45 protein-coding genes and 1 pseudogene (1 of these 46 only partly in view) are annotated in these 57198 nt (G+C 69.0%); 24 read left to right on the top strand and 22 right to left on the bottom strand.

Annotation, left to right across the window (positions count from 1 at the left end; translation table 11 throughout):
- Positions 1-371: 371 nt before the first annotated feature.
- The 5 genes from ACI1V7_RS24420 to ACI1V7_RS24400 all read left to right on the top strand — a co-directional run bounded on the left by ACI1V7_RS24420 (position 372) and on the right by ACI1V7_RS24400 (position 6509).
- The gene (locus ACI1V7_RS24420) at positions 372-929 is read left to right on the top strand and encodes a hypothetical protein (RefSeq protein WP_404534578.1); all 558 of its coding nucleotides are present in this window, start codon (positions 372-374) and stop codon (positions 927-929) included.
- Positions 930-964: 35 nt separating this feature from the next.
- On the top strand, positions 965-2332 hold the full coding sequence (locus ACI1V7_RS24415; protein ID WP_404534577.1) for an MFS transporter: 1368 nt from the start codon (positions 965-967) through the stop codon (positions 2330-2332).
- Positions 2329-3582 (top strand): SLC13 family permease, encoded by a 1254-nt coding sequence (locus ACI1V7_RS24410; protein ID WP_404534576.1) that lies wholly within the window; start codon positions 2329-2331, stop codon positions 3580-3582. Before ACI1V7_RS24415 ends, ACI1V7_RS24410 begins: the two co-directional genes overlap by 4 nt.
- A gap of 117 nt (positions 3583-3699) precedes the next feature.
- Positions 3700-5157: a sensor histidine kinase gene (locus ACI1V7_RS24405; RefSeq protein WP_404534574.1), complete on the top strand. Its 1458-nt coding sequence runs from the start codon at positions 3700-3702 to the stop codon at positions 5155-5157.
- Positions 5142-6509 (top strand): sigma-54-dependent transcriptional regulator, encoded by a 1368-nt coding sequence (locus ACI1V7_RS24400; RefSeq protein ID WP_404534572.1) that lies wholly within the window; start codon positions 5142-5144, stop codon positions 6507-6509. The genes ACI1V7_RS24405 and ACI1V7_RS24400 overlap by 16 nt, the downstream gene beginning before the upstream one ends.
- Before the next feature lie 219 nt (positions 6510-6728).
- On the opposite strand, the gene ACI1V7_RS24395 is transcribed toward ACI1V7_RS24400, so the two are convergent.
- Positions 6729-7100 carry a DUF1330 domain-containing protein gene (locus ACI1V7_RS24395; RefSeq protein WP_404534571.1) on the bottom strand — a complete coding sequence of 124 codons (372 nt, stop codon included), beginning with the start codon at positions 7098-7100 and terminating at the stop codon, positions 6729-6731.
- Positions 7101-7195: 95 nt separating this feature from the next.
- Between ACI1V7_RS24395 and ACI1V7_RS24390 the strand changes: the two genes are divergently transcribed.
- Both ACI1V7_RS24390 and ACI1V7_RS24385 read left to right on the top strand, forming a co-directional pair.
- Positions 7196-7894, top strand: a complete 699-nt coding sequence (locus tag ACI1V7_RS24390; RefSeq protein ID WP_404534569.1) for a TetR/AcrR family transcriptional regulator — start codon at positions 7196-7198, stop codon at positions 7892-7894.
- Between the two features lie 377 nt (positions 7895-8271).
- A complete protein-coding gene (locus tag ACI1V7_RS24385; RefSeq protein WP_404534568.1) occupies positions 8272-11466 on the top strand; it encodes a di-heme oxidoredictase family protein in 3195 nt (1064 codons plus the stop codon).
- Positions 11467-11597: 131 nt separating this feature from the next.
- On the opposite strand, the gene ACI1V7_RS24380 is transcribed toward ACI1V7_RS24385, so the two are convergent.
- Both ACI1V7_RS24380 and ACI1V7_RS24375 read right to left on the bottom strand, forming a co-directional pair.
- Positions 11598-12185 (bottom strand): hypothetical protein, encoded by a 588-nt coding sequence (locus ACI1V7_RS24380; protein WP_404534566.1) that lies wholly within the window; start codon positions 12183-12185, stop codon positions 11598-11600.
- Positions 12186-12195: 10 nt separating this feature from the next.
- Positions 12196-13380, bottom strand: coding sequence for a zinc-dependent alcohol dehydrogenase (locus ACI1V7_RS24375; protein WP_404534565.1), 1185 nt, complete (start codon positions 13378-13380; stop codon positions 12196-12198).
- A 327-nt stretch (positions 13381-13707) separates the two neighbouring features.
- On the opposite strand from ACI1V7_RS24375, the gene ACI1V7_RS24370 reads away from it, so the two are divergent.
- The 4 genes from ACI1V7_RS24370 to ACI1V7_RS24355 all read left to right on the top strand — a co-directional run bounded on the left by ACI1V7_RS24370 (position 13708) and on the right by ACI1V7_RS24355 (position 17372).
- Positions 13708-14685 (top strand): ferritin-like domain-containing protein, encoded by a 978-nt coding sequence (locus ACI1V7_RS24370; protein WP_404534564.1) that lies wholly within the window; start codon positions 13708-13710, stop codon positions 14683-14685.
- Positions 14686-14698: 13 nt separating this feature from the next.
- Positions 14699-15967: an Nramp family divalent metal transporter gene (locus ACI1V7_RS24365; protein ID WP_404534562.1), complete on the top strand. Its 1269-nt coding sequence runs from the start codon at positions 14699-14701 to the stop codon at positions 15965-15967.
- Positions 15968-16083: 116 nt separating this feature from the next.
- Positions 16084-16671: a sigma-70 family RNA polymerase sigma factor gene (locus tag ACI1V7_RS24360; protein ID WP_404534561.1), complete on the top strand. Its 588-nt coding sequence runs from the start codon at positions 16084-16086 to the stop codon at positions 16669-16671.
- Positions 16668-17372 (top strand): anti-sigma factor, encoded by a 705-nt coding sequence (locus ACI1V7_RS24355; RefSeq protein ID WP_404534560.1) that lies wholly within the window; start codon positions 16668-16670, stop codon positions 17370-17372. Before ACI1V7_RS24360 ends, ACI1V7_RS24355 begins: the two co-directional genes overlap by 4 nt.
- 74 nt (positions 17373-17446) lie before the next feature.
- On the opposite strand, the gene ACI1V7_RS24350 is transcribed toward ACI1V7_RS24355, so the two are convergent.
- From ACI1V7_RS24350 to ACI1V7_RS24315, 8 genes are all read right to left on the bottom strand, one after another.
- On the bottom strand, positions 17447-18757 hold the full coding sequence (locus ACI1V7_RS24350) for a c-type cytochrome (RefSeq protein ID WP_404534559.1): 1311 nt from the start codon (positions 18755-18757) through the stop codon (positions 17447-17449).
- Positions 18754-20958, bottom strand: coding sequence for a xanthine dehydrogenase family protein molybdopterin-binding subunit (locus ACI1V7_RS24345; RefSeq protein WP_404534558.1), 2205 nt, complete (start codon positions 20956-20958; stop codon positions 18754-18756). Before ACI1V7_RS24345 ends, ACI1V7_RS24350 begins: the two co-directional genes overlap by 4 nt.
- The gene (locus ACI1V7_RS24340) at positions 20955-21461 is read right to left on the bottom strand and encodes a (2Fe-2S)-binding protein (protein ID WP_404534556.1); all 507 of its coding nucleotides are present in this window, start codon (positions 21459-21461) and stop codon (positions 20955-20957) included. Before ACI1V7_RS24340 ends, ACI1V7_RS24345 begins: the two co-directional genes overlap by 4 nt.
- Positions 21462-21514: 53 nt before the next feature.
- Positions 21515-22492 carry an MBL fold metallo-hydrolase gene (locus tag ACI1V7_RS24335; RefSeq protein ID WP_404534555.1) on the bottom strand — a complete coding sequence of 326 codons (978 nt, stop codon included), beginning with the start codon at positions 22490-22492 and terminating at the stop codon, positions 21515-21517.
- 63 nt (positions 22493-22555) lie between these two features.
- On the bottom strand, positions 22556-23512 hold the full coding sequence (locus ACI1V7_RS24330) for an alpha/beta fold hydrolase (protein WP_404534554.1): 957 nt from the start codon (positions 23510-23512) through the stop codon (positions 22556-22558).
- A 36-nt stretch (positions 23513-23548) separates the two neighbouring features.
- The gene (locus ACI1V7_RS24325) at positions 23549-24847 is read right to left on the bottom strand and encodes a cytochrome c (protein WP_404534553.1); all 1299 of its coding nucleotides are present in this window, start codon (positions 24845-24847) and stop codon (positions 23549-23551) included.
- Positions 24848-24867: 20 nt separating this feature from the next.
- Positions 24868-26634: a GMC family oxidoreductase gene (locus ACI1V7_RS24320; protein ID WP_404534551.1), complete on the bottom strand. Its 1767-nt coding sequence runs from the start codon at positions 26632-26634 to the stop codon at positions 24868-24870.
- Positions 26631-27371 (bottom strand): gluconate 2-dehydrogenase subunit 3 family protein, encoded by a 741-nt coding sequence (locus ACI1V7_RS24315; RefSeq protein WP_404534550.1) that lies wholly within the window; start codon positions 27369-27371, stop codon positions 26631-26633. Before ACI1V7_RS24315 ends, ACI1V7_RS24320 begins: the two co-directional genes overlap by 4 nt.
- A gap of 171 nt (positions 27372-27542) precedes the next feature.
- Here ACI1V7_RS24315 and ACI1V7_RS24310 point away from each other — a divergent pair, with 171 nt between their 5' ends.
- Both ACI1V7_RS24310 and ACI1V7_RS24305 read left to right on the top strand, forming a co-directional pair.
- The gene (locus ACI1V7_RS24310; protein ID WP_404534549.1) at positions 27543-28409 is read left to right on the top strand and encodes an alpha/beta fold hydrolase; all 867 of its coding nucleotides are present in this window, start codon (positions 27543-27545) and stop codon (positions 28407-28409) included.
- Between the two features lies 1 nt (position 28410).
- Positions 28411-29346: an AEC family transporter gene (locus ACI1V7_RS24305; protein ID WP_404534548.1), complete on the top strand. Its 936-nt coding sequence runs from the start codon at positions 28411-28413 to the stop codon at positions 29344-29346.
- A gap of 54 nt (positions 29347-29400) precedes the next feature.
- Here ACI1V7_RS24305 and ACI1V7_RS24300 read toward each other — a convergent pair whose 3' ends face one another.
- Complete coding sequence (locus ACI1V7_RS24300; protein ID WP_404534546.1) at positions 29401-30258, bottom strand: fumarylacetoacetate hydrolase family protein; 858 nt, start codon at positions 30256-30258, stop codon at positions 29401-29403.
- A gap of 54 nt (positions 30259-30312) precedes the next feature.
- Positions 30313-30996: a response regulator transcription factor gene (locus ACI1V7_RS24295; protein WP_404534544.1), complete on the bottom strand. Its 684-nt coding sequence runs from the start codon at positions 30994-30996 to the stop codon at positions 30313-30315.
- Positions 30997-31232: 236 nt separating this feature from the next.
- On the opposite strand from ACI1V7_RS24295, the gene ACI1V7_RS24290 reads away from it, so the two are divergent.
- A complete protein-coding gene (locus ACI1V7_RS24290) occupies positions 31233-34271 on the top strand; it encodes a sensor histidine kinase (RefSeq protein ID WP_404534543.1) in 3039 nt (1012 codons plus the stop codon).
- Positions 34272-34368: 97 nt separating this feature from the next.
- Here ACI1V7_RS24290 and ACI1V7_RS24285 read toward each other — a convergent pair whose 3' ends face one another.
- Genes ACI1V7_RS24285 through ACI1V7_RS24270 form a run of 4 tightly spaced genes read right to left on the bottom strand, consistent with a single transcriptional unit; the run spans position 34369 to position 39160 of the window.
- Positions 34369-35592, bottom strand: a complete 1224-nt coding sequence (locus ACI1V7_RS24285) for a CaiB/BaiF CoA transferase family protein (RefSeq protein ID WP_404534542.1) — start codon at positions 35590-35592, stop codon at positions 34369-34371.
- Positions 35593-35605: 13 nt separating this feature from the next.
- Positions 35606-36808 carry a 3-oxoadipyl-CoA thiolase gene (locus ACI1V7_RS24280; protein ID WP_404534540.1) on the bottom strand — a complete coding sequence of 401 codons (1203 nt, stop codon included), beginning with the start codon at positions 36806-36808 and terminating at the stop codon, positions 35606-35608.
- Positions 36809-36846: 38 nt separating this feature from the next.
- Complete coding sequence (locus tag ACI1V7_RS24275) at positions 36847-38379, bottom strand: 3-hydroxyacyl-CoA dehydrogenase (protein WP_404534538.1); 1533 nt, start codon at positions 38377-38379, stop codon at positions 36847-36849.
- A gap of 10 nt (positions 38380-38389) precedes the next feature.
- Positions 38390-39160 carry an enoyl-CoA hydratase gene (locus tag ACI1V7_RS24270; protein ID WP_404534536.1) on the bottom strand — a complete coding sequence of 257 codons (771 nt, stop codon included), beginning with the start codon at positions 39158-39160 and terminating at the stop codon, positions 38390-38392.
- A gap of 246 nt (positions 39161-39406) precedes the next feature.
- Between ACI1V7_RS24270 and ACI1V7_RS24265 the strand changes: the two genes are divergently transcribed.
- From ACI1V7_RS24265 to ACI1V7_RS24250, 4 genes are read left to right on the top strand one after another with little or no spacing between them, the layout of a single operon-like run.
- Complete coding sequence (locus tag ACI1V7_RS24265; protein ID WP_404534535.1) at positions 39407-40228, top strand: IclR family transcriptional regulator; 822 nt, start codon at positions 39407-39409, stop codon at positions 40226-40228.
- A gap of 21 nt (positions 40229-40249) precedes the next feature.
- Positions 40250-41404 carry an acyl-CoA dehydrogenase family protein gene (locus ACI1V7_RS24260; RefSeq protein WP_404534534.1) on the top strand — a complete coding sequence of 385 codons (1155 nt, stop codon included), beginning with the start codon at positions 40250-40252 and terminating at the stop codon, positions 41402-41404.
- 47 nt (positions 41405-41451) lie between these two features.
- Positions 41452-42717, top strand: a complete 1266-nt coding sequence (locus tag ACI1V7_RS24255) for an MFS transporter (RefSeq protein WP_404534533.1) — start codon at positions 41452-41454, stop codon at positions 42715-42717.
- Between the two features lie 10 nt (positions 42718-42727).
- On the top strand, positions 42728-43381 hold the full coding sequence (locus ACI1V7_RS24250) for a flavin reductase family protein (protein ID WP_404534532.1): 654 nt from the start codon (positions 42728-42730) through the stop codon (positions 43379-43381).
- Between the two features lie 224 nt (positions 43382-43605).
- Here the strand turns inward: ACI1V7_RS24250 and ACI1V7_RS24245 are convergent, their stop codons facing one another.
- The 3 genes from ACI1V7_RS24245 to ACI1V7_RS24235 are packed head-to-tail and all read right to left on the bottom strand — an operon-like array spanning position 43606 to position 45658.
- A complete protein-coding gene (locus tag ACI1V7_RS24245; RefSeq protein WP_404534531.1) occupies positions 43606-44208 on the bottom strand; it encodes a phosphatase PAP2 family protein in 603 nt (200 codons plus the stop codon).
- Entirely contained in the window at positions 44205-45443 is a 1239-nt protein-coding gene (gene nhaA, locus ACI1V7_RS24240; RefSeq protein ID WP_404534529.1) for a Na+/H+ antiporter NhaA, read from the bottom strand. The genes ACI1V7_RS24245 and nhaA overlap by 4 nt, the downstream gene beginning before the upstream one ends.
- Positions 45440-45658, bottom strand: a complete 219-nt coding sequence (locus ACI1V7_RS24235; protein WP_404534528.1) for a hypothetical protein — start codon at positions 45656-45658, stop codon at positions 45440-45442. The genes nhaA and ACI1V7_RS24235 overlap by 4 nt, the downstream gene beginning before the upstream one ends.
- A gap of 318 nt (positions 45659-45976) precedes the next feature.
- On the opposite strand from ACI1V7_RS24235, the pseudogene ACI1V7_RS24230 reads away from it, so the two are divergent.
- From ACI1V7_RS24230 to ACI1V7_RS24220, 3 genes and pseudogenes are all read left to right on the top strand, one after another.
- Positions 45977-47962: pseudogene (locus tag ACI1V7_RS24230) on the top strand (BCCT family transporter).
- Positions 47963-48014: 52 nt separating this feature from the next.
- Entirely contained in the window at positions 48015-48731 is a 717-nt protein-coding gene (locus ACI1V7_RS24225) for a MarC family protein (RefSeq protein WP_404534527.1), read from the top strand.
- Between the two features lie 67 nt (positions 48732-48798).
- Positions 48799-49452: a TetR/AcrR family transcriptional regulator gene (locus ACI1V7_RS24220; RefSeq protein WP_404534526.1), complete on the top strand. Its 654-nt coding sequence runs from the start codon at positions 48799-48801 to the stop codon at positions 49450-49452.
- Between the two features lie 22 nt (positions 49453-49474).
- Here ACI1V7_RS24220 and ACI1V7_RS24215 read toward each other — a convergent pair whose 3' ends face one another.
- Positions 49475-50842 (bottom strand): carbohydrate porin, encoded by a 1368-nt coding sequence (locus tag ACI1V7_RS24215; protein WP_404534525.1) that lies wholly within the window; start codon positions 50840-50842, stop codon positions 49475-49477.
- 19 nt (positions 50843-50861) lie between these two features.
- Complete coding sequence (locus tag ACI1V7_RS24210; RefSeq protein WP_404534524.1) at positions 50862-53291, bottom strand: membrane-bound PQQ-dependent dehydrogenase, glucose/quinate/shikimate family; 2430 nt, start codon at positions 53289-53291, stop codon at positions 50862-50864.
- A 694-nt stretch (positions 53292-53985) separates the two neighbouring features.
- On the opposite strand from ACI1V7_RS24210, the gene ACI1V7_RS24205 reads away from it, so the two are divergent.
- The 3 genes from ACI1V7_RS24205 to ACI1V7_RS24195 all read left to right on the top strand — a co-directional run.
- A complete protein-coding gene (locus ACI1V7_RS24205; protein ID WP_404534523.1) occupies positions 53986-54666 on the top strand; it encodes a helix-turn-helix domain-containing protein in 681 nt (226 codons plus the stop codon).
- 206 nt (positions 54667-54872) lie between these two features.
- The gene (locus tag ACI1V7_RS24200) at positions 54873-56876 is read left to right on the top strand and encodes a TonB-dependent receptor plug domain-containing protein (protein ID WP_404534522.1); all 2004 of its coding nucleotides are present in this window, start codon (positions 54873-54875) and stop codon (positions 56874-56876) included.
- Positions 56877-56886: 10 nt separating this feature from the next.
- Positions 56887-57198: the 5' portion of a YfiR family protein gene (locus tag ACI1V7_RS24195; protein ID WP_404534521.1), read on the top strand. The gene runs 189 nt beyond the window's last position; the window shows 312 of its 501 coding nt (coding positions 1-312); the start codon lies at positions 56887-56889; its stop codon lies beyond the right edge, outside the window.

Genomic DNA, 57198 nt, shown 5'->3' with positions numbered 1-57198 from the left:
CCCCCTCCGCCCGCCGATGCCCCTCCGGCCGAAGGGGTGCGGCCGCCACCTCCGCCCGCACCGCCCATCCCGCCCGACGCACGCCCCGGCGACAAGGCGATGCCGCGCGGCCCCGGCGCAGCACCGGCGCCGCGTCCCGGGAAGCGCGCGCCGGTCCCCGCGCCAGGTCGTCGCCCGACCGGTCCCGAGGGCAACCCGCCGCCGCCGCCTCGAGACGCACCGGCTACATGAGCCGGCTATATGAGCCAGCCGCATGAGCCGGCCATATCAAAGGGTCGCCGTGCCAGTCCACACCGCTGGCGGGGTGACGCTTTCAACAAAGTCATCCATTACCAAATTTGATCATCGATATGAAACCGAAAGCAGAAGCTGTGCAACTAAGGCAACACCACAAGGACCAGGACGACCAGGTCTGGTCCATCGACGGGGTGTTCACGCACGCCATCTACAGCCCGATGGGCGGCATCGAAGGCATGATGATCGATGCGGACGGCATCCCGGCGCAGTTCGTCTTCCACCATGGCAACGACGACGCGTCGAGCGTCGAGCACCTGTGGCCCGGGCGGCGCGTCACGATCGAAGGCAGCGAGGCGCGGCCCTGGCCCGAAGGCGACGGCGCGCACGCCGTGTACCGGTTCAAGCGCCTGGCGCTCATCGAGGGCGGGGCGGTGCACGACGTACGCAAGCCCGGCCGCGTCGAGGGCAAAGTCGTGCGCCTGAATTACGCCCGCCACGGCCAGGCCAACGGGGTGGTGCTCGACACGGGCGACTTCGTCCACGTGCCTCCGGACCGCTTCGCGGCGCTCGACATTGCCCTCGGCACGCACGTGCAGGCGTCCGGCCCCGGTCGTCCCCTGGCCGACGGCAGTGGCCGTGTCATCGACGCCGTCGAGCTCAATGGCAAACCCTTGAACAATAAAGCGCACTGACGTGTGAGTTGCGCGGTGACCGGAAGGAGCACGCATTGACGATCCCCATCCAGCCCGAAACCGTTTCCGGCGAACGATCCGGCGCGGACGGCAAGGTACAGGACAGCGCCGGCGGGAGCATTGCCTGGCTCCGGGCCTTGAATTTCACCCTGGCGGACGTCCAGAACGGCATGGGACCGTACATGGCGCTGTTCCTGCAATCGACCGTGCACTGGAATCCGGCCGGGATCGGCATCGCCCTGGCCATCGGCAACATCGCCCAGGTCGCGACGCAAACGCCAGTCGGGGCGCTGGTCGACTACCTGCGCGCCAAGCGCGCCTTGCTGGCCGTCGGCATCGGGATGATCGCCAGCGCCTGCATCGTCACGCCCCTGCATCCGACGTTCGCGGTGGTCGCCGCATCGCAGGCGCTCATCGGCGCCGCTGGGGCCATCTTTCCGCCCACGCTGGCGGCGATCGCCCTGGGCATCGTCGGGCGCAAGCGTCTGGATGGCGTACTCGGCGCCAACCAGGCGTGGAACGCCGCCGGCAACGTCGCGAGCGCCGTCGGCCTGGGCGTGGTCGGCGTAACCGCCGGCCTGCCATGGATGTTCGCGGCCGTCGTGGCACTGGCGGCCCTCTCGCTGCTGATCCTGGCGCGCATCAATCCGGACGACATAGACCACGACATCGCCCGCGGTGGCAGCGGCGCCGGCGCAGGCGCAGGCAAGGGGGCGGCCGATCGCCGCGACACGCCCATGCAGGCGTTCCGTGGCCTGTTGCCCGCGTTTCGCGAGCTGATCAGGCAGCGCCCCGTCGCCGTCTTCCTGGCCTGCGCCGTGATCTTCCATTTCGCCAACGCCGCCATGGTGCCGCTCGTGACGCAGATGCTGGCGCGCGGCCAGGGTGTGCGCAAGGCGATCATGCTGACCTCCGGCTACATGGTGGCGTCGCAGCTGGTCTTTGTCGTGGTCGCCGCGCTCGCGGGCAGGCTGGCCGGCAGGGTGGGCCGCAAGCCGCTGTTCCTGTTCGCCTTCGCCGCCCTGTGTGCGCGCGGTCTGCTCTACAGCGTCGCCACCTCGCCCGCGGCCCTCATCGCGGTACAGTGCATGGACGGCCTGGGAGCGGGGGTGTTCGGCGTGGTCGCCACGCTCATCATCGCCGACCTCACCAAGGGCACGGGCCGCTTCAACGCGGCGCAGGGTGCGGTGGCCACCGCCGTCGGCGTGGGTGCCCTGCTGAGCAACAGCATGGCGGGATTCCTCGCCCACCATGCAGGGACGACGACGGCCTTCCTCGCCCTGGCCGCCATCGCTGCCGCCGGCTTCGTGCTGTTCGCGTTCGCCATGCCGGAAACCCTGGACGGGGCGCCATCGTGGGCAGGCACGCTTTCCGGCGGTGGCAAGCGCCGCTCAAGGGAATGACGGCGCATGCCAGCTGGGCGATCTGGGCGATCGTCTCGACGTCGACGGCGCTGGTCCTGATCCGCCCTTATGACTGGCCGGAGGCCATCTGGGCCGTCGCAGGCGCGGCGGCGCTCGTCGTCCTCCGCCTGCTGCCCGCGGACGTGGCGTGGCACGCGGTCGGGCAGGGGAGCGATGTCTACCTGTTCTTGACCGGCATGATGCTGCTGTCCGAGATCGGCCGCGAAGCGGGCTTGTTCGACTGGGCCGCCGCGCTCGCCGTCGGCCATGCGCGCGGCTCGGGCTGGCGGTTGTTCGCCCTGGTGTACGGCGTCGGCGTCGTCGTCACCACCTTCATGTCGAACGATGCGGCCGCCGTGGTGCTCACGCCGGCCGTGGTGGCCGCCGCCCGGAAGGCGAGGATCGATCCGTTGCCGAACCTGTTCGCCTGCGCCATGGTCGCCAATGCAGCCAGCTTCGTGCTGCCGATGTCGAACCCGGCCAACATCGTACTGTATGGTAATCACACGCCGGCGCTGGGAGCCTGGCTGCGCAGTTTCCTGCTGCCGTCGCTGGCTTCCATCGTGGTCACCTATCTTGCGCTCGGCTGGACGCAGCGGCGTGCGCTCGCCGCGCGCTGCCGGAAGGAAGTGCGGGCCCCGGCGCTTGACGGTCGCGGCCGCCTGGCGCTGGCGGGCATCGTCGCGACGGCCATCGTCCTGCTGGTGGTGTCGAGCCGCGACATCCCGCTGGGCCCGCCGACCGCCGTCATGGGCGGGCTGACCGCCGCGGCCGTGTGGCTCAAGGGGCGCAGCTCGCCCGTGGCGACTATCCGGTCCGTGAACTGGGCCGTGCTGCCCCTGGTGGCCGGCCTGTTCGTCCTCGTCGCGGCCCTGGATGCCACCGGCATCGTCGACACGCTGGCGGCGGCGCTCGGCGCGCTGGCGCGTGGCGGCGTGCGGGAAGCGGCGGCCATCGCGGGCACCCTGCTCGCCGTCGGCAGCAACGCGACCAACAACCTTCCCGCCGGCCTCGTCGCCAGCGCCGTGATCGGGCGCCTGCAGCCCGACAGGCTGATCGTGGATGCCCTACTGATCGGCGTGGACCTCGGTCCGAACCTGTCGGTGACGGGCTCGCTTGCCACGATCCTGTGGCTCGTCAATGTGCGCCGGGCGGGACTGGACGTGTCGTTCTGGCAGTTCCTGAAGGTCGGCCTGGTGGCGATGCCGGCCGCGCTCGCCGCCGCGCTCGCCGCCCGCTTGTGGATGTGAGCGCTGGCCATGCGCGGCTCCCGCGCGCCGCGAAACCGTGCGAGGGGCTCATCCATAAAGCGGCTAGACTATCGTCATGACACGCCATTCGACGCACCCACACGGCAGGGCAGGCCGATGAAATCGCTACGCGGACAGCTGGGGCTGTTCTGGATCCTGCTGTTCGCAATGTGCGTGTCGCTTGCGGTGGTGATGTTCACTCTTTACCGCAACAGCGCCGGCGCCCATATCTCGACGGCGCGCGCGGCCACCGAGCATACCTGCCAGGCCATCGCCACCCGCTACGCGCGCGCCTCACTGCCCGACACCCCCGCCGGCCCCGACGTCGACCTGTTGCGCGCCTTGCTGAATCTGGTGCTGGTCGAGGCGCCGCAGGTCGAGGGCGGCATCTGGCAGGCTGGTGCCGGACAACTCGCGTATGCCTACCCGACCTATGAAGGCAGCGGCGTGAAGCGCGACGTGCCCCTGGCCGAGCAACCGCTGATCATCGACATGGCGGCACGCGCGGCGCGCACGCGCTGGCTGCAGACCGACGTGGTGCGCGGCAGCCGCGAAGCCCTGATCGTCACCGCTTGCCCGATGCGCGCGGCGCGCCAGGATCTGGCGGTCTGGACAATGACGCGGGCCGGCGGCGGCATGCTGGACGCGCAGGGCAGCCTGCGTGCGGGCCTTGGCGTGCTGCTGGCGCTGGTGCTGGTGTCCGGCTTGTGGTTCGTGTCCATCCTGCAGCGCGGCCTGCGCCATGTGAGCGCGCTGGAGGCGCAGCTGGCGGCGGCTCAGTCGGATGCCGATGCCATGCCTGTGCTATCGCCGACGGGGGTACGCGAACTGGACCGCATCGTCGACGGTTTCAACCGCTACCGGGTCCGGTTCGACGAAGCGCATGCGTGGCTGCGCCAGGCCGCGCAGCAACGCAGCCGCGACCAGCGCCTGGCGGCCCTGGGCCGGATGAGCGGCAGTATCGCCCACGAGATCCGCAACCCCATCGCGACCATGCGCCTGAAGGCCGAGAACGCGCTGGCGGCGACGCCGGAGCGGCAGGGCGCGGCGCTGCAGGCGATCGTGGGCCAGATCGACCGGCTGGATGGCCTGGTCGAAAGCCTGCTGGGCCTGGTGCAGCCGCTGACGCTGACGCCGCGGCCGGTACCGCTCGCGCCCTGGATCGACGAGCGGCTGGGCGCGGTTGCCCACCGGGCCGAGGCCGCCGGCGTCGCCGTGGTGGCGGACCATGGCGGTCCGGATGCCGCCGTGTTCGACCCGGTCCACCTGGGGCGGGCCGTCGACAACCTGCTCGACAACGCGGTACGCCATGCACCACGCGGCGGCCAGGTGGTACTCGGCATGGAACATGCGGACGGGCGCCTCGTGCTGCGGGTCGACGACGACGGCCCGGGCGTGCCCCCGGCGCTGTTGGCGAACCTGTTCGAGCCGTTCAACACCGGCCGCGCCGACGGATCGGGCCTGGGCCTGGCACTGGCGCGCGAGGTCGCGCTGGCGCACGGCGGCGACCTCATCTACACGGCCCGCGCTCCCGGGGCGCACTTCACACTGGAACTGCCATGGCGCACCTGCTGATCGTCGACGACGACGACGCCTTCCGCGACACGCTGGCAGAGACGCTGCTGGCATTCGGCCACGATGTCGCGGCGGCCGCGAGCGGCGCCGAGGCCCTGGCCCTGCTCGCGTCCGCGCCGCCGTTCGACGCCATCTTCCTGGACCACCGCATGCCCGGCATGGACGGACTCGAGACCCTGGCAGCGCTGCGCGACGCGGCGTTGCCGGCACCGCCCGTGATCGTGCTGACGGCGTTCGCCGGCGCCGCCAACACGATCGAGGCGATGCGCCTGGGCGCCTTCGATCACTTGTCCAAGCCCGTACGGCGCGAGACGCTGCGCGCGGTGCTGGACAGCGCCTTGCAGTGCCGCCCTTCAGCCGGCGCCGCCACCCCGGCCCAGCCGCCGGCGGGCGACGGGGACCTGGTGGGGAGCAGCGACGCGATGCGCGAGGTGCACAAGCAGATCGGACGCGCTGCCGCGAGCGTGCTGCCGGTGCTGGTGCTGGGCGAGACCGGCACGGGCAAGGAAGTCGTGGCGCGTGCGCTGCATCGGCATTCCGCACGGGCCGGGCGCCCGTTCGTGGCCGTCAATTGCGCGGCAATCCCGGGGGAACTGCTCGAGAGCGAATTGTTCGGGCATGTGCGTGGCGCGTTCACCGGCGCCGCCGCCGAGCGCGAGGGATGCTTCCGCGCCGCCGACGGCGGCGTCCTGCTGCTCGACGAGATCGGCGACATGCCCCTCGACGTGCAGGCAAAGATCCTGCGCGTGCTGCAGGAAGGCGAGGTCGTCCCGCTGGGCAGCAACCGCGCGGTACGGGTGGACGTGCGGATCATCGCGGCCACACACCGCGATCTCGGCGCCGCCGTACGCGATGGCCAGTTCCGCGCCGACCTGCTGTATCGCCTCGACGTGCTGCCGATCCGCTTGCCGCCACTGCGCGAGCGGCCGGACGACATCATCCCCCTAGCCGAACTGTTCCTCCAGCGCGCCGCCGCGGGCAGCCCGTCCAAGCTGCTCGGCGCCGACGCGGCGCAGCGCTTGTTGCGCCGGCCCTGGCCCGGCAACGCGCGCGAACTGCGCAACGCCATGGAGCGCTGCCACGCGCGCTTCCGCCATGACGTGATCGGCGCCGCCGACCTGGACGCAATCCTGGACGCGCCGCTGTCCAATCCCGCCGTTCCTAGCGCACCCGCAGTGCCGGAGGAGTGGCTCACGCAGCCATTGCCGCTGGCCGTCGAGCGCCTCGAACGGCTGATGCTCGAGCATGCGCTGACCGAGGCGCAGGGAAACCGCGCGGAGGCGGCGCGCCGGCTGGGCATCCATCGACAACTGTTGTACCGGAAGCTTGCGCAATACGGGATCGACGGCTAGTGGCGTCGGCGCCGTGCAATATGCAGGTGCGCTGGCGCTTCGGCGGGCGGCGCATCGTATCGTTTGTGAATCGGGCCGATCGCCGCGCCTTCAGGCAAGTGCAGGCCGGCGTATGCGGGCATGCCGGATCGCCCTCATGCAGCCAAGTCCAGCAACTGCCGTCGACGTAGGAAACATTGCGGACGGATGACCACGCGAGCGCGCCGACGTCGTACCGTCTCAGAACAATCCGTCGATCGCCTTCAACGGCTGCAGGACGATGTCGGCGATGGCCGAGGCGCCGACCTTGAACGCCACCTGGTATTCCGCGTCGCCGATCATCGCTTTGAATGCAGCGCGATTCGGGTACTGGACCACCAGCACGACATCCCATCCTTTGATGTTCCCCTCGGTGAGCACCGGGAGGCCATTGCCGGCGTAGAGAATTTTCGCACCATGGCGGGCCAGGCTCGGCTTGGCCAATCGATGGTATTCCGCGTAACGCTCGCTGCCCCCATCCGGATCGAGCTGGATCAGGTTCAGCATGGCGAATGGCGTATCGTCAGGTTCGTTCAGGAAGGCATCGAGCGCTGCTTGGGAAAACGACACCATGGATTTCTCCTTTGTCAAAGTATGCAATGATCGGCTTGCGGTCCCACGGTCGAGACCGGACTTCCCACCTGATTTGAACGGTGTTAAAATCGATCATGACCTCCAAACTGAACACTGTCAAGAAAAATCTGAACACTGTTAAGGAGCCGGTGCAGCGAAAGCGGCGCGCCGCGCCGAAAACGGATGTCGCATCCAACGGGGACGCGAAGCCCTACCATCATGGCGACCTGCGCGAGGCACTCGTCCGGGCGAGCGTCGACATCATCGAGACGGAGGGCCTGGACGGCTTCTCGCTGCGCGAGGCGGCACGGCGCGCGGGTGTGTCGGCGGGGGCGCCGGCACACCACTTCGGTGATGTGCGCGGGCTGCTGTCGGCCGTCGCGACGGTTGGATTCCGGGACTTCGCGGACGAGCTGGAGTCCATCCAGGGTGAGGACCGCCAGGCCACCATCAGGGCCCTGGCACATGCCTACCTGCGCTTCGCGGAACGGCGGCCGGGCATGTTTCGCCTGATGTGGAAGACGTCGGCTTTCTATCTCACCGATGAGAACCTGTACCAGGCCGGCCTGCGCGCATTCAGGGTGCTCGACAAGGCGGTACGTGGCACGGCCACGCCGGAGCTGGTGGGCGACTTGTCGCTCGCGCCGACCATTGCTTGCTGGTCCTTGATGCATGGTTTTTCGGCGCTGGCGATCGACAAGGCCTTCTTCGCGGACGACCCGGAGGAGAGCGCACGCCTGGGCGTGATGTTCGACGCGGTACTGGGTAACCTGAGTGTGCTCAACAAGGCGTGAGGAGCCCGACCGCCTCCGCAATGTGACTGAAAAGCGACCTCCAGGTCGCTTTTTTGTTTTCCACCACCCGGAATGCGCGCAGGGTCGATAACCATCAGTTTAGCTAATTTCATTTACATCGAATGAAATAGATTTACGGCAATAAACCAAATAGAATGTCCATCAATACGGCCCGGCACGGCGTCCCGGTCGTCAGAGCGGCAATCCATCTGGTCGATCAACAAAGCGCATCTCGGCGCTTTTTGTTTGGCTGACAATATGATGATCTTAATTGAAACAATGTTGTCGCCGCTGCATTTGTCCGCGACGACGCGGCGCGTCGGCATGGACGAGTAAAAAAGCCTATTCAGGGAGAAAAAATGCAAGATGAATATCGAATGAACCGGTGGATGCCAGGCCGCGCGGCACCAGCCGGAACGCTGGCGCTTGCCGGCTGCATGGCCGCACTGCTGGCGGCCTGCGGCTCCGGGACGCAGGACGACCACGCGACAATGGCCAGCGCGAGCGGGAAGCGGCTGGCGGCCAGCGTAACGGCCGAAAGCGTGCTGACGCCGGTGCAGGCGACGGCCAGCGCATCGGAACGGGGCGACCTGGACGCGAAGGCGGCGATCGACCACGACGACGGCACGCGCTGGAGCAGCGGCTTCACGGACGACCAGTACCTCACGCTCGACTTCGGCGCGTCCAAGCCGATCGACCGGGTGCGCATCAGCTGGGAGAACGCCCACGCGGCGGCCTACCTGCTGCAGGTTTCCGACGACAACGCCCACTGGACGACGATCAAGTCGGTGACGGACAGCGCGGGCGGCGTCGAGGACTTCGGCAATCTCGGCGCCAACGGCCGCTACCTGCGCATGCAGGGGGTCAAGCGCTCCGGCCAGTACGGCTATTCGATCTTCGAGATGCAGGCGTTTTCGGGCAGCGCAGCGACGTCGCCGGCCGATCCCGGCTCGCCGCCCCCGGACGTCGACCTGAGCAAGCCGGGCGCCGCGATCGTCCCGGTGGGCGTGGCCTCGTCCGGCGACGAGAACGGCGGCCTGGCCGCCGCGAAGGCCATCGACGGCAAGCTGGATACCCGCTGGGCCAGCAAGGCCGAGGATGGCGCCTGGATCACCTTCGATTTCGGCCGGAAGGTCCCCATCGGCTACATGAAGCTGGTCTGGGAGAACGCCTACGGCAAGGAATACATCCTGCGCGCTTCCGAAGACGGCAAGGCATGGACGCAGCTGCGCTACGTCAGCGGCGCGACGGGCGGCACCGAGGAACAGTTCAACCTCAACGCGAACGCCCGCTACATCCAGTTGCAGGGCGTGGCGCGCGCGACCAAGTACGGCTACTCGCTGTACGAGGTCGCATTCAAGACGCCGGGCAGCGACAACACGGCGGGGACGAGCGCCACGTCGGCGCTGAAGTACCCGGCCGGCGGCGGCGGCATGCAGCCGCTCCCGGCCGCCGCCTCGCCCATGGAGACGATCCAGTTCACGCTTGCCGACGGCACCATCGTGACCCGCTTCGGCGCGCGCGCGATGGCGCGCCACGGGCGCGAGCGGGGCGAGGAGTGGAACGAGATCGGCGAGGGCCCGAACGAGACCGTCGACCAGGCCACCGGCCTGCCGCTCGACAAGGGCCCGGGCAACTACCTGACCTTCGTGCCGCAGTACTTCCAGAACCGCACCTGGGGCATCGAGATCATCGACAACAGCCGCGTGGCGGGCGTCACGCGGCCGACGCTGATCTACAACCAGTACACGACGGTCGACTTCCTGTCGGGCGGCGTCGCGTTCTTCCGTGCCTTCGACCGCGCGGGCGTGACGGGCTATGGCTGGATGAATCCGGGCGAGCTGGTGGACCGCAACGTCCCGGTCTGCGCGCCGACCCCGTACCCGCAGCCTGGCCGCCTGGTGACTTCCACCGGCATCAACGGCGCCTGCACGCTGCTCGTCAAGCAGTATCCGGGGCACGGCGGGATCGACGCGGACGGCAAGCCGAACGGCACGAACGTGCCGAGCCGCGCGCTGGTCGTGGGCGATGCGATCGAGGTCGCGCCGTCGATGTTCACCACCGTCGAATCGCTGGCGTCGAAGGGCGACCGCGGCGGCATCCGCTACTACGGTCCGGAATGGATCTACGTGGTCGGCAGCGGCCTGCGTCCGTGGTACGGCGTGCAGCCGCGCCTGAACTCGGTGCCCCTGCCGGAGTCGACCCTGTCGGGCGGGCTCGGATCGGTGTCGTACAACTACTCCGACAACGGCCTGTTCATGTTCCAGCAGCCGCAGAACAATGCGGGCATGCAGAACATCCAGCGCTTCGTCGAAGGCCGCCGCCTCGTGCACACCAACTTCACGACGGGCGCCCACAACGAGCCGGGCAACGATCCGTACCAGGCCGCCATCGGCCTGCAGGGTGGACGCTTCAGCCAGTCCGCCTGCATCGGCTGCCACGTCAACAACGGCCGCAGCCCCGCACCCGTGGCGGTCAACCAGCGCCTGGACAGCATGTCGATCCGCGTCGCGGCGCTCACCAGCGCCGGCGTGCAGGTGCCGCATCCGCAATACGGCATGGCGGTGCAGATGAACGCGCCGGCGGCGGCGGGCAGCAAGCAGAACTGGGGCAACGGCGTGCGCGTGGGCAGTTTCGAGAGCCGCACCGTCAAGCTGGCCGACGGCAGCACCGTCGAATTGCGCAAGCCCGTCCTGGCGTTCGAGGGCGCCGTGCCGGCCGTCGTGTCGCTGCGCTCGGCCCAGCCGATGATCGGCACGGGCCTGCTCGAGGCCGTGCCCGAAGCGACGATCCTGGCGCGCGTGCGTAGCGCCCCCGATGCCGACGGCGTCAAGGGCACGGCGCAGTACGTGTTCGACCCGGAGAGCGGCGCCGTGCGCCTGGGCCGCTTCGGCTGGAAGGCGGGCAAGGCCACGCTGCGCCACCAGACGGCGGAAGCGCTGCTGCTGGACATGGGCGTGACCTCGACGATCTATCCGAGCCGTGCCTGCAACAACGGTCCGGCGGCGTGCGCGTCGGGTAGCGCGCAGGCGGGGATTTCGGAGGCCGACCTGCAGTCGATCACCAACTACCTGGCCCTGGTCGCCGTGCCCGCGCAACGCAGCCTGGCGAGCGGCTTCCCGAAAGGCGTCGCGCCGATCGAGGAGATGGACGTCAAGCCGGCACTGGTCGCGGCAGGCGGCAAGGTGTTCGAGGCGATGCGCTGCACGGCCTGCCACACGGCCGAGATGAAGACGGGCGACGGCCACCTGTTCGCCGAATTGCGCAGCCAGACCATCCGGCCGTACTCGGACCTGCTGCTGCATGACATGGGCAAGGACCTGGGCGACGGCTTCACGGAGGGCCAGGCCAGCGACACCATGTGGCGTACCGCGCCGCTGTGGGGCATCGGCTACAGCGAGAAGGTGATGGGCACGGGCGGCCGCGTCGGCTACCTGCACGACGGCCGCGCCCGCAGCCTGACGGAAGCCATCCTCTGGCACGGCGGCGAGGCGGACCGTGCGCGCCAGCGCTTCGAGGCGCTGTCGAAGGCCGACCGCGATGCGCTGATGGCGTTCCTGCGTTCGCTGTAACACACTGGAGCGGGGCGGTCGCTGTTGCCGCTCCGCTCCAGACGGTCGCCGGACGCCGTATTGGCGGCAAGATGCGCCGCGCCAGGCCAAGCGCGTCCCCACGGCTGAGCGGCGTGGCCGCGGCGCAACGGCTAATACCTGCGGCGTTTCAGCAGCGCCATGACACCGCCCACCACGATGGTGGTGATCAGCGCCTTGCGCACCAGCCCGGCCGGGTTGTAGCGCAGCTCGGACCGGATGCCCATCTCTCCCAGCACGTTCGGCACGTGACCATGGCGCAGGTCGTCCACGATGCCTTCGACCGTGTTGACGCGGTCGGCCGCGATCAGCATCAGCCAGTGGCGCACATCGTTTTCCGGCAGCTTGTAGGCCACGCGCCGCATGGCGCCCGACAGCCACTTCGGCGGCTGGGCCGTGCCGAACAGCGGCGTGATGCCCGGCCGCTCCGGCGAGCAGAACACCTCGACGGTCTGGGCCTGCTGCACCGGCTGTCCCTGGGGGACGTGGATGAAGCGCGGCGGGGTGCGCTCCATCGGGATGGCCGGACGGTTCTTGTGGTCGAGGTCCGAGCCCCAGCCGGGAATGCGCTGCAAGTGCTCGCGGGGAGGACTGTGCCGGTCCAGCGGGTGGTCGATCTGGCGATCGTAGTCGACATGGCCGTGGTGGTGGGGATTGCGCCGCTGTTCCTCCAGATCGCGCAGGGCTAGTTGGTGTTCCATGGCTGCTCCTTCAATGGATGACGCTGCCCACCGTCGCACGCGCCGCGCCGGCGCGCGGAGGAATCAGGACGGTCTTGATGCAGTCGTCGTACTTGCTCGAGAAAATGTGGTACGCGTCGGAGACTTCTTCCAGCGGCACGCGGTGGGTGATGATTTCCTTCGGATTCAGGTGTCCCTGGCGGATGTGCTCGATGAGGTGCGGCACATGGCGCTTGACGGCCGCCTGGTTCATCCGCAGCGTGAGGCCCTTGTTCAGCGCGTTACCGATCGGCACGGCATTGAAGGTCGGCCCGTAGACGCCGACGATCGACACGTTGCCACCCTTGCGCACCGAGTTGATGGCCCAGAACAGCGCGGTGGCCGCGCCTGCCTGCAGCATGGTCCAGCGTCCCGTGATGGTCTGGGTCAGGCTGCCCGACGCCTCGCAGCCGACGGCGTCGATGCAGGCGTCCGCGCCCAGCCAGTCCGTCATCTTCTTGATGTGCAGCGCCATGTCGCCCACCTCGCGGAAGTTGACGACCTCGGCGGGCGCGTAGCGCCGGACGAAGTCGAGCCGGTAGTCCACGTGGTCGACCACGATGACGCGGCCCGCGCCGAACAGCCAGGCCGACCGGGCGGCGAAGATGCCGACCGGCCCCGCGCCGAACACGACCACGGTATCGCCCTCGTGGATGTCGGCCATCTCGGCCGCCTGGTAGCCGGTCGGCAAGGCGTCCGTCAGCAGCACGGCGTCGTCGTCGGCGATGTCGTCGGGGATCTTGTACGGTCCCACATCGGCCATCGGCACCCGGACGAACTCGGCCTGGCCGCCGTCGTAGCCGCCCGTCGTGTGCGAGTAGCCGTAGATGCCGCCCACGGCGGTCGCCTCGGGGTTCGTGTTGTGGCAGTTGCTGTACAGCTCGCGCTGGCAGAAGAAGCACGAGCCGCAGAACAGGTTGAACGGCACGAGCACGCGGTCGCCCGGCTTGATCGTCTCGACGGCCGAGCCGACCTGTTCGACGATGCCGATGAATTCGTGGCCGAAGGTATGGCCGACGCGCGTGTCGGGCACCAGGCCGTGGTACAGGTGCAGGTCGGACCCGCAGATGCAGGCACGCGTCACCCGCACGATGGCGTCGCCCGGGTGTTCGATGACGGGGTCCGGCTTTTGCTGGGGCCGGACCCGGTATGGTCCACGATAAGTCATTGCTAGCATAAAACCTCCTGTGAGGAATGTTCCGCGCTCTGGCACGTGCGCTGCTGCCGCTGCGCGAAAAGTGTTTGACCCCAAGGATGGCGATATGTGCGCGGTGCCTTGGTTGACCGCGGCCAGGTCGCCATCGCTCCCACCATCGGCTAGCTCGTCCGGCGGCACGGCCCCATGCGGATTCCATGCGCACGCGAGAAAAAAGTTGAATCCGAACGGCGTCCCGGCCAGTACAAGCACCATGCCGTGCGCGACTGGCGTTTCCTTTTTCCACAACGAAATTTCAGTGGGGTGCCGGCGATGTTTTCTCGACGTTTCATTAACCGGAGGAATACCATGACGGACACGAATCTGACCCTGGCATTACTGGAATCACGTCAACAGAAACTGGAAAAGCGCCGCTCCTTCTTCAAGAATGTCGGCGGCCTGAGCGTCGGCCTGGTCGGCGGGACGCTGCTCAGCGCGTGCGGCGGTTCCGTCCACGATGCCGTCGCCCAGGCGGCCCAGCCGACCGATACCGATATCCTGAATTTCGCCCTCAACCTGGAATACCTCGAAGCGCAGTTCTATTCGTATGCCGTGTTCGGGACGGGACTGAGCGCCAGCCTGCTGGGCGGCGCCGGCACGCAGGGCACCGTCACCGGCGGCAAGGCGGTACCGTTCAAGGATCCGCTGGTCGCGCAATATGCGAAGGAAATCGCCCAGGACGAGATCGCGCACGTCGGCTTCCTGCGCAAGGCCCTCGGCAGCGCCGCCGTGGCGATGCCGTCCATCGACATCGGCGGCACCGACCCGAACGGCGCGTTCTCGAACGCCGCCCGTGCCGCCGGCCTCGTGGGTGCCGGCCAGGCCTTCGACCCCTATGCCAGCGACGAGAACTTCCTGCTCGGCGCCTTCATCTTCGAGGACGTCGGTGTCACCGCCTACAAGGGCGCCTCGCCGCTGATCAGCAACAAGACCTTCCTGGAAGCCGCGGCGGGCATTCTTGCGGCCGAGGCCTACCATGCGGGCCTCGTGCGCACCGTGCTGTACACGAAAGGCTTGACGGCCCCGTCGCTGCGCACGGCCGCCGGCGCTATCTCGGACGCACGCGACAGCCTGGACAATGCAACCGACGTCGACCAGGGCATCACCACGGCCGGCGACGACACGGTCTCGAACATCGTCCCGCTGGACAAGGACGGCATCGCCTTCAGCCGCACGCCCGGCGACGTGCTGAACATCGTGTACCTGACCAAGGAGTCCGTCACCATGGGCGGCTTCTTCCCGAAGGGGGCCAACGGCTTGCTGAACATGAGCACGGCCTACGCCTGACATGACGCCGCCCGTGCTCACTGCGACGGCCGGGCCGGACGTGGGGCCGTGGTGGCGGCGCATCGGGGCCTATCTCGGCCCCGGCTACCTCGTCGCCGTCGGCTACATGGACCCGGGCAACTGGGCGACCGACCTGGCCGGCGGCGCCGCGCACGGCTACGCGCTGCTGTGGATCGTGGGCCTGTCCAGCCTGATGGCGATGCTGCTGCAGGTGCTGTCGGCACGCCTGGGCATCGTGGCCCAGGCCGACCTGGCCCAGCTGTGCCGCCGCCATGCCTCGCGCCGTTCCGCGCTGGCCCAGTGGGTGTTGTGCGAGCTGGCCATCTGCGCCTGCGACCTCGCCGAAGTCATCGGCACCGCCATCGCCCTGAACATGCTGTTCGGCATACCGCTCGTGGTCGGCGTGCTGCTCACCGTGCTCGACGTCCTGCTGATCCTCTGGCTGCAGAAGTCGGGGCTGCGCTACCTGGAGGCATTCGTGATCGCGCTGATGGGCATCGTGTTCGTCTGCTTCGGCATCAACCTCGTGCTGGCACGGCCCGAGTGGGGGGCCGTCGCCGCGGGATTCCTGCCGTCCACGCGTACCGTCACCGATCCGGGCATGCTGTACCTGGCGATCGGCATCGTCGGCGCCACGGTCATGCCGCACAACCTGTACCTGCATTCGTCGACGGTCCGCACGCGCGGCAGGCGTGACGGACGGGAAGACAAAGGCAGCGCGATCGCCTTCGCCACGGCGGACATCATGGTGGCCCTGGCGCTGGCGCTGCTTGTCAACGCCGCCATCCTCGTGACGTCGGCCGCCGTGTTCCATGTCAGCGGACACGCCGCCGTGGCCGAGCTGCAGGATGCGCATCGGCTGCTCGGGCCGCTCACGGGCACGGCGCTGGCCGGTACCCTGTTCGCGGTCGCCCTGCTGGCGGCGGGGCAGAGCTCGTCCGTCACCGCCACCCTGGCCGGCCAGGTCGTGATGGAAGGTTTCCTGCAGCTGCGCCTGCCGCCCTGGGCAAGGCGGCTCCTCACCCGCGCGATCGCCGTCGTACCGGCCTTCCTCGTCACGCTTACCTGCGGCGACGACGGGATCGGGCGCCTGCTCTTGTTCAGCCAGGTCGTGCTCAGCCTGCAATTACCGTTCGCGATGATCCCGCTGATCCGCTTCACGAGCGACAGGGCGATCATGGGCCGCTTCGCCAGCCCGCCCTGGATGCGGGGCGCGGCCTGGGTGACGACGGCGACCATCGTGGGCTTGAACCTCGTTCTCCTCGCGCGGGTGCTGGCATGAAAACCGCAGGTTCCTCAAAACAATTTCTCGGAAACCAATCGTGCGCCTCAGCAAGCGTGCTATTTTTGCAACCAACATTCACACCGTATTCGCGCGCTCCCAACGACAAGGCCTGCATGTCCGATCCCCGCACTCCCGACCCCGCGCAGTTGCGCACCTGGCTGCACGGCGCGGCACGGCAGGACGCCGCCGCCTTCCGCCAGTTGTACGATGCCACCTCGGCCAAGTTGTTCGGCTTCGCCCTGCGTATCCTGGGCAGGCGCGAACTGGCCGAGGAAGCGCTGCAGGACGGCTATATCGCGATCTGGAACAACGCCGCCAGCTATCAAAGCCACCTGGCGGCGCCGATGACGTGGATGACGACCATCGTCCGCAACAAGGCCTTCGACCTCCTGCAACGGACGGGCAACGATGCCGAGATCGATGCCGACCAGTTCGACGCCCGGATCGCCGACGCGCTGCGCGACCCGGCCGCGACGCCGATCGACTCGCTGTCGCTCAGCCGCGACGCCAGGGCGCTCGCCTATTGCATGTCGGCGCTGGAAGGCTTGCACCGTCAGGTGCTGGGCCTGGCGTTCTTCCACGACCTGTCGCACAACGACGTGGCGCAGCGGATGGCGCTGCCCATCGGTACCGTCAAGACGTGGATCCGCCGCAGCCTGGACAAGCTCAAGACCTGCCTGGCGAAAGGCGAGCGGCGATGAACCTGCGCGACAAACCGGTCCTGCGCGACAAGCTGGCGGCGGAGTACGTGCTCGGCACCTTGCGCGGCCGCGCGCGGCGCCGTTTCGAATCCTACCTGCACGACGACGCGGCCTTGCGCCGCACCGTCGTGGAATGGCAGGACCGGCTGGCGCCGATGGCCGAATTCGCCGGCGCGCGGACGCCGCCCAGGCGCGTCTGGAACACCATCGCACGGCGGCTGGACCTGCGCGGCGCCCACGCCGCCTGGCAGTTCTGGCGCAACGAATCGCTGCTGCTGTGGCGCTGGGTCGGCGCCGTGTCGCTGGCCGGTGTCCTCGTGCTCGGCGGCGCACTGGTCGCCTACCGCCAGCAGCCGGCGCAGCCGGACTACGTCGCCACGCTGGCCGACGACAAGGCGCAGCCGGTGCTGTTGCTGACCGGGGACACGCGGCGCAATGTGCTCACCGTGCGGCTGGTCGGGAATGTCGCCGTCGCCGACGACAGGACGCTGCAGCTGTGGGCCGTGCCGGCGCGCGGCAATCCCCGTTCGCTCGGCCTGTTGCCGAAGGAGGGCGCGAGCACGCTGGCGCTCGGCACGCAGGCACTGGGCGCGGACGTGGCGCTGCTGGCGGTGTCGCTCGAACCCAAGGGCGGCTCGCCGGATCCGCAGGGTCCCACCGGGCCGATCCTCTACAAGGGCAACTGGGTGCGCTTATTGTAGGGATTGGAGTTGACAGCACGGCGGCGCGTACTTCCGACGCCCAACTTGGCGCCCGTCCGCGCTGGTCCGCGCCGCTACTGCTTGCGCTGCGCCGCCACCGTCTCCGCCGTCACGGCGCCCTGCCTGCCCCCGAACTGGTGGATCACGTAATTGCTCACCTGGGCGATTTCCGCGTCGCTGAGCGTCCGGAACGCCGGCATGAACACGTCCTGCGTGCCGATGCGCAGGTGGGCGCCGTGCAGCAGCGTCTGCACGATGTTGCGGCCCGACGGATCGTGCACGGAACGGGCGCCGGCCAGCGCCGCGTACTCCGATTGCGGCCCCGTGCCGTTCCACTGGTGGCAGCTGGCACAGCTGCCTTCGAACAACCGCAGGCCGGCGCGCAGCTGTGCCGGCGTGTCCGCGGCCGGCCCGTAGGCGGCCGCGCCGACGGCGGCGGACCCCGTGGCGCGGCCCGTGCCCGCGCCACCCGCCGGCCCGTCCGTGCGCGGCGCGATGCTGCGCAGGTAGACGATCAGCGCGCGCGTGTCCTCGTGGTCCAGGTATTGCAGGCTGTTCTCGACCGCTTCGCCCATGGGGCCGCCGGCGCTGCCGCGGCCGGGCGTGTGGCCCAGCCGCAGGTACTGGTAGAGCTGGGCGTCCGTCCAGCCGCCGATGCCGTGCACCGGGTCCGGCGTGATGTTCGGCGCCAGCCAGCCGTCGACGACGGCGCCGCCCAGTTCCTTGCCGTGGTCCAGCGCGAAGCCGATGTTGCGCGGCGTGTGGCATTCGGCGCAGTGGGCGAGGGCGGTGGCCAGGTAGGCGCCGCGGTTCCATTCGGGCGAGCGGTCCGGGGCCGGCGCGAAGCGGGCGCTCCTGAAGAACGCGGCGTTCCAGAAGCCCATCGCCCAGCGCTGGTTGAAGGGGAAGGCCAGGTCCGGCTCCGGCGTGGCCTGATGGGTCGCGGGAAGGCTGAACAGGTAAGCCTTGATCGCCAGCGCATCGTCGCGGCTCAGCTGCGAGTACGACGTGTAGGGGAAGGCCGGATACAAGCGCTTGCCGTCCTTGCGGATGCCGTCGTGCATGGCGCGGACGAAGTCGTCGTCGCTCCAGGCGCCGATGCCGGTGTCGCGGTCGGGCGTGATGTTCGACGCGTACAGCGTCCCGAACGGCAGCTTGAACGCGAGGCCGCCGGCGAACGGCTTGCCGCCCGGGGCGGTATGGCAGGCGACGCAGTCGGCCGCGCGCGCCAGGTAGGCGCCGCGCGCCACCAGCGCCGCCGACGGCGGCGCTCCGTGCAGGACGGGCGCCGTCCCCGGCGAGGGGTCGGAACGGTTGAGGAAGGCGTAGGCGGCGGCCGCGCAGGCGGCCAGGGCCAGCGGGACCAGGACGAGGGTGCGCTTCATGCCTTGCGTCCTTTCTGTGCCAGCAGCTCGCGGCGCACCGGCAGTTCGCGCAGGCGCACGCCGGTGGCCGCGTGGATGGCGTTGCACAGGGCCGGCGCCGCGATCGCGGTGCCCAGTTCGCCGATGCCGCCCGGTGCCTCGCCGCTGTCGACGATGTGGACTTCCACGTGCGGGGTTTCGTTCATGCGTATCATGCGGTAGTCGTTGAAATTGCTTTGCTGGATGGCGCCGTGTTCGATCGTGACCTCGTTGAACAGGGCCGCGCTCAGTCCGAACAGCAGGCCGCCCTGCACCTGCGATTCGATCGAACCGACATTGACGGGGATGCCGCAATCGACGGCCACGACGGCGCGGCGCAGGAGCACGTCGCCTTCCGCGCTCACCTCCACCTCGACCATCGCGCACACCCTGCTGCCGAACGGCTCGCCCACGGCGACGCCGCGGCCCGTGCGCGCGGGCAGCGGACCACCCCAGCCCATCTTGGCCGCGGCCAGGTCCAGCAGCGCCAGCGTGCGCGGATTGTCGCGCAGCAGCGCGCGGCGCCATGCGACCGGGTCGGCCTTCGCGCGGTGCGCCAGCTCGTCGAAGAAACTCTCGACGATGAACAGGTTGTGCAGCGCGCCCACGCCGCGCCACCAGCCCACCAGCAGCCCGGGCGGCATGTCGTGCCGCACCCATTCGACCTTCATGCGCGGCACGTCGTAGGGGATCTCGGCGATGGATTCCACCACGTCGTGGTCGAGGCCGTTCTTGAGCAGGCTGCCGGGGCGCCAGCGGCCCAGCACCGTGGCGCTGCAGATGCGGTCGCCGTACCAGACGGGAAAGCCGCGTCCGTCGACGACGGCGGAAATGACGTCGTGGTACATGGGACGGACGATGTCGTGGCGGATGTCTTCCTCGCGTGTCCATACGACCTTCAGCGGATACGGTACGAGCCGCGCGAACTTCACCGCCTGGTCGACGTAGTCCGTTTCCAGGCGGCGCCCGAAGCCCCCGCCCAGGTATTGCGGATGCAGCACGATGTCCTCGACGGGCAGCCCCGTGAGCTTCGCCGCGTTGGCGACGACGTGCGTGGGCACCTGGGTGCCGGCCCAGATCTCGCAGCGGCGCGCCGTCACGTGCACGGTCGCGTTCAGCGGCTCCATCGTCGCGTGGGCGAGCATCGGCATCCTGTAGGTCGCGCTGACCAGGTCGCCGGCGGGGCGGCTGCCTTCCTCGCGCGCGACGATGGCCTTGCCGTTCGCCTGGCTGGCGGCCAGGCCGTCGCGCAGCTGCTGTGTCGTGAGCGTGGCGTTCGGCCCGTGGTGCCAGGTGATGTCCAGCAGGTCCAGGGCGCGCCGGGCGGCCCAGAAATGGGTCGCGACGACAGCCACCGCATTGTCGATGCGCAGCACGTCGACGACGCCGGGCACGGCGCGCGCGGCGCGGTCGTCCAGCCGGGCCAGCGTGCCGCCGAAGACGGGGCAGGCCCGCACCGTGGCCGTGCGCATGCCCGGCACCTGCACGTCGATGCCGAACGGCGTGCTGCCGTTGACCTTGCCGGCGGCGTCGAGCCGCGCCATCGGCTTGCCGATCAGCCGGAACGCGCTGCGCGGCTTGAGCGTGACCGCGCCCGGATCCGGCAGCTTGCCGGCGGCCACGGCGACGTCCGCATAGCGGAGCTGGCGCCCCGATGCGCGGTGGTGGATCACGCCGCGTTCGACCGTGCAGGCCGCCGGATTCGTCTTCCAGCGTGCCGCCGCCGCGGCGACGAGCAGCGTGCGTGCCACCGCACCGGCCTGGCGCAGCTCCGTGAACGTGCTGCGCGTGCCGGTCGAGCCGCCCGTGATCTGGCCCTTCAGCAGCTTCATGCCGTACAGGGCATCGCTCGGTGGCGAATGCTGCAGCCGGATCTGGTCCAGGCCGACGTCGAGTTCTTCCGCCAGCAGCATGCACGATCCCGTGTAGATTGCCTGGCCCATCTCGACGCCCGGCATCACCAGCCGGATGGTGCCGTCCGCATCGATGCGCACGAAGGCGTTCGGGGCGAATGGCGGCGCGCCGTCCGCGGCCGCGGCGGCGGCATCGCCGGCCTGTCGGTGCGGATCGACGAGCGCCATGGCTTGCTTGCCGGCGCCCAGCCACAGGAAGCCGACGGCGAGCCCGCCGGCCTTGAGGACGCCGCGCCGTCCTGCCGCCACGGTATCGTCGCGCGCGCTCATGGACGCACCCCCGGTGCGGCGGCGGGAATGGCCTGGGCCACCTCGACCCTGCCGCTGGCCGCCTGCTTGATGGCGGCGCGGATGCGCACGTAGGTCGCGCAGCGGCACAGGTTGCCGGACATGGCGGCGTCGATGTCGGCATCGGTGGGGGCGGGGTTGTGGTTCAGCAGCGCGGTCGCGGCCATGATCTGGCCCGACTGGCAATAGCCGCACTGGACGACGTCGACGGCCAGCCAGGCGGCCTGTACCCGCTTGCCGGTGCCGGTCTCGCCGATCGCCTCGATCGTCGTGACCTGCCGTTCGCCGACGGCCGACACGGGCAGCACGCACGAGCGCACCGGCATGCCGTCGACGTGGACGGTGCAGGCGCCGCATTGGGCGATGCCGCAGCCGAACTTGGTGCCGGTCATGCCGATGACGTCGCGCAGTACCCAGAGCAGCGGCGTGTCGCCGGTGACGTCGACGGCATGGGATTGGCCGTTGACCTTGATCGTGTAAGACATGAGGGTGTTCCTGGAGTGAAGTCGTAAGAGGGACGCCGTGGCGTCCGCGCGGATCACAGGCCGCTGCCCGGCGCAGCCTCGTAGTTCGCCGGCACCCAGCGGTAGCGGTCGCCGTCGCGCGCCACATGCCCCAGGCCGGGGAAGGAAACGTGGGCGGCACCGATCCAGAAATGCTCGGCGGCAGCGCGCGCGAACAGGGCGGCGCGGGCACGCTGCGCGTCCTTGTCGCTGCTGTCGTACTTGAGGGCGGCGCGCGGGTCGGCCAGCTGCACGGGGGCCACGTGCACGATGTCGCCCCACAGCAGCAGCTTCTGGCCGCGGCTCTCCACCAGATAGGCCGTGTGTCCGGGCGTGTGGCCGGGTTCGGCCACGCTGCGGATGCCGGGCAGGAGCTCCACGTCGCCGCTGAACGGACGCAGGCGGCCGGCCGCTTCGTAGGGCGCCAGCGCGGCATCGGCGCTGTCGAAGAAGCTGCGCAGGAATTCCGGGGCCGCATCGCGGCGCGTGCGGCTGCGCCAGTAGTCGGCGTCCGTGCGCGCGACGCGGATCACGGCGTTCGGGAAGGCGATCTTCCCGTCGTGCAGCACGCCGCCCACATGGTCCTTGTGCAGGTGGGTCAGCAGCACCTCGTCGACCTGCTCCGGGCGGTAGCCGGCGGCGCGCAGGTTGTCCAGCAGCTTGCCGCAGCAGGGACCGTACAGCGCGCCGGCGCCCGTGTCGATCAGTACGAGCTTGCTGCCCGTATTGACGAGGAAGGCATTGATCGATCCCTGGATCGGCAGCGCCAGGTCGTCCCTGGCCAGCGCGGCGGCCACCTGTTCCTGCGTGGTGTCGATCATGACGGTGTCGACCGGGAACACGTGGCTGCCGTCGGACAGGGCGGTGACCTGGAAGTCGCCGAGCAGCATCCGGTAGTAGCCCGGATTGTCGCCGCGCGCCATCGGGGCGGCGGCTTCGCTGGCGGGCGTCGCCAGCAGCGCCGCGGCCACGACGGCGGCGGCGGCGGCGAAGGAAGAGGGGCGGAACATCATCGGTCCTTTCGATGCGGTTGGGCGGACCCGTGCCGCGCCGGCGGGGGCGCGGCACGGCGCGGATCAGGCTTTCGCGAACGCCAGGAAGTCGGCGTTGAACTGCTCCCTGTGGGTATCGGGCAGGCCGTGCGGGGCGCCGGGGTAGGTGATGAACTTGGCGTGCTTGATGATGCGCGCCGCCGCGCGTCCACCCGCGTCGAGCGGCACGACCTGGTCGTCCTCGCCGTTGACGATCAGCGTCGGCTTGTCGAACTTCTTGAGGTCCTCGTGGAAGTCCGTCTCGGAGAAGGCCTTGATGCAGTCATACAGGTTCTTGTGGCCGGCCTGCATGCCCTGGTTGTAGAACGCGAGGATCAGGCCTTGCGACGGCTTGGCGCCCGGACGGTTGTAGTTGTAGAACGGGCCGGAGGCGAAGTCGAGGTACAGCTGGCCGCGGTTGGCGAGCGACGCGGCGCGGATGCCGTCGAACACGGCCATCGGCAGCCCGTTCGGGTTGCTGTCGGTCTTGAGCATCAGCGGCGTGACGGACGAGACCAGCGCCAGCTTGGCGACCCGTTTCGTGCCGTGGCGGGCCACGTAGCGCGCGACCTCGCCGCCGCCCGTCGAAAAGCCCGCCAGGATGATGTTGTTCAGGTCCAGCGCCTCGATCAGTTGCGCGAGGTCGTCCGCGTAGTGGTCCATGTCGTTGCCTTCCCAGGGCTGGCTGGAGCGGCCGTGGCCGCGGCGGTCGTGGAAGACGACGCGGAAGCCGTTGCTGGCCAGGTGGAATGCGGCCGCGTCCCAGCTGTCCGCGCTTTGCGGCCAGCCGTGGCTCAGGACGACGGGCTGGCCGTCGCGCGGGCCCCAGTCCTTGTAGTAGATCTCGACGTTGTCGCGCGTCGTCAGGACGCTGGCGGTGCGGTGCAGCTTGCCGGCGGGCGCGGCACTGGCCGGCAGCGCCGTCGCGACGGCGGCTGCGGTGGCGATGGCGCCGCCCACGATTGCGCTGCGGCGCGCGGTGTCGATCGTTGCTTGTTCCATGGTGAGATCCTTGCTTGGTGGTGGAAAAGGTGGGTGCTAGCGGCGCAGCCTGGCGACGTCGCGCGCCTCGACGGCGGGGGCCCGGTTGCCCCAGCTGCCGCGCACGAAGGTGGCCACGTCCGCCACCTCCGCGTCGCTCAGCCGGCCCGCGAAGGCCGGCATCGTGAACTGGGCCGGCGTGGCCTGCGTGCGCGCCGTCTGCATGCCCTCGAGGACGATGCGGATGACGGAATCCGGCGGCGCCGCCGCGACGGCGGGGTTGCCTGCGAGCGCGGGGAACACGCCTTCGTAGCCCTTGCCGTCGGGACGGTGGCAGGCGGCGCAGTTGTCTAGGTAGAGCATGGCGCCGCGCGCGCCGGCGTCGCCGCTGCGCAGCGCGCGGCTGGTGGCCGGGTCGTAGGCATACTTGCCTTGCACGGTGCCGGCATCCCCGACCGACTTCAGGTAGCGCGCCACCGCGGTGGCGTCGGCCGGGTTGAGGTACTGGGTGCTGTTGGCGACGACCTCGTTCATCGACGCGAAGGCCATGCCGTGGGCATTGCTGCCGGTGCGCAGGAACTCGGCGATCTGTTCCTCGCTCCACGCGCCGATGGTCGTGCGGTCGCCGTTGCGCAGGCTCGGCGCGTGCCAGCCGTCGATGATGGCGCCGGACAGGTAGGCGGGGCCGTCCTGCGGCCCGAACGCGCGTACCTGCAGTCCCGGCCCGCGCGGTGTATGGCAGTCGCCGCAATGGCCCAGGCCCTCGACGATGTAGGCGCCGCGCCGCAGCACCGGGTCGCCCGCGAAGCTGAACGGCGCGGGTTCCGGCGCGAAGGCCCAGCGCCACACCGTCAGCGGCCAGCGCATCGACAGCGGCCACGGGATTTCGTTGGGGCGCTCCGGCACGGCGGCCGGTTCGACGGCATGCATGAAGTAGGCGTACAGCGCGGCTACGTCCTCCGGCGTCGTGCGGGCATACGACGAGTAGGGCATGGCGGGATACAGCGTGTGCCCGTTGGCGACGCCGTAGCGCAGCGCGCGGTCGAAGTCGGCCAGCGTGTAGTTGCCGATGCCGTGGCGGCGGTCCGGCGTGATGTTGCTCGTGTAGATCGCGCCGATCGGCGTCTCCATGCGCAGACCGCCGGCGAACGGGGGCTGGCCGGCCACGCTGTGGCAGGCGGCGCAGTCGCCCAGGCGGGCGAGATAGGCGCCGCGCGCGATCGTGGCGGGATCGGCGCTGCCGGCGCGCGGATGGGCGCCCGTGTTCGCGTCCGACCAGCGCGTGGCGCCGAACAGCCCGAGGCCGGCGGCGAGCGCGGCGGCGGCGATGCCGATGGCCAGGGTGCGCATCCGCATGCGTGTCCTCATGCGCATCCTCATGCGTGCACCAGCGGGCCGCCGGTCCTGAGCCAGGTGGAACGGATCCTGGCCGCGGCGAAATAGGTCAGCGCGCCCACCAGGCCGGTCGGGTTGTAGCCGATGTTCTGGGGGAAGGACGAGGCGCCGAACACGAACACGTTGGGCACGTCCCAGCATTGCGAATAGCGGTTCAGGACACTGTTCGACGGGTCGGTGCCGATGATCGCCCCACCCGTGTTATGGGTGGACTGGTAGACGCGCACATCGTAGGCGTCGCCCGGCTTGATGATGTGCTGGCTCATGCGCTGCGGCTTCATCGCCTGGACGATCTCGGCGGCCCTTGCCGAGGTGAAGGCGGTCATCCTGAGTTCGTTCGGATGCCAGTCGAAGGTCATGCGCAGCAGGGGCAGGCCGTGGGCGTCGCGGTAGGTCGGATCGAGGTCCAGGTAGCGGTCGCGGTAGGACATCACGGAGCCCATCGTGGCGACGGAACTCGTGTGGGCGTAGTGCTTGCGCACGGCGCTCTTCCAGCCGCTGCCCCAGCGCGGCGCGTCCGGCGGCAGCGGCATCTGCACGATGGGACGTCCGCCGGTGGCCCCCGCGAAGATCATCGCGCCGCCCACGAAGCCCTTGCCCGCATGGTCGAAATGGTCGGCATTGAAGTCGTCGATGGCCATCTGGCCGGCCGCGCCGGCGCCGACGAAGGGATTCATGTGGACGTCCTCGTCGAAATACGCCGTCGTGCTGCTGACGATCTGGTAGGCGTAGTTCTTGCCCACCACGCCCTTGCCGCTGACCGGGTCGTAGGGGCGGCCTATGCCCGACAGGAGCAGCATGCGCACGTTGTTCAGCTGGAAGCTGGCCAGCACCACCATGTCCGCCGGCTGGTCGACCTGGCGCCCGCTGGCATCGACGTAGCGCACGCCGGTGGCGCGCTTGCCGCTCTTGTCCAGCAGGATCCGCGTGGCGTAGGCGTTGTGCCGCACCTCCAGCCTGGGGCGGCCCTTCAGGACCGGGATGATCGTCGTCTGGGGCGCCGCCTTGGAATACAGGAAGCAGCCGAAGCCTTCGCAGAAGCCGCACAGGTTGCACGGACCCATGCGCACGCCGTAGGGATTGGTGTAGGCCGTGGTGCTGTTCGCGGCCGGCACGGGGAAGGGCTTGTAGCCCAGTTCCCCGGCGGCGCGCGCGAACAGCTGCGAGCTCAGGATCGGCGGCAGCGGCGCGGCGGGGAAGGGATGGCTGCGCGCGCCCTCGTAGTGGTTGCCGCCGTCCTGCAGGGTTCCGCGCAGGTTGCCGGCGATGCCGGCCACGCCGTTGACCTTCTCGAAGTGGTCGAACCAGGGTTCCAGTTCCTCGAACGCGATGCCGTAGTCCTGGATCGTCATGTCGGCGGGGATGAACTTCTTGCCGTAGCGCTCCTCGTAGACGCTGCGCAGGCGCAGGTCGTTCGGCGACGCGCGCCATTGCTGGCCGTTCCAGTGGGCGCCGGCCCCTCCCGTACCGGTGCCGAGGATGAACGAGCCGTACTGGCGGTAGGGCACGGCCGTCTCGCCCGGGCGGTGGCGCACGGTCACCGTCTCGCCCGCGAGCGGCTGCCACAGGTCGCCACGGACGGCGTATTTCAGCTCGTCGGCGATGCGCGGATAGACGAAGTCCGTGCCCGTATCGCGTTGCGGGCCCCGTTCCAGCACGACGACGGACAGGCCGGCGTCGGTCAATTCCTTGGCCATGATGGAGCCGGTCCATCCGTAGCCGATGATCACGGCATCGACCGGTTTCATGCGCGCTCCCGCGATCCGTCGATGGCGACCGGTCCGAACGGATAGGGACGTCCCTGCTGGTCGATCCAGTCCGTGAAGTCGGCGCGTGCGCCGGGGAAGCCGATCATCTTCCAGGCGGCCATGCCGCGGTTGCCGCCGTACATGGGGTCGGCGAAATAGCCTTCGCGCGTATTGCGCAGCAACAGGCCGAAGAACGCGGCGGCGAGCGCCGTGTCCTGGCCCAGCGCGGCCGTGTCGGCCAGCGTCAGCATCGCGTCGCGGGCGCCGGCGTCGAGGGCGGCGAACGGCTTGCCATGCGCGGCATGGGCGGCGCGGTCGATGGCGGCGATGCCGGCGCGGTACAGCTCGCGCGGCGCCAGGCGCATCTGGTAGCCCAGCGTGGGCGGAGCGTCGGGGTGGTAAGGGCCCTGCATGTACCAGTAGGCGCCGTGGCCGTAAGGGAGCTGCATCTGCTTGTCGAGGAACACGGGCACGCCCGCTTCGACGGCGCCCGGACCGTTGCCGTCGGCCGGGATCAGGCGGTCGACGGCGGCCTGCACGAAGGCCCATTCGGCGGCGGTGAAGAAGCCGGGGGCGTAGGCGGTGGAAGCGGCAGGGGAAACAGGCGATGCAGCGGTCGTGGACGCGAATGCGAGGCCGGCGGCGCCGCGCAGGAAATCGCGGCGTCTCAAGGGAAGCGCATGAGGGGCGTCCGGGTCGCGTGCCGGGCGTTGCGCCTGCGGGGTGTGTTCGTCCATGTCTCGTTCCTGCCGGGTGTGTCGAATGGCAGGAGTCTAGGAAGCCCTGGCGATGGGTCATACCGACTAAAGTCGTATTTTTTCCCCTTTTCGACGGACCCGGCCTTTATGCAGATACCGGGGAAGAAGCCCTTTGCTCCAATACGCGCTTCATCACACCGCGAGGACAATATGAGCATCGACATCAAGCACCACACCGTCACCGCCAACGGCATCCGCCAGCACTACCTGGAGGCCGGGGCGGGCGCGCCGGTCGTGCTGCTGCACGGTTTCCCCGAGACCAGCTTCGCCTGGCGCCACCAGATCCCCGTGCTGGCACGGCACTACCGCGTCATCGCACCGGACCTGCGCGGCTACGGCGAAACCGACAAGCCGGCGGGCGGTTACGACAAGCGCAACATGGCGCGCGACCTGCGCGAGCTGCTGCGCGCGCTCGACATCGACCGCATCGCGCTCGTTGGCCACGACCGCGGCGCGCGCGTGGCGACCCGCTTCGTCAAGGATCATCCGGAGGTGGTCGAGCGCCTGGTGGTGATGGACAACGTGCCGACCCGTATCGTGGCGCGCGAGTTCAGCCCCGCGGTCGCGAAATCCTACTGGTTCTTCATCTTCAACCAGGTGCCGGACCTGCCCGAGGCGCTGATCGCGGGCCGCGAGGACCTGTGGCTGCGCCACCTGTTCTCCGACTGGTGCTACAACCCGCTGGCCATCGACGGCGACGACTTCCGCACCTACGTCGAGGCCTACCGCCGCCCGGGCGCCGTGCGCGGGGCGATGGCGGACTACCGCGCCATCGCCGAGGACGTGGAGCAGGACAAGGCCGACGCGCACGTCAGGATCGCCTGCCCGACGCTGTCGCTGTGGGGCGCCGACTTCCACGCCGTCGGCAAGATGTTCGACATGGCGGCGATCTGGTCCGAGATGGCGAGCGACCTGCGCACCTTTGCCGTGCCGCAGTCCGGCCACCTGCCGCAGGAAGAGCAGCCGGAGATCGTCAACGCCCAGCTGCTGGACTTCCTGCGCGACTGGAAGGGCTGACGTGACCGTCCTGTTCTCCATCGTCCTGCCGATCTTCGCCCTGGTCGGTGCCGGCTGGCTGGCGCGCCAGCGCGGCTGGATCGGCGCGGCCGGCGCGTTCGAGATGAACCGTTTCGTCGTGTATCTCGCGATGCCCGCGCTGCTGTTCCAGATCATGGCGAAATCGACGTGGAGGGAGCTCGACCAGCCCGGCTTCATCGCGGCCTTCGGCCTGGCCAGCGCCGCCATCTACGTGCTGACCGTGGTGCTGCGGCGCGCGGGCGGCGGCGCGCTGGCCGACGCGAGCCTGGACGGCCTGAACGCGGCCTATGCGAACGTCGGCTTCATCGGCTTTCCGCTGTGCCTCGCGGCGTTCGGGCCGTCGAGCATGACGCCCGTGACGATCACGGCGATCCTGACCGTGTGCGTGCTGTTCGGCGTCGCGGTCACGGTCGTCGAGCTCGGGGTGCGGGAGCAGGGCAGCGCTTGGGACATCGCGGCCAGGGTCGGGTGGTCGCTGCTGAAGAACCCCCTGCTGCTGGCCCCGGCGCTGGGCGCCTTGTACGCCGGTTTCGCTCCGCCGTTGCCCGAGGGGGCGAACCGGTTCCTGACGCTGCTCGCGCAGGCCGCCAGCCCATGCGCGCTGGTGGCGCTGGGCCTGTTCATCGCCGAGCAGAAGGCGCGGCCACGCTTGCCGGAGCTCGGCGTGCAGGTCGCGCTCAAGCTGGTCGGCCAGCCCTTGCTGACCTGGGTGCTGGCCGACCGGGTCTTCCATTTGCCGCCGGCATTGACGGGCATGGCCGTCGTGCTCGCGGCCCTGCCGACGGGTACCGGACCGTTCATGCTGGCGAATATGTACAAGCGCGAGGCGGGTGGCATCGCCGGCAGCATCCTCGTGTCCACGGTCCTGTCCATCGTGACGATCTCGGTGCTGGTCGGCTGGTTCAGGACGACGTGAATGCCGTGTCCCGGAGCCACTCCGCTTCCCGCGCGGAAGCCGAGTGGCGTCGGGCTAGTCGCGGGGACCTTCGAACGCCGTCACGACGTGGTGCTGGACGCCGAGGCCGGCGATCGACAGGACCACTTCATCGCCTTCCTTCAGCCATTGCGGCTCCGGCTTCATGCCCATCGATACCCCGGGCGGCGTGCCCGTGCAGATCACGTCGCCGGGTTCGAGCGTCATGTAGCGGCTGCAGTAGGCGACCAGGTGCGCCACGCCGAAGATCATCGTGGCCGTATTGCCGGTCTGGCGGCGCTGGCCGTTCACGTCGAGCCACATCGCCAGCCCCTGCGGGTCCGGCACCTCGTCGCGCGTGACGAGCCAGGGGCCGAGCGGGCCGAAGGTATCGGCGCTCTTGCCCTTGTCCCACTGGGAGCTCTGGAACTGGAAGCCGCGGTCCGTGACGTCGTTCACGACGCAGTAGCCGGCCACGTAATCCAGTGCCCGGTCCTCCGTGACGTAGCTGGCGCGCTTGCCGATGACGACGCCCAGCTCGACCTCCCAGTCCAGGCGGGTGGCGTGGGGCGGCTTGACGATCGGATCGTCGGCGCCGCTGATGGCGGTGGTCGGCTTGAAGAACACCACCGGCTCGGTGGGGATGGGCAGGTCGGCTTCCTCGGCGTGGTCGCGGTAGTTCAGGCCGATGGCGACCAGCTTGCCGATGCCGGCGACCGGCGGGGCGTAGCGGACGTCGTAGGGGAGCTCGGGCAGCTGGCGCGGATCGATCCCGGCCAGCGCGGCCACGCTCCCGTCGGCGAGTGCCTGCGCGGTGATGTCGGGGAGGTGTGCGGACAGGTCGCGCAGCCTGCCGTGCCCGTCCAGCATGCCCGGGCGTTCGCTGCCCGGTTGTCCGTGTCTGAATAGCTTCATCGTGGTCTCTTGAAGTGAGGTGGTTGGAGGACCAGGCCGGTCGCCATGCACGCCTCAGAGCGTGATGTAGCCGCGCCTGAGGCTGAGTGTCACCGCATGGGTGCGATCGTTTGCCCCGAGCTTCTCGAGGATCGCACTCATGTGGCATTTGACGGTCGGCTCGCTGATATTCAGAAGCTCGCCGATCCTGCGATTCGAGTTTCCGCCGGCGGCGAGGCGCAGCACGTCGAGTTCGCGGGCGGAAAGCGCATCCGCCGGATGGTACGTTGCCGCATCCCGCTGGCCCGGTGCGGCCAGCGCCGCCCCCTGGTGGACCGTGCGGATGGCCTGCGCGAGGTCGGCGGCCCGCACGTCCTTCAGCAGGTAGGCGGCGGCGCCGGCACGCAGCGCCTCCGCGACGCGGACGTCGCCTCCGAACGTCGTCAGGGCGATGATGCGCGCACGGGGGTGCCTGGCACGGATACGGGCGATCGCCTGCAGGCCGTCGAGCACCGGCATCTGCATGTCGATCAGCGCGACGTCCGGCAGGCTGCGATCGTATTCGGCGATGGCTTCTTCGCCGTTGCAGGCCATCGCGACGATGTCCATGCCGCCCATGGCCTCGAGCGATGCGGCGATCCCTTCACGCATCATCGGATGGTCGTCGACCACCATCACGCGCAGGGGCATGGCGCCGCGCGCGATCGCACCGTCCAGCGGCGCGGTGATCCGTCGGGAGACTGTGTCGGACCAAGTCATGCGTGTGTTCCCTGAATGGCGTCGGCGGGACGGTGCGCCGCCCGACGTGATTTACCAGCCGAGGGGCGGACCCCTCGAAGCATGGACGCATTGTCGTCAGGGGAGCCGGCTTGCGTCTAGATATATCAATGGATAGCGCGCGGCGTGCTGCGTCCGTTTCGAATGACATTCCTACAATTCGCCATTAAACTTGCGAGATTGATCATGTCGCCGCTTCTTCCGCCAACGGTTTGCGAATGTCCTGGCTCCGAATCCTTGCATCCCCGCTCGTCCTCCTCGCGCTGCTGGCAAGCCACGCGCCTGCCGGCGCCGCTCCCCGTACGCCCATCCTGTCCGACTACACCCATACGGCCTGGGATGCCCTGAAGGGGGCCCCGATCGACGTGTTGAAGATCGCCCAGGACCGCGACGGGTGGTTGTGGATTGCGACCACCACGGGGCTGTACCGCTTCGACGGCGTGCAGTTCGAGCGGCAGGACAGCGTCTACGGCCACCCGCTGTATTCGACCGACCCACTCGCGCTGGCCGCGGCCGCGGACGGGGCGCTCTGGGTCGGCTACCGGTTCGGCAACGTGACCATGCTGAACCGGGACGGCGCGCGCACCTTCACCACCCGCGACGGCTTGCCTTCCGGCGCCATTTTCCACATCGAGACCGCGCCCGATGGCGCCGTGTGGGTCGCCGCGCGGGGCGGGGTATCGCGCATCGCGCGCGGGGCGGCACGCTTCCAGCCGATGGGCCGCGACGTGGGCCTTCCGGAAAAGACCGCGTTCCATGTGCTGTTCGCGCGCGACGGTACCGAGTGGGTGGGGTCGATGGACGGCGCGTTCTTCCGCCGTCCCGGACAGCGGGCTTTTACGCAGGCATGGCCGCGGATGCCCTTGATGAGCATGGCGGAGGGCCCCGACGGCACCGTCTGGGCCGCAGACGACCGGAACCGCTACTACCGCTTGCGCACGACCGCGCCTTCCTCGACGCGGGATATGGCGCCGGTCCTGGTCGGTACGGCGCTGCGCTTCGACCGCGAGGGCTGCATGTGGCTGATGCAGACCGACGCCATCGAGCGTGTGGCCGGTTCCTGCCGGCCCGGGTCGTCGCCGCAGCGGGTCACGCTGGCGACCGGCTTGAGCGGGCCGCTGCCGCAATCCTTCTTCCAGGACCGCGAGGGCAATCTGTGGGTCGGCACGTCGGGAGGCCTCGACCGCTTGCGGCGCAACCGGGTGATGCCGTTACAGGTGGAACGCGCGCTCGACCATCCCGGGATGGTGGCGGGACCCGATGGCCGCATCTGGGTCGGCAGCTACGACGGCGACGTACTGAGCATGGCGGCGGACGGCTCCAGCCGTCGCGTCCTGAAGGGTTATTTTTCGGCGAGCCATCGCAGCCGCGACGGCGGGTTGTGGTTCGCCCATAATCAGGGCCTGCGCTACCGGGCGCCGGACGGCACCGTGCGGGAAATCGGTCCGCCGCCGGAGGCGCGCGGCATCGGCACCCAGGCGATCCAGGAGGATGCGGACGGGGGGCTGTGGGTATCGTTCGGCAGCGCGGGACTGTATCGGCTGAAGGACGACCAGTGGACGCGGAACGGCGGCATCACCGGATGGCCGGCGGAATTCGTCATCAGCACGGCGGTGGACCAGCAGGGCGCCGTATGGATGGGCCACGCGCACAACCACATCAGCATCCTGGGGCCGGGACAGTCCGGAGGCGCCGTGCGCCGGCTCGGCGAGGGCGCAGGCCTGGGCCTGGGCAGCGTCCTCTGTCTGTACCGCGACGGCCCCCGCATGTGGGCGGCGGGGGAGCGCGGCGTGATGCTGTACCAGGGCGGGCGCTTCCTGGCGCTGCGCGGCACGCATGGCGAGACCTTCCGCGGCGTCTCCGGCATGGTGCGCCTGGAGGACAGCGACCTGTGGCTGCACGGCGCGGACGGCGCCTACCGCATCGAGGCAGCCGCGCTGGCGGCCTGGCTGCGCGATCCGGAGCATGTCGAGGTCGCGTTCACGCGCTTCGACGCCCTGGACGGCTTGCGCGGGCAAGCGGCGCAACTGCGCCCGCTGCCTTCCCTCGTACGGGCGGACGATGGCATGCTATGGTTCGCGACGGGGAGTGCGATCGCCCTGGTCGACCCGGCGCATATCTATCGCAATTCCTTGCCGCCGCCCGTCCTGATCCGCAGCGTGGCGGCCCGTGGCGACCTGCACGACGTACAGGGGCGCGGCGCGCTGGCGCTGCCCAGGGGCACGGACAACCTGCGTATCCAGTTCACCGGACTCGCCCTGGCCCTGCCGGAGCGCGTGCGCTTCCGCTACCGGCTGCAGGGTGTCGACCCGGCGTGGCAGGATGCCATGGGGCGGCGCGCCGCTTCCTACACGAACCTCGCGCCCGGATCGTACCGCTTCGAGGTGACGGCGGCCAACGAGGACGGTGTCTGGAACCCGCAGGCCGCCACGCTCGACATCGACATCCCCGCCACCTTCGTGCAGACGGGCTGGTTCCGCCTGGCGCTGGTGCTCGCGCTCGGACTGGCGCTGTACGCGGGCTACGCGCTGCGCATCCGCTACCTGACCCGGCGCATGGAAGAGCGTCTCCAGGGACGGCTCGAAGAACGCTCGCGGATCGCCCGTTCGCTGCACGATACGGTACTGCAAAGCGTGCAGGGATTGCTGATGTCGTTCGGCGCGCATCTGCACGCGCTGCCGGAAGGGACGGGCGAGCGTGCCAAGCTGGAACGCGTCCTGCGCCTGGCGCGCCGCACGCTGCTGGAAGGGCGGGACGAGATCATGGACCTGCGTGCGGGAGCATCGTCCGGCGAAATGCACCGTGCGCTGGAAGCGTTCGGCCAGGAGCTTGCGCACTATGGCGGCCATGCGTTCGCGCTGCATGTCGCCGGCGTGACCAAGCCGCTCAAGCCCCAGGTGCGCGACGACGTGTACGCGATCGGCCGCGAGGCGCTGTTCAATGCGGCGCGCCATGCGGGGGCGCGGCAGGTGGTGGTCGAGCTGGACTACGGCGCCTCGGCGTTCACGCTGCGCGTGCGCGACGATGGAAGCGGCCTGGCGCCGGAGGTGGCGCAAGGGGGCGGGCGGCCGGGACACTGGGGGCTGACGGGCATGCGCGAACGCGCGGCGCACATCGGCGCGGCCATCGATGTCGCGAGCACGCCCGGGCAGGGAACCCGGATCGTCGTGACGGTGCCCGCAAGGCTGGCGTACGGGTTCGCCCTGTTCGATGCGCAAGGCCGCTTCCGGAGGTGGCTGCGTTATTGGAAGAGATGATGTTCGCAGGGGCGCCGGTGGCGCTGGCGGATCGTCAAACTCCCGGTTCCTCGACCAGCGCCGGTACGACCTCGAAGGGGGCCCCCATGCGCGGCATTCAGACGATGCCCTTGTCCTTCAGCGCCGCGATCTCGGCCGCCGACAAGCCTGCCAGCGTGCCCAGGATGTCCTGCGTATGCTGCCCGAGCAGGGGCGGAGCGCTTCCGTAGGCGATGGGCGTCGCCGAGAACTTGATGGGGTTGGCCACCGAGGGAACGGTGCCTGCCTGCGGATGCGGCAGGTCGACCCGCATCTTGCGGTGCTTGACCTGGGGATGCTCGAAGGTCTGGGCGATGTCGTTGATCGGGCCTGCAGGCACGCCGGCGGCTTCCAGCGGCGCGACCCATTCGGCGGTGGTACGCCCCAGCAGCACTTCTTCCAGCATCGGCACGAGGATCTCGCGGTTGCGTACCCGGTTGGCGTTGGTCGCGAAGCGTTCGTCCCCGGCCAGGTGCGCGCAGCCGGCGATGTCGCAGAATTTTGCGAACTGGCGGTCGTTGCCGACGGCGAGGACCATATGGCCGTCGCGGGTGCGGAACACCTGGTAGGGCACGATGTTGGCGTGCGCATTGCCCTGGCGCTTGGGCACCTTGCCCGACACCAGGTAGTTCATGTTCATATTGGCCACGGCGGCCACCTGCACGTCCAGCAGCGCCATGTCGATGTACTGCCCCTCGCCGCTCGTGTGGCGGTGTTCGATCGCGGCGAGGATGGCGACGCTCGCGTACATGCCCGTCATCAGATCCGAGAAGGCGACCCCCAGTTTCTGCGGCCCGCCGCCCGGCAAGTCGTCGCGTTCGCCCGTGATGCTCATCAGGCCGCCCATGCCCTGGATGACGAAGTCGTAGCCGGCGAAGGAGGACATCGGGCCATCCTGGCCGAAACCCGTCACCGAACAATAGACGAGGCGCGGGTTGAGTGCCTTCAGGTGCTCGTAGGACAGGCCGTAGCGCGCCATGTCGCCGACCTTGTAGTTCTCGATGAAGACGTCGCTCTCCATGGCCAGCTTGCGCACGATGGCCTGGCCCTCGGGCGTGGCGATGTCGAGGGTGACGGACTTCTTGCCGCGGTTGGTGGACAGGAAGTAGGCCGACTCGCGGGTGTCCCGGCCTTCCTCGTCCTTCAGGTACGGCGGTCCCCAGGCGCGGGTATCGTCGCCGCTGCCCGGCCGTTCGATCTTGATGACTTCGGCGCCGAGGTCGGCCAGCATCTGGCAGGCCCAGGGGCCGGCAAGGACCCGCGTCAAATCGAGGACGCGGAGGTGCGACAGTGTTCCGGACATGCGGCTCCTCCGTTTATACGCGTTCGATGACGACGGCCAGGCCCTGGCCCACGCCGATGCACAGGCTGATCGCCGCATAGCGGCCCTGGCGCCGCTCCAGCTCGCGCGCCACCGTCAGCGCCAGGCGGGCGCCCGAGGCGCCGAGCGGGTGGCCCACGGCGATCGCGCCGCCGTTCGGATTCACGCGCGGGTCGTCGAAGGCCACGTCCAGCAGTTTCAGGCAGCCCAGCACCTGCGCCGCGAAGGCCTCGTTGATCTCGATGATGTCCATGTCGGCGAGGGTCAGCCCGGCGCGCTCGAGCGCTTTCGGGATCGCGTAGGCGGGGCCGAGTCCCATCACGCGCGGCTCGACGCCGAATGCGGCGCCGGCCAGGATGCGCGCCATCGGTCGGGCGCCGGCACGCTCGCCGATCGCGCGGCTGCCGATGAACAGGGCCGCGGCGCCGTCGTTCAGGCCGGAGGAGTTGCCCGCCGTCGTGACGCCGCCTTCGTTGACGGTGCGCAGCCGCGCCAGCGTGTCCACGTCCGTGCCCGGGCGCGGCTGTTCGTCCTCGGCCACCAAGCGCGGCGGCGTCTTCTTGCCGGTCGGGACCTCAACCGGCATGATCTCGCCCGCGAAGAAGCCGGCCGCGCGGGCCGCCTCGTAGCGCGCCTGCGACGCCGCCGCGAAGCGGTCGCTGTCCGCGCGGCCGATGCCCAGGTCGGCCGCGACGTTGTCGGCCGTCTGCGGCATCGTGTCGCCGCCGTACTGCGCCGTGATGCGCGGGTTCGGGAAGCGCGCGCCGAGGGCCGAATCGAACACCTTGAAATCGCGCCCGAACGCCGCTTCGCTCTTGGCGACGACGAACGGCGCCCGGCTCATGCTCTCGACGCCGCCGGCGATGTACAGCTCGCCCTCGCCGCTGGTGATGGCGCGGGCCGCGTCGAGCACGGCGGCCATGCCGCTCGAGCACAGGCGGTTCACGGTCTGGCCCGGGATCGACGGCGGCAGGCCGGACAGCAGCACGGCGTGGCGCGCGACGTTGCGGCTGTCCTCGCCGGCCTGGCCGGCGCAGCCCAGCACCACGTCCTCGATCTGTCCGGCATCGAACGGGGAGTCGGCCACCAGCTGGCGGATCACGGCGGCGGCCAGGTCGTCGGGACGGACCGGGGCGAGGGCGCCGGCGAGGCGGCCGAACGGGGTGCGTAGGCCGGAATAGATGTAAGCGTCGAGCATGGTGTTCCTCGGTTTCTCTGTTGTTCTGGGATTGGTCGTCAATGGTCCGGGGTGAGCAGCGACACACCCAGCAGCGCGCGGCGCCTGAGCCATGGGCTCGGCCGGTAGCGCGGGTCGCGGTAGGTGTCGAAAAGGCCGTCCAGGATGCGCATCACGGTCGCGGCGCCCAGCGCGTCGCCCAGCGCCAGCGGACCGCGCGGGTAGCCGAGGCCCAGCGTGACGGCCTGGTCGATGTCGGCCGGGGTGGCGATGCCCTGCTGGGCGATGTCGGCGCCGATGTTGACGATGGTGGCGACGACGCGCTGGCACACCAGGCCGGCGCTGTCGCGCACCACGGATACCGGCGTGCCGTCCGCCGCGAACAGCGCGTGCGCGGCGTCGCGCACGGCTGGCGCGGTCAGGGGCGTCGTCATCAGCGTGCGCCGGCCCGCGAGGAACAGCGGGTCCAGCGCCAAGGTGCGCGTCGGATCGAGTCCCGCGGCGACGGCGGCGCCGGTCGCGTCCTGCCCGACTGGCAGCACCAGGCACAGCGAGCCGGCGGCCGGGCGCTCGCCGCGGTCGCGCGTGCCGCCGAATGCGGCGAGCAATGCGTCCAGCAGGGCGTCGACGGCGGGGAAGGCGGCGGCATCGGCCGCATCGAGCCAGGCCGTGACGTCGGCGCGGGCCGGCAGCGGCGGGCCGGGAATGTCCTGCTTCCTGCCGTCCTCGTAGGCGTAGAAGCCGCGGCCGCTCTTGCGGCCCAGCAGTCCGGCAGCGAGCCGCTGGCGCGCGATGGGGGAAGGGCGGAAGCGCGGTTCCTGGTAATACTGCTCGTAGATCGATTCCATCACGGGTTGCGACACGTCCAGCCCCGTCAGGTCCAGCAGCTCGAACGGGCCCATACGGAAGCCCCCGGCGTCGCGCAGGATGCGGTCCACCTCGGCATGGCTGGCGACGTTCTCGCCCAGGAGACGCAGCGATTCGGTGAGGTAGCCGCGGCCGGCGTGGTTGACGATGAAGCCCGGCGTGTCGCTCGCGCGCACCGGCGCGTGGCCCATGCGGCGGGCGATGTCCACCAGGCGGTCGGCCACGGGCGCCGCGGTGAGCGGTCCGGCGATCACCTCGACGATCTTCATCAGCGGCACGGGGCTGAAGAAGTGGAAGCCGGCCACGCGCCCCGGCGCCTCGCAGGCGGCGGCGATCGCCGTCACCGACAGCGACGAGGTATTGGTGGCCAGGATGCAGTCCGGGCCGACCACGGCCTCCAGGTCGCGGAACAGCGCCTGCTTGGCATCCAGGCGCTCGACGATGGCCTCGACCACCGTGCCGCAAGGCGCGAGGTCGGCCAGCGTGGCGGCGACGGCGATGCGCGCGACGGCGTCGGACGCGTCCTGCGCGGACAGCTTGCCCTTGGCGGCCAGCTTGTCCAGGGTGGCGGCGACGGCCTCGCGCGCTTCCTCGGCGGCGCCGGGACGGCTGTCGTGCAGGATGACGGGAATGCCGCCCTGGACGGCGATCTGGGCGATGCCGCGGCCCATCAGCCCGCAGCCGACGACGCCGAGCAGGTCTTGCTTGTCGAAATCGGATGTCATCCCGTGCTCCTCATTCCCCGGTGTAGTCGGGCTTGCGTTTGTCGAAGAAGGCGCGCATGCCTTCCTTCTGGTCGCGGCTGGCGAACAGCAGGTGGAACGCCTTGCGTTCCAGCAGGAGCGCCGCGTCGAGCGAGGCGTCCTGGCCGGCCAGCACGACTTCCTTGATCTGGGCCGCGGCCAGCGGCGGCATGGCGGCGATCGTCCGGGCCAGCTCCAGCGCGCGTTCCTGCACGCGGCCGTCCTCGACCACCTCGCTGGCGAGGCCCGCGGCAAAGGCTTCGCGGCCGCTCAGCGGCTGGCCGGTAAGCAGCATCTTCATCGCCTGGAACTTGCCGATGGCCCGCGTCAGCCTCTGCGTTCCGCCGGCGCCCGGCATGATGCCGACCTTGATCTCCGGCTGCGCGAACGAGGCGTTTTCTCCCGCGACGATGATATCCGCGTGCATGGCGAGCTCGCAGCCGCCGCCCCAGGCGTAGCCGTTGACGGCCGCGATCACCGGCTTCGGACAGCCCGCGATCGCTTGCCACAGCCGCTGGACCTGGCGCAGGTGCATCTCGATCGGCGTGGCCTCGGCGATGTCGCGCAGGTCGGCGCCGGCCGCGAACACCTGGTCACCACCCGTCAGCACGATGCAGCGCACGGCGGGATCCTGGCCCAGGACGGTGAACTGCTCGGCCAGCTGGCTGCGCACGCAGCGGTTCAGCGCATTACGGACATCAGGACGGTGAATGAGGAGGCGGGCGATGCCAGGTTCGGGATAGGAAAGAACGAGTTCGGTCATGGATGTCGTGGTTCGCAGAGCGGATCAGTGGTTCGCAAATAGGTTGTCCGGTGCAGGATAGGCAAAAATTTTGGCCATGTAAAGCCTGTTCTGACGTGTTTTATCGCGTTTCTTTATAAATCTTATCAACGGTTCGCATAGCGGACCAACGGTTTGAAAATGATTGACATTACGCGAAATGATATGACAGGATGAAATGAGGGCCGGCCGGGAGATGCCGGACACGACGGAAAACGGGAGGAGCGCATGCGCAGCGCGGACGACGACAGCGACATCCAGCAATTCGACGACAGCGGGGAGGGCAAGGACCGGCAGTTCGTGACGGCGCTGGCGCGCGGCCTCGAGCTGCTGCGCTGCTTCGGCGAGCGGGAGCGCGAGCTGGGCCTTACCGAACTGGCGCGCCGCACCGGCATTCCGAAGCCGACCGTCGCGCGCCTGGCCGGCACGCTCGCCAAGCTCGGCTACCTCGACCATCTGGAGGCGGAAGGCCGCTACCGGCTGGGAGCGGGGGTGCTGGCACTGGGCTTCGGCATGCTGGCGCGGCTCGACGTGCGGGAGACGGCGCGTCCCTTGATGCGCGAACTGGCCGAGCGCACCCAGGCATCGGTGTCGCTCGGCGTGCGCGATCGCCTGTCGATGGTGTACGTGGAGTCGGTGCGCAGCAGCGCCTCGATCACGCTGCAGCGCGGCGTGGGCACGCGCCTGGCGCTGGCGACGACGGCGCTGGGACGCGCCTACCTGGCCGGTATGCCCGCGCCCGAGCGTGCCGGCCTGCTCGAGCAGCTGCGCCAGCGCGATGCGGCCGACTGGCCGCGCCTGCAGGCCGGCGTCGACCAGGCCGTGCGCGACTACGCCGAGCGCGGCTTCTGCATCTCGATCGGCGAATGGGACAAGGACGTCTGCGGCGTCGGCGTCCCTTTCCGTGCGCCGGACGGCACCATGATGTCCTTCAACTGCGGCAAGCCCGCATTCAAATGCAGCCGCGAGTACCTGGAACGGGAACTCGGTCCGGCCCTGGTCGAGCTGGTCCGCAAGGTCGGCGGCTCGATGGGCCGCGGCAGTGCCTGAATCTCGACACAAAGGAAAAACATGATACGTGACCAAGAAACCATGACCGTGCTGCTCGACACGCTGTCCCGCTTCGTGCGGGAGCGGCTCGTGCCGGCCGAAAACGACGTCGCCGAGACCGACGCCATCCCGCCGGACGTCGTCGCCGACATGCGCGAGCTGGGCCTGTTCGGCCTGTGCATCCCGGAGGAATACGGCGGTCTTGGCCTGACGATGGAAGAGGAAGTGCTGGTGGCCTTCGAGATCGCCAAGACCTCGCCAGCATTCCGCTCGCTGATCGGCACGAACAACGGCATCGGCTCGCAGGGTCTCATCGTCGACGGCACCGAGCAGCAGAAGCGCGACTACCTGCCGCGCCTCGCGTCGGGCGAGCTGATCGCCTCGTTCGCGCTGACCGAGCCGGGGTCCGGGTCGGACGCGGCGTCGCTGCGCACGTCGGCCCGGCGCGACGGCGACTTCTACGTCCTGAACGGCACCAAGCGCTTCATCACGAACGCGCCGGAAGCGGGAATCTTCACCGTGATGGCCCGCACCGACCCCGAGGTCAAGGGCGCGGGCGGTATTTCCGCCTTCATCGTCGAGCAGGGCACACCGGGCCTGTCCATCGGCAAGCCGGACAAGAAGATGGGGCAGAAGGGGGCGCACACGGCCGACGTGATCTTCGAGAATTGCCGCGTGCCGGCCGCGAACCTCATCGGCGGCAAGGAAGGCGTGGGCTTCAAGACGGCCATGAAGGTGCTCGACAAGGGCCGCCTGCACATCGCCGCGATCTGCGTGGGCGCCGCCGAGCGCATGCTCGACGACGCGCTGCGCTACGCGATCGAGCGCGAGCAGTTCGGCAAGCCGATCGCCGAGTTCCAGCTGGTGCAGGCGATGCTGGCCGACAGCAAGGCCGAGATCTACGCGGCGCGCTCGATGGTGCTCGATGCGGCGCGCCGGCGTGACGCGGGGGAAGACATTTCGACGGAAGCGGCCTGCTGCAAGATGTTCGCGTCCGAGATGTGCGGCCGCGTGGCCGACCGCGCCGTGCAGGTGCACGGCGGCGCCGGCTACGTGTCGGAATACGCCATCGAGCGCTTCTACCGCGACGTGCGCCTGTTCCGCATCTACGAGGGCACGACCCAGGTGCAGCAACTGGTCATCGCCCGCAACATGATCCGTCGCGCGCAAACCTGAGCCTCGCCAGAAGGACGGAGCGCACGATATAACGACAAGGAGGAGATATGGAAGTCGCAGCACGCCGCGCCGTCACGGCCGCGGAAGACAAGCAGACCTGGAAGGTGGTGTTCCTGTTCGCGTTCCTGGCGCTGATGATCGACGGGGCGGACCTGATGTTCCTGTCCTACAGCTTGGGCAGCCTGAGCGCGGACTTCGGCCTGACCAAGGTGCAGGCGGGCGCACTGGGCACCGTGACGCTGGCCGGCATGGCCTTCGGCGGCATCTTCGGCGGCTGGGCCGCGGACCGCTTCGGCCGCGTGCGCACCGTGGTCTGGACGATCGCCCTGTTCTCGGTCGGGACCGCGGTGCTGGGCAGCACGCAGAACTTCGAGCAGTTCGCGTTGTTCCGCCTGATCGCCTCGATCGGCCTGGGCGCCGTCTATGTGGTGGCGAACACGCTGATGGCGGAATACGTGCCGACCGAGCGCCGCACCACGATCCTCGGCAGCCTGCAGGCCGGCTGGTCGGTCGGCTACGTGGTCGCCACGCTGCTGGCCGGCTGGATCCTGCCGACGTATGGCTGGCGCTGGCTGTTCTACATCGCCATCATTCCCGTCGTTCTCGCCGTGCTGATGCAGCGCCTGGTGCCGGAGCCGCCGGCGTGGATCGCCGCGCGCCAGAAGCTGCTCGCCGACCGCGCCGCCGGGGTGCGCAGGGACGAGAAGCGGGTCAGCGCCATGAAGCTGATCTTCGCCAATCCCGTCCACCGGCGCATGTTCATCCTGTGGTCGCTGGCCGCGGGCTTCCTCCAGTTCGGCTACTACGGCGTCAATAACTGGATGCCGACCTACCTGGAAAAAGAGCTGCACATGAACTTCAAGGCCATGACCGGCTACATGGTCGGCACCTACGTGGCCATGATCCTCGGGAAGGTGGCGGCGGGCTGGCTGGCGGACCGCTTCGGCCGCCGCGCGATCTTCGCGCTGGGCGCGCTGGGCACGGCCGTGTTCCTGCCCGTGATCGTGATGTTCAACACGCCCGACAACATCGTGTACCTGCTGATCGTGTTCGGCTTCCTGTACGGCATTCCGTACGGCGTCAACGCGACCTACATGACCGAGAGCTTCGAGACAACGATCCGCGGCTCGGCCGTGGGCGGTGCCTACAACGTGGGTCGCGTGGGCGCCGCGATCGCGCCGGCCTGCATCGGCTACCTCGCCACCAGCGGCTCGATCGGGCTCGGTTTCCTGGTGATGGGCGCGGCCTACTTCCTGAGCGGGATCGTGCCGGCCCTGTTCATCAAGGAAAAGCTCTACGACCCCCAGCATTGAAAGTAACCACATGACCATTTCGCTTTCCGCCGCCGACTTCCAGCCCACCGAGATGTACTTCCTGCTGCGCGATTCGGTCGTGCCGCGGCCGATCGCCTGGGTGTCGACGGTGTCGCCCGACGGCGTGTCGAACCTCGCGCCGTTCAGCTTCTTCAACGTCGTCTCGCCCAGCCCGCCGATGCTGGGCTTCAGCTGCGGCCCGCGCGGCGACAACCACGGCGGCGCCTGGATCCCGAAGGACACCTACGTGAACATCGTGGCCACGCGCGAGTTCGTCGTGAACATCGTGCCGGAACACCTGATGGACGAGATGGTCCGGACGGCGGCCGACCTGGCGCCGGGCGACAGCGAATTCCGCGATGCCGGGCTGGAAGAAGCGCCCAGCACCGTCGTCCGGCCGCCGCGGGTGGCGCGCGCGCCCATTGCCTACGAGTGCAGGCTGCACGACATCCTCGACGTCGGCGCGAACCGCTGGATCACGGGCAGCGTCGAGCATGTGCACATCGACGAGTCCGTGTATGTGGGCCGCAGGGGCGAACAGGATCACCGCATCGACCTGCTGGAACACGTCGGCAACCGCCCGTTGGGACGCCTCGGACGCGCCTTCTATGTCCGGCTGCGCGAGATCGAGGCGCGCCTGCGCCGCGATGGGCCGAACGGTTGAGCGGGCGGCCGACCATGCCGCACCGGCTGTCCGGGCGAATCGCTCGTGTCGTGCGGCGAAGCACTGTCACCTTTCTTCTGACGCGACGTCACTCGCCATTCGGAAAAATCAGCATGGTGGGCGGCGCCGGCGCGGGGGCCGGCCGCGGTCCGCTCCATGGGAGAGGGATTGCGCGTCATTGTCGAGATCGACGGTATTGAGCGGAATCGCCACGCTGAGCATGGCTAGCGCGACCGGGCGCGACGCAGCAGGCGGTACAGCGACAACGCGAGCAGGGCAGTGCCGCGCCGCGCGGGCGCCGTCCTGACCAGTGCGCACATCGCGGCTGCCATGAGTAGCGCGCCAACCATGTCGAGTGGCCAGTGGACGCCCACGAATACGCGCGACCATGCCACGATCGCGGCCACCGGCAACAGGAACAGGCCCAGGCGGCGTACCGCCGGCGTGCCGAAGGTCGCCAGGACCAGAGCGGCCGTCAGCATGATCGTGCCGTGATTGCTCGGGAAGGAGCTGGTCGGCGCATGCGCCAGGAAGGTATTGCCGACGCCCGCCGCGAAAGGCCGCGCGTGATACCACAGCGTGCCGATCACCTTGTTCAGGGCGAGCGCGCAGGCGGTGGCGACCAGCGCTTCGATGGCGGCCACGCGCCGGGCATGCTGTCCGCTGAACCACAGGCCGACGAGGCTGGCCGGCACCAGGAAGATCAGCCATACGGCGGAGAACAGGGCTGCCGCCAGCGGTAGGCCGTCCAGGCCCGGGCCGGCGTTCAGCTGCGCGAACGCGGCGAGGTTGGCCCGCTCCAGCGTCATTGCCAGCGCATCGGTCATGATTCGCCGCCCATGCGCCGGCCCGGCGCATGGGACTCCTCGAAATCCATGGTGGCGGTATCGGTGTCCACGGCAGTCGGTTGCCCGAACAGCTTGAGCCAGATGAAGCCGACGACGCCTGCGGTGAGCGAGGCAACGAGGATCGCCATCTTCGACGCGTTGACGAGGGCGGGACTGCCGGCAAACGCCAGGTTGGTGATGAAGATCGACATGGTGAAGCCGATGCCGCCCAGGATGCCCGCACCGAACACGTGGCGCCAGCTCAGGTCCAGCGGCAGGCGGCACAGGCCGAGCAGCACGGCGGCCAGGCAGGCGAGCATGATGCCGATGGGCTTGCCCAGCACGAGGCCGGCGACGATGCCCATGCTGTTGGGCGACGCCAGCTCCTCCATCCATCCGGCACCGATCACGATGCCGGTATTGGCGAGCGCAAAGATCGGCAGGATGACGAACGCGACGGGGAAGTGCAGGATGTGCTCCAGCCGGTGCGACGGCGAGGCGGCATCGTCCTCGGTGGCCGAATACGGAATGGCGAACGCCAGCAGGACGCCCGCGATCGTCGCGTGCACGCCCGACTTAAGCATGAGGAACCACATCAGGGCGCCGCCGACGAGGTAGGGCGCGAGCGCGAGGATGCGCAGGCGCTTGTTCATGAACAGCAGTATGGCGAACACGGCCAGCGCGCCGCCCAGGTAGGCCATGGACAGGCTGGCGGTATAGAAGAGGGCGATGACGACGATGGCGCCGAGATCGTCCATGACGGCGAGCGCGGTCAGGAACACCTTCAGCGAGGCCGGTATGCGTTTGCCCAGCAGCGCCAGCACCCCGAGGGCGAATGCGATGTCGGTCGCCATCGGAATCCCCATGCCGGGCTGGCTCGGCAAGCCCTGGTTCAGCATGAAGTGGATGAGCGCGGGCGCGGCGATGCCGCCGGCCGCGGCCAGGATCGGCAGCAGGGCGTTGCGCAGGTTCGACAGTTCGCCGCAGTACAGCTCGCGCTCGAGCTCCAGGCCGATGAGCAGGAAGAAGATCGCCATCAGCGCATCGTTGACCCAGAGCTCCACGCTCAAGCCCGCGATCTGTACATGCCAGAACTGCAGATAGTCGGCGCCGAACGGCGAGTTGGCCAGCAGCAGCGAGATGGCCGTGCAGGCGATCAGGACGATGCCTCCGGCTTTTTCCGATTCGAAGAAACGGGTGAATGTCTGCGATAGCGCGCGCTGGATGACTGTCATGCGATGTCCTCGTGATTGTGGTGATGCGTTTGCCGTGCGGCCAAGGAAGGAATGGCGGGGCGTGCAAGCCGGCGGACGCGGGTCCGCTGGCGGCGTTGAAGCAGGATGCACGCGCCGGATGCCGGCGGCTGGAAGTCGGGTACGGGGATGCCGTGCCTGGAGCGGATGCGTCCCTTGCCGGACACGACGGGAAATGGATGGCGGACCTTGTTCATGGGCGAGCGAATGCTGCGCGGCGGCCCGACCTGACGCATCCCTGCCACACGACGATGTGTGCGCACCCGCTGCAAGTATAGTCGATTTGCCAAGGCAACGGGCTGTTCGGGGCGGACGCGAGCAATGACGCACGCTACGGTGCCGCCGGGCGAGATGTTATAATAAAAACACGTAAATTTGTCCAAATTATTTTCGGGCAGCCGCGATGCGGCCATCCGCCGCCGCGACGGTGCGCGCCGGCAAGCGCCGCACCGATGCGCGGCCTTGCCGCCTCCGGTTTCATGTGCCGCCCGCACGATGCTCGAGAAAGGAACACGATGACAGATCCCTCGCCGAACGACGCCAAAGGTTCCAGCCGACGCCGCTGGATACAGGTGAACCCGCCGGTGTTCTTCGTATCGGCGGCGCTGATCCTGGCGTTCGCCGCCGCCGCCGCCCTGTTCCCGCAACGCGTCGGCAGCCTGTTCGATGCGCTCCAGGCGGGCATCGTGCGCGATTTCGGCTGGTTCTACATCCTGTCGGTTGCGTTCTTCCTGATCTTCGTGATCTTCCTGATGATGAGCCGCTATGGCGACGTCAAGCTGGGGCCGGACGACAGCGAGCCGGAATACAGCTACCTGTCCTGGCTCGCCATGCTGTTCAGCGCCGGCATGGGCATCGGCCTGCTGTTCTTCGGCGTCGCCGAGCCGATCCAGCACTACGCGCAACCGCCGACGGGCCCGGGACGGACGATCGATTCCGCCCGCCACGCGATGGTGCTGACCTTCTTCCACTGGGGCCTGCATGCCTGGGCGATCTACATCGTCGTTGGGCTGGCGCTCGCTTACTTCGCGTTCCGGCGCGGCCTGCCGCTGACGCTCAGGTCGAGCCTGTACCCCTTGATCGGCAACCGCATCCACGGGCCCGCGGGGCATGCCATCGACATCTTCGCGGTCCTGGGGACGATGTTCGGGGTAGCGACGTCGCTCGGCTTCGGCGTGCTGCAGGTGAATGCAGGCTTCGCGCACCTGTTCGGCCTGCCGGTGAATCCGCAGGTCCAGATCATCCTGATCGTGGTCATCACCGGCATGGCGACGCTGTCGGCCGGCACGGGACTGGACAAGGGCGTGAAACGGCTGTCCGAGCTGAACATCATCCTGGCGGTAGGACTGCTGCTGTTCGTCCTCGCGGTGGGATCGACGGTGTTCCTGCTCGAAGCCTACGTCCAGAACATCGGCACCTACCTGGGCGAAGTCGTGCAGCGCACCTTCCGCATGTATGCCTACGAGCCCAATGCATGGCTCGGCAAATGGACCTTGTTCTACTGGGGCTGGTGGATCTCGTGGTCGCCGTTCGTCGGCATGTTCATCGCGCGGATCTCGCGCGGGCGCACGATCCGCGAGTTCGTCGGCGGGGTGCTGCTGGTGCCGACGCTGTTCACCTTCCTGTGGATGACCGTCTTCGGCAATACCGCGATCCGCCTCGACCTTGGCGGCGCCGCGCCGATCGTGCAGACCGTCGCCGACAACCTGCCGGTCGCCCTGTTCGAAGTACTCGAGCAACTGCCGCTTTCGCTGATCGCCTCGGGCCTCGCCACGTTGCTGGTCATTACGTTCTTTGTCACGTCTGCCGATTCCGGCGCGCTCGTCATCGACATGATCACGTCCGGCGCCGCGCCCAATCCGCCGGTCTGGCAACGCATCTTCTGGGCGATCTGCGCTGGCCTGGTGGCGGCCGTGCTGCTGCTGGCGGGCGGCCTGCAGGCGCTGCAGACCGCCGCGCTGGCCAGCGCCTTGCCGTTCGCCGTCGTCATGCTGCTCATGTGCTACGGCTTGTTGCGCGCCTTGCAGACGGAATCGGAAGGGACGGCGATCGACCTGTCGGTCGCCGCCGATTCGCCTCCGGCGGTGGGCCTGAGCTGGCAACAGCGCCTGGCCAGCATCACCAATTTCTACGACTAGCCGGAGATCATGGCATTCCTCGCCGGGCCCGCGCGCAACGCGCTCGACGCCGTGGCGGCGCAGCTGCGCGAAAGCGGTCTGGCGCCGGAAGTGACCGAGGGCGAAAAACGCCTCGACCTGAACGTGCCGCACGGCGACCGCGGCATCTTCCGCTACACGGTCCGCGCGCGCAGCTTCCGTGCGCCGAGTTTCGCCTGGGCCGAGACCGAGGGCAGGGACGCGGACAGCCGCCACTACCGGGCGATGGCCTACAGTTCCGAAGGCGACCAGCAGCACGACGTCACCGGCTACACGCGCGAGCAGCTGATCAACGATCTGCTGAACCGCTATGCCCGGTTCCGGCATGCGCGAAGGATGCCCTGATGCGACAGCAGCTCGTTGACGGAGCGACGCCCGGTGCGCGGAAGGAGACGGCATGACGCTCGATCTGCTCCTGGTCGGGGCCAAAAGCTTCCTGTTCGTGTTGTTCACGATGTTGCCGATCCTGAACCCGGCAGCCACGGCACCGATCTTCCTCAGCATGACCGAGGGCGCGCTGCCCGCCACCCGCGTCATGCTCGCCCGCCGTATCGCGCGCAATATGTTCTGGTTGATGACGGGTTCGATGCTGGTGGGGTCCTACGTCCTCGACTTCTTCGGCATCTCGCTGCCCATCGTCCGCATCGGCGGTGGCCTGATCCTGGCGTCCGTCGCGTGGCGCCTGCTGGGAGCGACGCCTGCCATGCAGGACAGCCGGGCCGCGCTGGCCGAGGCGTTCACGTCCGACCACGCGCGCCGCCAGGCTTTCTATCCGCTGACGTTCCCGATCAGTTGCGGACCGGCCTCGATCTCCGTCGCCATCACGGTGGGCGTGACGCTGCACGACATGGAACTGGCGATTTCGCTGGCGCGCATGGGCGCAGCGCTCGTGGCGCTGGCCGTCATCGGGGTGCTGTTGTATCTGGCATTCCGCTATGGCGAACACTTCCTGCGCCTGATCGGCGAAGCGGGAACCGCCGTCTTCCTGCGCCTGACCGCATTCATTCTCCTGTGCCTGGGCGTGCAAATCGTGTGGGACGGCGTCCGCGAATTGATGATGGAGCTGATGTCCATGTCCACCCAGTCCATGCTCCACGCAGTCTTCCGGTCCTGATGCGCGCGACGACACCGGCCGGGGAGCCGGCGGCCACGGGCAGGGCGCCTTCGTTTAGAATAGCCCGATGACGAAAGCAAGCAGATCGAAGACCGCTCCCGCCGCGGCCGAGGAAGACGGCACCCGCGCCACCATCCTGAGCGTGGCGCTCCAGGAGTTTTCCAGGGTGGGCTTGAGCGGCGCCCGCATCGACGCGATCGCGGCCGAAAGCGGCGCCAACAAGGGCATGATCTACTACTATTTCGGCAGCAAGGAAGGCTTGTACGTCGCAGCGCTGGAAGAGAGCTATCGCCGCTTCCGCCAGATCGAGGACCAGGTTCAACTCGACGACAGCCTGCCGGCGGCCGCCGCCCTGGGCAGGCTGGTCGGCGCCAGCTTCGACTTCCATGCCGCGCATCCCGAATTCGTCCGCATGGTGATGGGCGAGAACATCAACCAGGGCGAGTACATCCGCAAGATTCCCGAACTGCGCGCCATCAACCGTTCTGCCATCGCCGTGCTGGAGCACCTGTGCCGGCGCGGCATCGACGAAGGGGCGTTCCGCGCCAACGTCGACCCGGTCGACCTGCACATGACGATCAGCGCGCTGTCGTTCTACAACGTGTCGAATCGCCACACCTTCAGCTTCATCTTCGACCAAGACCTGGGCGCGGCCGACGCGCACGCGGCGCGCCGGGCATCCGTGATCGACACGATCCTGCGTTCGGTGCGCGCCCCCTGAGGGTGCGCCGCAACGCGCAGGATCAGAACGTGATGCGGAGCTGCGTGCCCACGGCCAGCGCATTGCGCGTCGACCGGTAGCCGAATGCGCCCGGATCGACGACGTACTGCACGTCGGCACGCACGCCCAGCCAGGGCAAAGGCTGCAGGCCGTAGCTCAGTTCGACCACGGATTCGCCGGCGGGAAGCGACGTGTCGTCGCCGGGCTCCGGATCGGCGAGGGCCTGCGCGCGCAGGCGCGGATTGACTTGCGCATGCACGAGGCCCAGCGCGAGCGTGTCGGCATCGCGGCCCGCGAAGGTGCCGGTCTTGACCAGGCCGGCCGCATACCAGCGCGTGATCTGCGCCGACGCGCGCGGATTCGCCGTGAACTGGCCGAACAGCGCGACCCCGCGCCCGCTACGGCCTTCGCGCCAGATCGTCTGGTCCGCCAGCACGTACATGCCGTAGCGCCCACCCACCGTGCCGCTTTCGCCCTGGCGCGCCGCGCGCGCCGAATCGTAGTACACGCCCAGCTTGTAATGGCCGGGCAGGGCCGCGCTGTGCGGCGCGCTGCCCGGCGCGTATTCCACTTCCAGCGGCAGCATCTTGCCCGCCGTGCCGGCGGCGAACGGCCGGAACGCGTTCTTCTTGTCGCCCAAGCGCGGGTTGTCCTGGTAGACGCCCGTGCGCACCAGCACTTCCGGCGCCAGCTGGTAGCGCACGGCCGCACCCCAGCGCGCGTTCGGGTAGTTGTACCAGCCGCTGTTGCCCGACAGGGACAGCGGGTGGGCGCAGAACGCGGCATTGACCAGCTGGCAGCCCAGGATCATGCCCCCCAGGTCGTTACCCATCGCGAAGAAGCCGAGCCGCAGGTTGAGCCGGCCGCCGGCCAGGTTCTGCTCGACGCTGGCTTCGCTCAGGCGCGTGTACAGGCCGCCATAGACTTCCTGGACGGGCAGCCGGTTGCCGATGTAGTCGGACGAGATGCCCGTGCCGCGCCGGTCGTTGATCGTGAAGTGCAGGGTGGTGCCCTGCCAGCCGGCGAGGCGGCCCATGTCGAAGTCCGCGCCCAGGCGCAGTTGCTGGGCGTAGGCGCTGCCGCGCTGCTGGCCGCCGCTGACGTTGGCGAAGCTTTCCGAGACATAGTCGCCCCGGAAGGTCACGCCGGCGTCGGCGTAGCGGGTGCGTGCGCCGCCCCAGTCGCCCGTTAGCGTGGGCGAGGGGAGGGGAGCGGCGGCCGCGGCGGGCGCCACCGGCTCGCCGGCCAGGGCGGCCGCTGGGGCCAGCGCCGGCAGGGACAGCGCCGCCAGCAGGGCGCCGGCGGGGCGCCACGCGTGCGGGCGCCGGGTACGGGATGGCGTGGAGGGGGCCATGGCGGTCACGGCCCCGGTGTCGTTGTGGAGTTGCATACGTTCTTGCTCGTTCGGATCAGCGGTTCAGCGCGTAGGCGATGACGTAGTCGCCGCGGTCCGGCGATTGGCGTGCGCCGCCGGCCGAGATCAGCACGTACTGCTTGCCCGTCTTCGGCGACACATAGCTCATCGGCCCGCCCTGGCTGCCCACCGGCAGGCGCGCTTTCCATACTTCCTTGCCGGTCGCGCTGTCGTAGGCGCGCAGGTAATAGTCCTGGGTGCCGGCGATGAAGACGAGGCCGCCCTGCGTCGCCAGCGTGCCGCCCAGCGTCGGCATCCCGACCGGCATCGGCATGCGCATCTTGACGCCGAACGGTCCCGTGTCCTGCACCGTGCCCACCGGGACCTGCCACAGCACTTTCTGCGTCGTCAGGTCGACGGCCGACAGCGTGCCGAACGGCGGCTTCTGGCAGGGGATGCCCAGCGGCGACATGAAGCGGTTCTTGTTGACGGCGTACGGCGTGCCTTTCAGCGGGACCGCGCCCATGCCCGTATTCACGGCCTCGCCGCCGTTGCTGGCCGGCGCCGCGTCGGTCTTCTGGGGGATCATCTGCACCCACAGGCCCAGGCGCATGTCGTTGACGAAGGCGACGTGGTGGTTCGGGTCGAACGACAGGCCGCCCCAGTTCATGCCGCCCAGCGAGCCGGGGAAGCTGAGCGACACGTCCGTGTCCGGCACCGTGAACAGGCCGTCGTAGCGCATCGACTTAAAGCTGATGCGGCACATCAGCTGGTCGAACGGCGTGGCGCCCCACATGTCCGATTCCGTCAGCGTGTCGGCACCGATCTGCGGCATGCCCACGGAGAACGGCTGGGTCTTCGAATACTGCTCGCGCGCGATCTTGCCCGTCTTGACGGCGCGTTCCTCGACGCGGGTGAGCGGCTGGCCCGTCCGGCGGTCGAGCACGAACAGCTGGCCGGACTTGGTGCCGAACATGACGGCGGGGGTGGTCGTGCCGTCCTTGGCGGGGAAGTCGATCAGGCTCGGCTGCATCGGCACGTCGAAGTCCCACAAGTCGTTGTGGACCGTCTGGTACACCCATTTTTCCTTGCCCGTGCTCGCGTCGAGCGCCAGCACGGAGGTGGCGTAGCGGTGGTCGAGGGGCGTGCGGTTGCCGCCCCACAGGTCGACCGAGGAACTGCCCATCGGGATGAACACGGTGTTCATCGCCGCATCGTAGGTCATCGAAGCCCAGGAATTCGGCGTGCTGCGGGCATAGGTCTGGCCCGGCTGCAGGCGCGCGTTGGGGTTGTCGCGGCCCGGGTCGAACGCCCAGCGCATCTCGCCCGTGACGACGTCGAAGCCGCGCAGGACGCCGCCCGGCATGTCGGTCTGGACGTTGTCCGCCACGCGGCCGCCCACGACGACGGTGGTGCCGGCCACGGTGGGCGCGGACGTCAGCTGGTAGGTCGGGTCGGCGGCCGCGCCCAGGCCGGCCTTCAGGTCGACGAAGCCGCCCTGGCCGAAGCCTTCGCACAGGGCGCCCGTGTCGGCATCGATGGCGACCAGGCGCGCGTCGATGGTGTTCATCAGCAGGCGCCGCTGGCAATTGGCGCCGGCCGGGATCGCGGCCGGCTTGACGGGCGAGGCGCCCGGGGCCGTGGGTTGCGCGATCGGCAGCGCCGCATCGAAGTAGGCGAGGCCGCGGCAGCGGTTCCAGACCTCGGCGCGCGCGTTGATGTCGCGCTCCCAGATCTTCTTGCCGCTGTCGGCGTCGACGGAGATCACGTTGTTATGCGGCGTGCACAGATAGATGCGGTCGCCGATCTGCAGCGGCGTTTCCTGGTCTTCCGCGCCATTGCCCGTGGGGCTGATCGGGGTGTCGCCCGTATGGAGGGTCCACGCGACCTTCAGGTCCTTGACGTTGTCGCGCGTGATCTGGTCGAGCGCGGCGAAGCGGGTGCCGGCCGGCGTGTTGCCGTAGCTGCTCCAGTCCTTCTGTTCCTTGCCCCGGGCGACCGGCACCAGCGCCGACGGCGTGCCCCGGAACGGGACGGTCGGATGCGGCTGGAACATCTGGACGAAGGTGGCGCCCATGCCGACGGCCAGTGCGGCGGCCAGCACGTAGGCCCCCTTCGAGGCCGGCGTTCCGGCAGCCTTGCGCAGCGCGGGCCAGGCCAGGAGCGCCAGCACCATCAGGCCCGCCGGCAGCATCAGGCGCGACACGAGCGGCCAGAAATCGAGGCCGACGTCCGCCAGCGCCCACAGCACGGTGCCGGCGAAGGCGGCGCCGTACACGATGACGGCGGACGCCTTGCGGCGCATGAACTGGATGGCGGCTGCCACGATGACGGCGCCCGCGATCAGGAAGTAGGGGCTTCCGTGCAATACGACCAGCCTGGCGCCGGCGACGAAGAAGAACAGCCCCGTGGCAAGCAATACGAGTCCGAGCAATAGGCACCCTGCCTTCAGCGCGGCCGAAGGGTGGGTTTCAGTGTTAGTCATTTGAAGATCTCTCCGAGAACGAGTCCTGCATCGAAGCGGTGGAGGGCACGGCCGGGCATTCGTCGGCCGTGCGTCAGGAGGCAACGGTTGTCAGTCGCGCCAACGGAGGACGCCCCGTTCTGTGCCGTCCTACAGGCAGCACCGCATTTCTTGGGTCAGTTGTACAAAAAACTGTCGCGGACGGTATTATAACTAACTAGTTGGTTAATTGCTTGGGCATGTGCATCGGCCGGCCGGATACGGCACTCGCCTCGCCGTCGGACCGTCCACCCGTCTGCGCGGCTCCCCCACCATCGCATGCGGATTCAACGGCGCGACATGGCTTGCTCCGGACGCATACACTGACAAATATGTAATCCGGGTGAGCGCAACTTGTCAGCTTGCCCATGGCATCATCCGCTGTTGGTCGGGCCGCGCATCGCCGCCCGCATTGTTCATATCGCCGGCCTCGCATCACGAGACGGCGCTACGTCTCCGATCCTGGCTACCCGCCCACGGATCGCCTCCAGCCGTCCTCCCGCCGATCCGCGGTACCGTCTGACAGTCCTTCGGGGCCGACGACGCAGTACTCGGCAACGCAACGTGAGAATTCGATAGATTTCTCTCTGGAATGTATTTACAATCGTGTGACAACGTTAAATCACGATGCTGTGGCGCCGTCACAGTCGATGCGCCTGCAGAAAGCAAACAGAGAATGATGTCAAAAACCGGTAGCGAGATCGATGTGGCGTCCGCTACGAGTGACGCGGAACTGCCCGACACGTGCACGACCAAGGAGGCCGCAGCGGCCCTCGGCGTATCGCACCGGACGGTCCAGCTCTGGGTCGAGGCGGGAAAACTGAAGGCATGGAAAACGGCGGGCGGCCATCGCCGCATCGCGCGCGCGTCCCTGCAAGCCATGCTCGTGGAACGGCATGGCGGCGAGCCGCAAGCTGCCGCGCCAGCCACGCCAGCCACGCCAGCAACGGCAGCCGCGCGGGCGCCGTTGCGCATATCGGCGGCCTCGCATCGGCCGCGGGTGGTGGTTGCCGAAGGAGACAGGACGCTGCTCGACCTGTGCACGCTCCAGATCAGGCTGTGCAGTGCCAGGGCGGACGTGGTCGCGACGTCGAACGGGATCGAAGCCTTGCTGCGGATGGGCGAGCGGGTCCCCGACCTGCTGATCTCTTCCTTGAACCTGCCGGGCCTGGACAGTTCCCGGATGATCCGGACGCTGCGCGAGACGTCGCCGTATTCGGGGATGCGGATCGTCGTGCTCAGCGAGCTCGACCAGCACACGGTGGCGTCGATGGGACTGCCGGACGACATCCCCGTATTGCAGAAGCCGATCGCCTTGCCGCAGCTGGAACGTGTCGTGAAGATGATGTTGTCTTGACGTTGGCGTCGTCATATAGCAACAAAAACTCACGAAAAATCACATTCTCGTTGGTAATATTTCTCTAGGTAAATATAATTTGTCTTGTGGTCAGCATTCGCCTGCCACCACGCTTGCCGCGCTCCGCACCCCCGATCGCTTTCGTCTTCGCCCCGTAACTCCTGCCCCCTTGGGTGGCAGCGGTTCGTCATGTCCTACGCTGAATCATGCCCGAGAACTTCACGCTTTCGCCGCTCGTCCTGGCGGTGCTCGCCTTGGCTGCCACGTGCGCCAGCGCGGGCGAAGACGATACGCGCCCCGCTGCGCTGGCCGACCTGCCGCTCGAACAGCTGATGCAGGTGCAGACCGTCACGTCGGCGTCGCGCTTCGAGCAATCGCTGCGCGACGCGCCGTCGGCCGTCTCCGTGCTGACGGCGCAGGACATCCGCGAGTACGGCTGGCGCACGCTGGCGGACGCGCTCGCGTCGCTGCCCGGCCTGTACGTGTCGAGCGACCGCAACTATACCTATCTCGGCGCGCGCGGTTTCCTGCGCCCGGGCGACTACGATAGCCGTTTCCTTCTGCTGATCGACGGCGTGCGCGCCAACGACAACGTGTATGACCAGGCCGCGCTCGGCAACGATGCGATGCTCGACATCGACCTGGTCGAGCGCATCGAGTACGTGCCGGGGCCCGGCGCGGCCGTGTACGGCTCGAACGCGCTGTTCGGCGTGATCAACGTGATCACCAAGTCGGGCAGCGCGCTGGCCGGCGTGCAGGCCGCGCAGTCGTTCGGCAGCCAGGGCGAGCGCCGTTCGCGCGTCAGCTACGGCTGGCATGCCCAGGACGGCAGCGACGCCGTGCTGTCGGCCAGCAGCTACCGGCGCCGCGGCGGCGACCTGTATTTTCCGGAGTTCGACGGCGACGGCGGCAACGGCATCGCGCATGGCCTGGACTGGGAACGCGCGACCAACCTGTACGCCAAGCTGCATCGCGGCGGCCTGACCTTCGGCGCCGGCTACGTCGACCGCAGCAAGGGCGTGGCCACGGCGTCCTTCGGCGCCGTGTTCGACGCGCCCGACGCCACCCGCGACAGCAGGGCGTTCGCCAACCTCGACTACCAGAAGGCGCTCGCGCCCGCGCTGGACGTGGCGGCCAGCCTGTACTGGGGGCGTTCCGACTACCTGGCCCACGGCCTGTACCCGGGCGAAACGGGCGCCCCGCACATCAACGTCGACGGCGATCATGGCAGCTGGTACGGCATGCATGCCCATGCCGCGTATGCCGGCCTGGCCGGCCACCGCATCGTCGTGGGCGTCGAGTGGAACCGCAACCGCCGGCGCGACCAGTTCAACTACGACATCGACCCGTATGCCAGCCTGCTGGACGACCGCCGTGGCGGCACGCGCAGGAGCGTCTTCGTCGAGGACGAATGGCGGCTGGACGGCGCGACCATCGTCAACGCCGGCCTGCGCCACGACCGCGACAGCGAGGCGGGCAACCGCACCAGCCCCCGCATCGCGCTGATCCGCACCGTGACGGCGAAGGATACGGTCAAGCTCATCTACGGCACGGCGTTCCGCGCGCCGAATGCCTACGAGCGCTACTACGCGATCCCGGTGCCGGGCGGGCAGGCGCCCAACCCGGGCCTGCTGTCGGAAGACATCCATACGCGCGAGCTGGTCTGGGAGCACAACCCGCACGCCCATGCCAAGCTGTCGGCGGTGCTGTTCAGCTACCGGATGCACGACCTGATCACGCAGCTGGAGGATCCGGAGACGGGCCTGCTGCAATTCACCAACACCGAACGCGCCCGTGCGCATGGCGTCGAACTGGCGGGCGAGAACACCGATGCCCGCGGCGTGCGCACACGAGTGAGCTACAGCTGGCAGCGCACGGCGGACACCCTGGGGCGCGGCCTCGTGAATTCGCCGCGCCAGCTGCTCAAGGCCGGCGCCAGCGTCCCCTTGGCGCTGCTGAACGCGCGCCTGGCCGGCGAATGGCAGTGCGCGACGCAGCGCCTGACCGAGCATGCGCGCGTGGGCGGCTACTGCATCGCCAACCTCGTGCTGAGTTCGACCGGCAGCCGCGCGCACGGATGGAACTGGTCGCTCGCGGTCTACAACGCCGCCGGCCACCACCATGCCGATCCGGCGGGACCGGCCTTCGTGCAGGAAGCCATCGCGCGCGACGGGCGTTCCGTCGTCGGCAAGCTGGAATACGGGTTCTGAGGTGGCGGCCGTGATTGTTTCCGCGACCGCCGCGCTGCTGGCGCTGGGCATGGCGTGCGCCACGCCGGCCGCGCTGGCCCAGAGCCAGGACGAGCAGCTCAAGGCCGCCTATATCGCGAACATCGCGCTGTTCACGATCTGGCCGCTGCCTGCCGCGCCGAGCGGGGCGCTCGCCGTGTGCGCCAGCCCGGCGCACGGCCTGTGGGACAGCCTGCGCCAGCTGGACGGGCGCAGCGTCAACGGGCGCCGCTGGGCCACCGTCGACGCGAAGGGCGCGAAGGCATGCGACATCGCCGTCATGTCCGGCGCACAGGCGCCGCGC

It is taken from the genome of Massilia paldalensis (genome assembly GCF_044901715.1).
In the GTDB taxonomy this organism is placed as follows: domain Bacteria; phylum Pseudomonadota; class Gammaproteobacteria; order Burkholderiales; family Burkholderiaceae_D; genus Telluria; species Telluria paldalensis.
Note: the sequence above shows the minus strand (reverse complement) of the source record. Positions and strands in the feature narration are given on the sequence as shown.

Coding starts and splice junctions, on each gene's coding strand:
- ACI1V7_RS24410 (WP_404534576.1), top strand. CDS start 2,329: ATGACGGCGCATGCCAGCTGGGCGATCTGGGCGATCGTCTCGACGTCG.
- ACI1V7_RS24405 (WP_404534574.1), top strand. CDS start 3,700: ATGAAATCGCTACGCGGACAGCTGGGGCTGTTCTGGATCCTGCTGTTC.
- ACI1V7_RS24400 (WP_404534572.1), top strand. CDS start 5,142: ATGGCGCACCTGCTGATCGTCGACGACGACGACGCCTTCCGCGACACG.
- ACI1V7_RS24395 (WP_404534571.1), bottom strand. CDS start 7,100: ATGGTGTCGTTTTCCCAAGCAGCGCTCGATGCCTTCCTGAACGAACCT.
- ACI1V7_RS24390 (WP_404534569.1), top strand. CDS start 7,196: ATGACCTCCAAACTGAACACTGTCAAGAAAAATCTGAACACTGTTAAG.
- ACI1V7_RS24385 (WP_404534568.1), top strand. CDS start 8,272: ATGAACCGGTGGATGCCAGGCCGCGCGGCACCAGCCGGAACGCTGGCG.
- ACI1V7_RS24380 (WP_404534566.1), bottom strand. CDS start 12,185: ATGGAACACCAACTAGCCCTGCGCGATCTGGAGGAACAGCGGCGCAAT.
- ACI1V7_RS24375 (WP_404534565.1), bottom strand. CDS start 13,380: ATGCTAGCAATGACTTATCGTGGACCATACCGGGTCCGGCCCCAGCAA.
- ACI1V7_RS24370 (WP_404534564.1), top strand. CDS start 13,708: ATGACGGACACGAATCTGACCCTGGCATTACTGGAATCACGTCAACAG.
- ACI1V7_RS24360 (WP_404534561.1), top strand. CDS start 16,084: ATGTCCGATCCCCGCACTCCCGACCCCGCGCAGTTGCGCACCTGGCTG.
- ACI1V7_RS24355 (WP_404534560.1), top strand. CDS start 16,668: ATGAACCTGCGCGACAAACCGGTCCTGCGCGACAAGCTGGCGGCGGAG.
- ACI1V7_RS24350 (WP_404534559.1), bottom strand. CDS start 18,757: ATGAAGCGCACCCTCGTCCTGGTCCCGCTGGCCCTGGCCGCCTGCGCG.
- ACI1V7_RS24345 (WP_404534558.1), bottom strand. CDS start 20,958: ATGAGCGCGCGCGACGATACCGTGGCGGCAGGACGGCGCGGCGTCCTC.
- ACI1V7_RS24340 (WP_404534556.1), bottom strand. CDS start 21,461: ATGTCTTACACGATCAAGGTCAACGGCCAATCCCATGCCGTCGACGTC.
- ACI1V7_RS24335 (WP_404534555.1), bottom strand. CDS start 22,492: ATGATGTTCCGCCCCTCTTCCTTCGCCGCCGCCGCCGCCGTCGTGGCC.
- ACI1V7_RS24330 (WP_404534554.1), bottom strand. CDS start 23,512: ATGGAACAAGCAACGATCGACACCGCGCGCCGCAGCGCAATCGTGGGC.
- ACI1V7_RS24325 (WP_404534553.1), bottom strand. CDS start 24,847: ATGCGGATGCGCACCCTGGCCATCGGCATCGCCGCCGCCGCGCTCGCC.
- ACI1V7_RS24320 (WP_404534551.1), bottom strand. CDS start 26,634: ATGAAACCGGTCGATGCCGTGATCATCGGCTACGGATGGACCGGCTCC.
- ACI1V7_RS24315 (WP_404534550.1), bottom strand. CDS start 27,371: ATGGACGAACACACCCCGCAGGCGCAACGCCCGGCACGCGACCCGGAC.
- ACI1V7_RS24310 (WP_404534549.1), top strand. CDS start 27,543: ATGAGCATCGACATCAAGCACCACACCGTCACCGCCAACGGCATCCGC.
- ACI1V7_RS24300 (WP_404534546.1), bottom strand. CDS start 30,258: ATGAAGCTATTCAGACACGGACAACCGGGCAGCGAACGCCCGGGCATG.
- ACI1V7_RS24295 (WP_404534544.1), bottom strand. CDS start 30,996: ATGACTTGGTCCGACACAGTCTCCCGACGGATCACCGCGCCGCTGGAC.
- ACI1V7_RS24290 (WP_404534543.1), top strand. CDS start 31,233: ATGTCCTGGCTCCGAATCCTTGCATCCCCGCTCGTCCTCCTCGCGCTG.
- ACI1V7_RS24285 (WP_404534542.1), bottom strand. CDS start 35,592: ATGTCCGGAACACTGTCGCACCTCCGCGTCCTCGATTTGACGCGGGTC.
- ACI1V7_RS24280 (WP_404534540.1), bottom strand. CDS start 36,808: ATGCTCGACGCTTACATCTATTCCGGCCTACGCACCCCGTTCGGCCGC.
- ACI1V7_RS24275 (WP_404534538.1), bottom strand. CDS start 38,379: ATGACATCCGATTTCGACAAGCAAGACCTGCTCGGCGTCGTCGGCTGC.
- ACI1V7_RS24270 (WP_404534536.1), bottom strand. CDS start 39,160: ATGACCGAACTCGTTCTTTCCTATCCCGAACCTGGCATCGCCCGCCTC.
- ACI1V7_RS24265 (WP_404534535.1), top strand. CDS start 39,407: ATGCGCAGCGCGGACGACGACAGCGACATCCAGCAATTCGACGACAGC.
- ACI1V7_RS24260 (WP_404534534.1), top strand. CDS start 40,250: ATGATACGTGACCAAGAAACCATGACCGTGCTGCTCGACACGCTGTCC.
- ACI1V7_RS24255 (WP_404534533.1), top strand. CDS start 41,452: ATGGAAGTCGCAGCACGCCGCGCCGTCACGGCCGCGGAAGACAAGCAG.
- ACI1V7_RS24250 (WP_404534532.1), top strand. CDS start 42,728: ATGACCATTTCGCTTTCCGCCGCCGACTTCCAGCCCACCGAGATGTAC.
- ACI1V7_RS24245 (WP_404534531.1), bottom strand. CDS start 44,208: ATGACCGATGCGCTGGCAATGACGCTGGAGCGGGCCAACCTCGCCGCG.
- nhaA (WP_404534529.1), bottom strand. CDS start 45,443: ATGACAGTCATCCAGCGCGCGCTATCGCAGACATTCACCCGTTTCTTC.
- ACI1V7_RS24235 (WP_404534528.1), bottom strand. CDS start 45,658: ATGAACAAGGTCCGCCATCCATTTCCCGTCGTGTCCGGCAAGGGACGC.
- ACI1V7_RS24225 (WP_404534527.1), top strand. CDS start 48,015: ATGACGCTCGATCTGCTCCTGGTCGGGGCCAAAAGCTTCCTGTTCGTG.
- ACI1V7_RS24220 (WP_404534526.1), top strand. CDS start 48,799: ATGACGAAAGCAAGCAGATCGAAGACCGCTCCCGCCGCGGCCGAGGAA.
- ACI1V7_RS24215 (WP_404534525.1), bottom strand. CDS start 50,842: ATGCAACTCCACAACGACACCGGGGCCGTGACCGCCATGGCCCCCTCC.
- ACI1V7_RS24210 (WP_404534524.1), bottom strand. CDS start 53,291: ATGACTAACACTGAAACCCACCCTTCGGCCGCGCTGAAGGCAGGGTGC.
- ACI1V7_RS24205 (WP_404534523.1), top strand. CDS start 53,986: ATGATGTCAAAAACCGGTAGCGAGATCGATGTGGCGTCCGCTACGAGT.
- ACI1V7_RS24200 (WP_404534522.1), top strand. CDS start 54,873: ATGCCCGAGAACTTCACGCTTTCGCCGCTCGTCCTGGCGGTGCTCGCC.